The 48949-nt window shown below is 42.5% G+C and carries 40 protein-coding genes and 3 tRNA genes; 9 read left to right on the forward strand and 34 right to left on the reverse strand.

Annotation, left to right across the window (positions count from 1 at the left end; genetic code table 11):
• Window positions 1–247 precede the first annotated feature (247 nt).
• Window positions 248–1384, forward strand: coding sequence for a hypothetical protein (locus EV207_RS17155; RefSeq protein ID WP_132747381.1), 1137 nt, complete (start codon window positions 248–250; stop codon window positions 1382–1384).
• Between the two features lie 81 nt (window positions 1385–1465).
• A complete protein-coding gene (locus EV207_RS17160; protein WP_132747382.1) occupies window positions 1466–1876 on the forward strand; it encodes a DoxX family protein in 411 nt (136 codons plus the stop codon).
• A 141-nt stretch (window positions 1877–2017) separates the two neighbouring features.
• Here EV207_RS17160 and EV207_RS17165 read toward each other — a convergent pair whose 3' ends face one another.
• Window positions 2018–2383 (reverse strand): hypothetical protein, encoded by a 366-nt coding sequence (locus tag EV207_RS17165; protein ID WP_132747383.1) that lies wholly within the window; start codon window positions 2381–2383, stop codon window positions 2018–2020.
• 166 nt (window positions 2384–2549) lie between these two features.
• On the opposite strand from EV207_RS17165, the gene dacB reads away from it, so the two are divergent.
• The gene (gene dacB, locus EV207_RS17170; protein ID WP_165886991.1) at window positions 2550–5363 is read left to right on the forward strand and encodes a D-alanyl-D-alanine carboxypeptidase/D-alanyl-D-alanine endopeptidase; all 2814 of its coding nucleotides are present in this window, start codon (window positions 2550–2552) and stop codon (window positions 5361–5363) included.
• 136 nt (window positions 5364–5499) lie between these two features.
• Here dacB and EV207_RS17175 read toward each other — a convergent pair whose 3' ends face one another.
• The 8 genes from EV207_RS17175 to EV207_RS17210 form a co-directional block, all read right to left on the reverse strand.
• Window positions 5500–7050 carry a flotillin family protein gene (locus EV207_RS17175; protein ID WP_132747385.1) on the reverse strand — a complete coding sequence of 517 codons (1551 nt, stop codon included), beginning with the start codon at window positions 7048–7050 and terminating at the stop codon, window positions 5500–5502.
• Window positions 7051–7064: 14 nt separating this feature from the next.
• Window positions 7065–7568 (reverse strand): NfeD family membrane protein, encoded by a 504-nt coding sequence (locus tag EV207_RS17180; protein WP_132747386.1) that lies wholly within the window; start codon window positions 7566–7568, stop codon window positions 7065–7067.
• Window positions 7569–7904: 336 nt separating this feature from the next.
• Entirely contained in the window at window positions 7905–9356 is a 1452-nt protein-coding gene (locus tag EV207_RS17185; protein WP_132747387.1) for an MDR family MFS transporter, read from the reverse strand.
• A gap of 215 nt (window positions 9357–9571) precedes the next feature.
• Complete coding sequence (locus tag EV207_RS17190; RefSeq protein ID WP_132747388.1) at window positions 9572–9871, reverse strand: hypothetical protein; 300 nt, start codon at window positions 9869–9871, stop codon at window positions 9572–9574.
• Between the two features lie 264 nt (window positions 9872–10135).
• Entirely contained in the window at window positions 10136–11200 is a 1065-nt protein-coding gene (gene rlmN / locus EV207_RS17195; RefSeq protein ID WP_132747389.1) for a dual-specificity RNA methyltransferase RlmN, read from the reverse strand.
• Window positions 11201–11572: 372 nt separating this feature from the next.
• Window positions 11573–12058: a PaaI family thioesterase gene (locus tag EV207_RS17200; protein WP_132747390.1), complete on the reverse strand. Its 486-nt coding sequence runs from the start codon at window positions 12056–12058 to the stop codon at window positions 11573–11575.
• 36 nt (window positions 12059–12094) lie between these two features.
• The gene (locus EV207_RS17205) at window positions 12095–12877 is read right to left on the reverse strand and encodes an ABC transporter permease (protein WP_132747391.1); all 783 of its coding nucleotides are present in this window, start codon (window positions 12875–12877) and stop codon (window positions 12095–12097) included.
• Window positions 12874–13509 carry an ABC transporter ATP-binding protein gene (locus tag EV207_RS17210; protein WP_132747392.1) on the reverse strand — a complete coding sequence of 212 codons (636 nt, stop codon included), beginning with the start codon at window positions 13507–13509 and terminating at the stop codon, window positions 12874–12876. Before EV207_RS17210 ends, EV207_RS17205 begins: the two co-directional genes overlap by 4 nt.
• A gap of 242 nt (window positions 13510–13751) precedes the next feature.
• On the opposite strand from EV207_RS17210, the gene EV207_RS17215 reads away from it, so the two are divergent.
• The 3 genes from EV207_RS17215 (at window position 13752) to EV207_RS17225 (ending at window position 17834) form a co-directional block, all read left to right on the forward strand.
• Window positions 13752–15092, forward strand: coding sequence for a C1 family peptidase (locus EV207_RS17215; RefSeq protein ID WP_132747393.1), 1341 nt, complete (start codon window positions 13752–13754; stop codon window positions 15090–15092).
• Window positions 15093–15677: 585 nt separating this feature from the next.
• Entirely contained in the window at window positions 15678–16916 is a 1239-nt protein-coding gene (locus tag EV207_RS17220; RefSeq protein WP_132747394.1) for a dicarboxylate/amino acid:cation symporter, read from the forward strand.
• Window positions 16917–17114: 198 nt separating this feature from the next.
• Window positions 17115–17834, forward strand: a complete 720-nt coding sequence (locus EV207_RS17225; protein WP_132747416.1) for a YebC/PmpR family DNA-binding transcriptional regulator — start codon at window positions 17115–17117, stop codon at window positions 17832–17834.
• Between the two features lie 366 nt (window positions 17835–18200).
• On the opposite strand, the gene EV207_RS17230 is transcribed toward EV207_RS17225, so the two are convergent.
• The 12 genes from EV207_RS17230 to EV207_RS17280 form a co-directional block, all read right to left on the reverse strand.
• Entirely contained in the window at window positions 18201–18845 is a 645-nt protein-coding gene (locus EV207_RS17230) for a queuosine precursor transporter (protein WP_132747395.1), read from the reverse strand.
• Entirely contained in the window at window positions 18842–19342 is a 501-nt protein-coding gene (queF, locus tag EV207_RS17235) for a preQ(1) synthase (RefSeq protein ID WP_132747396.1), read from the reverse strand. The genes EV207_RS17230 and queF overlap by 4 nt, the downstream gene beginning before the upstream one ends.
• A gap of 253 nt (window positions 19343–19595) precedes the next feature.
• A complete protein-coding gene (htpG, locus tag EV207_RS17240; RefSeq protein WP_132747397.1) occupies window positions 19596–21473 on the reverse strand; it encodes a molecular chaperone HtpG in 1878 nt (625 codons plus the stop codon).
• Window positions 21474–22244: 771 nt separating this feature from the next.
• Window positions 22245–23504, reverse strand: coding sequence for a GTPase HflX (hflX, locus tag EV207_RS17245; RefSeq protein WP_132747398.1), 1260 nt, complete (start codon window positions 23502–23504; stop codon window positions 22245–22247).
• A gap of 807 nt (window positions 23505–24311) precedes the next feature.
• Entirely contained in the window at window positions 24312–24635 is a 324-nt protein-coding gene (locus tag EV207_RS17250; protein ID WP_132747399.1) for a type II toxin-antitoxin system RelE/ParE family toxin, read from the reverse strand.
• Window positions 24622–24894, reverse strand: a complete 273-nt coding sequence (locus EV207_RS17255) for a type II toxin-antitoxin system Phd/YefM family antitoxin (RefSeq protein WP_132747400.1) — start codon at window positions 24892–24894, stop codon at window positions 24622–24624. Before EV207_RS17255 ends, EV207_RS17250 begins: the two co-directional genes overlap by 14 nt.
• Before the next feature lie 133 nt (window positions 24895–25027).
• The gene (locus EV207_RS17260) at window positions 25028–26299 is read right to left on the reverse strand and encodes an MFS transporter (protein WP_132747401.1); all 1272 of its coding nucleotides are present in this window, start codon (window positions 26297–26299) and stop codon (window positions 25028–25030) included.
• 216 nt (window positions 26300–26515) lie between these two features.
• Window positions 26516–29671 (reverse strand): DEAD/DEAH box helicase, encoded by a 3156-nt coding sequence (locus EV207_RS17265; protein ID WP_132747402.1) that lies wholly within the window; start codon window positions 29669–29671, stop codon window positions 26516–26518.
• A gap of 65 nt (window positions 29672–29736) precedes the next feature.
• Complete coding sequence (locus EV207_RS23955) at window positions 29737–30096, reverse strand: DUF5316 family protein (RefSeq protein WP_424511381.1); 360 nt, start codon at window positions 30094–30096, stop codon at window positions 29737–29739.
• 129 nt (window positions 30097–30225) lie between these two features.
• On the reverse strand, window positions 30226–31782 hold the full coding sequence (locus tag EV207_RS17270; RefSeq protein WP_132747403.1) for a glycoside hydrolase family 10-like protein: 1557 nt from the start codon (window positions 31780–31782) through the stop codon (window positions 30226–30228).
• Window positions 31783–32188: 406 nt separating this feature from the next.
• A complete protein-coding gene (locus EV207_RS17275; protein ID WP_424511382.1) occupies window positions 32189–33595 on the reverse strand; it encodes an amino acid permease in 1407 nt (468 codons plus the stop codon).
• Window positions 33596–33925: 330 nt separating this feature from the next.
• Window positions 33926–34420, reverse strand: a complete 495-nt coding sequence (locus EV207_RS17280) for a hypothetical protein (protein WP_132747404.1) — start codon at window positions 34418–34420, stop codon at window positions 33926–33928.
• A gap of 249 nt (window positions 34421–34669) precedes the next feature.
• Here EV207_RS17280 and EV207_RS17285 point away from each other — a divergent pair, with 249 nt between their 5' ends.
• From EV207_RS17285 to EV207_RS17295, 3 genes are all read left to right on the forward strand, one after another.
• A complete protein-coding gene (locus tag EV207_RS17285; RefSeq protein ID WP_132747405.1) occupies window positions 34670–35014 on the forward strand; it encodes a hypothetical protein in 345 nt (114 codons plus the stop codon).
• Window positions 35015–35030: 16 nt separating this feature from the next.
• Entirely contained in the window at window positions 35031–35174 is a 144-nt protein-coding gene (locus tag EV207_RS23530; RefSeq protein ID WP_243647126.1) for an SEC-C metal-binding domain-containing protein, read from the forward strand.
• A gap of 193 nt (window positions 35175–35367) precedes the next feature.
• Window positions 35368–36282 carry a nuclease-related domain-containing protein gene (locus tag EV207_RS17295; RefSeq protein WP_207902968.1) on the forward strand — a complete coding sequence of 305 codons (915 nt, stop codon included), beginning with the start codon at window positions 35368–35370 and terminating at the stop codon, window positions 36280–36282.
• 439 nt (window positions 36283–36721) lie between these two features.
• Here the strand turns inward: EV207_RS17295 and rlmH are convergent, their stop codons facing one another.
• The 13 genes from rlmH to EV207_RS17360 all read right to left on the reverse strand — a co-directional run bounded on the left by rlmH (window position 36722) and on the right by EV207_RS17360 (window position 48685).
• Window positions 36722–37201, reverse strand: a complete 480-nt coding sequence (rlmH, locus tag EV207_RS17300) for a 23S rRNA (pseudouridine(1915)-N(3))-methyltransferase RlmH (RefSeq protein ID WP_132747406.1) — start codon at window positions 37199–37201, stop codon at window positions 36722–36724.
• Window positions 37202–37283: 82 nt separating this feature from the next.
• The gene (locus tag EV207_RS17305) at window positions 37284–37445 is read right to left on the reverse strand and encodes a CxxH/CxxC protein (protein ID WP_132747407.1); all 162 of its coding nucleotides are present in this window, start codon (window positions 37443–37445) and stop codon (window positions 37284–37286) included.
• A 75-nt stretch (window positions 37446–37520) separates the two neighbouring features.
• Window positions 37521–38726, reverse strand: coding sequence for a S1C family serine protease (locus tag EV207_RS17310; protein ID WP_132747408.1), 1206 nt, complete (start codon window positions 38724–38726; stop codon window positions 37521–37523).
• A gap of 149 nt (window positions 38727–38875) precedes the next feature.
• Window positions 38876–39670, reverse strand: coding sequence for an MBL fold metallo-hydrolase (locus EV207_RS17315; RefSeq protein ID WP_132747409.1), 795 nt, complete (start codon window positions 39668–39670; stop codon window positions 38876–38878).
• Between the two features lie 4 nt (window positions 39671–39674).
• Window positions 39675–40517 (reverse strand): two-component system regulatory protein YycI, encoded by an 843-nt coding sequence (locus EV207_RS17320; protein WP_132747410.1) that lies wholly within the window; start codon window positions 40515–40517, stop codon window positions 39675–39677.
• Window positions 40514–41836, reverse strand: a complete 1323-nt coding sequence (locus EV207_RS17325) for a YycH family regulatory protein (protein ID WP_132747411.1) — start codon at window positions 41834–41836, stop codon at window positions 40514–40516. The genes EV207_RS17320 and EV207_RS17325 overlap by 4 nt, the downstream gene beginning before the upstream one ends.
• Window positions 41833–43662 (reverse strand): cell wall metabolism sensor histidine kinase WalK, encoded by a 1830-nt coding sequence (gene walK / locus EV207_RS17330; RefSeq protein WP_132747412.1) that lies wholly within the window; start codon window positions 43660–43662, stop codon window positions 41833–41835. The genes EV207_RS17325 and walK overlap by 4 nt, the downstream gene beginning before the upstream one ends.
• Window positions 43663–43669: 7 nt before the next feature.
• Window positions 43670–44371, reverse strand: a complete 702-nt coding sequence (yycF, locus tag EV207_RS17335; protein ID WP_132747413.1) for a response regulator YycF — start codon at window positions 44369–44371, stop codon at window positions 43670–43672.
• A 150-nt stretch (window positions 44372–44521) separates the two neighbouring features.
• Entirely contained in the window at window positions 44522–46018 is a 1497-nt protein-coding gene (locus EV207_RS17340) for a M23 family metallopeptidase (protein WP_132747414.1), read from the reverse strand.
• 278 nt (window positions 46019–46296) lie between these two features.
• A tRNA-Phe gene (locus EV207_RS17345) sits at window positions 46297–46372 on the reverse strand.
• A 171-nt stretch (window positions 46373–46543) separates the two neighbouring features.
• Window positions 46544–46619, reverse strand: a tRNA-Asp gene (locus tag EV207_RS17350).
• Between the two features lie 145 nt (window positions 46620–46764).
• Window positions 46765–46841 (reverse strand) — tRNA-Met (locus EV207_RS17355).
• Window positions 46842–47398: 557 nt separating this feature from the next.
• Window positions 47399–48685 carry an adenylosuccinate synthase gene (locus EV207_RS17360; RefSeq protein ID WP_132747415.1) on the reverse strand — a complete coding sequence of 429 codons (1287 nt, stop codon included), beginning with the start codon at window positions 48683–48685 and terminating at the stop codon, window positions 47399–47401.
• Window positions 48686–48949: the final 264 nt, after the last annotated feature.

A 48949-nucleotide genomic window follows, 5' to 3' on the forward strand; every position in this document is an offset into this window, starting at 1 on the left:
AATAACATTAATATAGAATATTATCTGAGTTAAACCACGTTTTTATGTAAGGGACAAGAAAAAACGACAATAATTTGCATAATACTTCCCTATAATCCCTTTATGTACGTTAAACTAATATAGAATAGTTTCGCTTAAAGGATGCTTATCACCCACGTATCCATTACATAATAATTTCTGGATCCTTTTCTTATAAAAGTATCGTATTCACTATTCACCCAGACCTCAATTTAAGGATGTGACATGAATGAAAAAGGGCTTCTTTTTAATGGTGACTGCCGCCCTGCTTTTATTTTTTGCCACGGCATGCTCGGAAAAGAGTTCTGCACCGGAGCAAAAGCATGATGAGAAAAAGACTGACGAAGCCAAAAAGGCATCAGCCGACAAAAAAGAAAATGCTTCTGAAAGCAAGAAAAAGCAGGAAGAAAAGCCTGAAAAGAAACAAGAAAAACCTTTTAAACCAATGATGCCTTCGAAGGATGCTAAGCCTTTAAAAGAAAATTATTCACAAGAGGCTATTAGTAAGATGCCAAGACTTGAGGCGCACGGGCACAGCAGAGAGAGAAGTGTACCGTTTGGTCAAACCCTTCTAAAAGGCACAGAGGACAAGTCAAATGGACCGCTAAAAAAGTACAGGCTTGTTGCTTTTTATGGACAGCCTAATTCAACCCAAATGGGCATATTGGGGGAAAAAACGCCTGAAGCGTTAATGAAGCAGCTTAAGGAACAAGCCCAGGCTTATTCGGATGCCGACCCCGCCCATCCTGCGATTCCAACGATCGAACTGATTACAACAATTGCCCAGCGCAATCCAGGGCCTGATGGTCTGTACTTTCACCGGACATCAGAGCAGGATATAAGAGAATATGCAGAGCTGGCAAAGAAAAATGGCGCCCTCCTGCTATTGGATGTCCAACTTGGCCGTGATAATGTGCTGCACCAAGTGAAGCTGCTTGAGCCATATCTTAAGCTTCCGTACGTTCACCTGGCGATCGACACTGAATTTCATGTGAAAGAAGGACAAGTCCCTGGAGTAGACCTCGGCCATGTGGACGGCAGGGAAATTGATAAAGCGATTCAATATGTGTCAGACCTTGCTAAGAAAAACCATTTGCCTGATAAAATTGTCGTCGTTCATCAATTTAAAGGGGAAATTTTAGCGAATAAAAAGGCGATCAAGCCACGGGACAACGTTGAGGTTGCCCTTAATTATGATGGATTTGGACCGCCCGGCAGCAAAATGGCCAGCTATCAAGGCCTTGTCAGAAACGAACCGATTCAATACGGGGGATTCAAACTGTTTTTCAAGAATGATAAACCGCTGCTTACACCAAAAGAAGTGCTGAAGCTGGATCCCGCTCCCGCCATTATTGATTATCAGTGAGTACGGTGCAAATCAGTTATCATCTTATTCACAATAGGCTAAACTAAAATATGATCATGTAAGTTGAAAGTAGGGATTTGGATGACAGCAACTTTGGCAGCAAATATTGGGCTATTAATCATTCGTTTGGTTGTCGGCCTTACATTTGTAGGGCACGGAGCACAAAAGTTATTCGGATGGTTCGGAGGAGCTGGGGTAAGCAACACGGGAGAGTGGCTGGAGTCCATTGGCATTAAGCCTGGCGGGAAAATATGGGCTATTATCTGCGGTCTATTTGAGTTTGTTGGCGGTATATTCTTTGCGGCCGGGTTCCTGACTCCTGTGGGAGCAGCTCTTATTGTTATCATCATGATTGATGCGATCATTTCCGTCCATGGGAAAAATGGCTTTTGGTTGACTGAAGGCGGTTGTGAATACAACATTGTTTTGATCGCCATCACCGTTGGCGTAGCCTTAACCGGACCAGGTGACTATGTGTTAAGCTTTTTTTAGGTCTATATGAGCGCCATATAAGTATCCGCCTCACTTTTTTGTTAAGGGAGGCGGTCTTTTGTTTTCGGAACACTAAGGATTTATAGTGGGTGCTTTTGTAATTCGGAGAATTCCTTGGGGTTTAGGCATGTTTTATAATCATTATCTCACACCTATTCTATTCTTAATCTTTTGGATATCCTTCTTATTTTGCCAATTCTCTTCCCGAAGCAAATCGGTATCCTCGGCCAGGTCATCTAATTTTTCTTCGATGGTATCAAATCTTTCATTGACACCAATGAAGCTTTCGTTCATTTCCTTTCTAACGCTTGTGAATTCTTCCTTCATTTCACTTCTAACATTTTTGAATTCTTCCCTCATCTCGCCTCTAACATTATCGAATTCCTTCTTCATCTCACCCCTAACATTATCGAATTCCTTCTTCATCTCACCCCTAAACTTGCCGATACTGTCTTCAAAAAGCTTAGCAATAGTAATGATCATTTCCTGGGATTCATTTTTAGACATTTCCTGTCACCTCCTCCGTTATTTTTCTCATTATAACACGGATGATGTTGAATAATATGATTTATGTCATGTCTTTTATGCAAAAATTAGTCCAGAATGTTCAAGGAATAAATCGCTCGCCTCTTGAATATGTAAGCGAAATAATATGAATGATTGGAGGAAAATAATGAGAACGACAATACGATCCGCCCTGATTCCACTTATCATGCTCTCATTGGTATTCCAGTTGTTGATCGGTCCCTCTTTTGCAAAAGCTCAGGCGAATGATTTATTAGAGGACAATCTCAATCAGCTCCTCTTGCAGCTCGAACATAATGAAAACAGCAAAGGCATTCAAGCCGGGGTTGTTGTGTACAATTTGACAAAAGACAAGCTGCTGTATTCCCACAATCCCGAGAAGACGTTCATTCCTGCATCGACTTTAAAGCTTTTTGTCGCATCTACCGCCTTGGATACACTTAAGCCCGGCTATCAATTCAAGACACAAATGGATATAAAGGGAAAGCTGACAAAAGACGGGACCCTCCATGGTGACCTTATTGTAAAAGGATATGGAGACCCCTCCCTCTCAAAATCCGATCTTCAGCAAATGATTCAGCAGCTGAAGAAACGAACAGGCATAAAGAAAATCCAGGGTGACATCCTTGTTGACGAAAGCTATTTTGACAATGTCCGGCTTGGCAAAGCATGGATGTGGGATGATGAACCATGGTATTACAGCGCCCAAATCAGCGCCCTGTCCCTTAACGAGAATGTCGTTGATTTGACTGTCATGGCCAAAGACAATCAAATCGGTGCAAACCCTGACGTCTCTGTTTCCCCAATGAACGATTACGTAAAAATTGAGAATGACGTTAAAGTGGTTGAGGGATCCAAAAATGATGTGTCTTTCAATCGTCCACGCACTGAGAATTTCATTACAATCAAAGGCACCATCGGAAAGGACAGCAAGCCGGAAGAAGAAAGCATGACAATGGAAGATCCCGCATTGTTTGCCGGAAATGTGGTCAAACAGCTTATCCAAAAAAACGGTATCAGCTTGTCGGGAAAGTCAACCGTCAAGAAAACCGCCGCCACCATCCAGAAACCGGACGTGACCCATTATTCCAAGCCATTAAGTGAACTGATTACCCATTTGAATAAGGAAAGCGATAACTTTTATGCAGAAATGTTCTTGAAAACTGTTGGCAAAGTGGTAAATAAGGACGGCAGCTTTGATGCAGGTGTTCAAGCCGTCAGCAAACTGCTAAAGAAAGCTGGTCTTGAAGGTGATTACCGCCAAGTGGACGGCTCAGGACTGTCCCGTCTTAATTTCATCCCGCCGGACAGCATGCTGACATTTTTGCGTTATATAAAGGGGCAGAGTTACTGGCCAATCATCGAATCCTCCCTGCCGATTGCCGGTGTTGACGGCACACTGGAAAATAGAATGGAAAACACCCCGGCGGCAAACAACCTGCACGCCAAGACAGGTTCGATGTCGGGGGTAAATAATATGGTCGGATTAGTGAGGGCTGCTAACGGAGACCAATTAGCCTTTGTTATATTAATGAATGGCATCTATAAATCAAAGTATGCCAGAGATTTTCAAGATAATGTCGGTGTTCTTTTGGCGAACTACCCGAATTTGCAAACGCCGGAAACAAACTATGAACCAAATAAGCAAACTTATCCGCTTTCAGACAAAATTGACCCAATATTAAATGATAACCATCTTAAAGGTGTGACCGCCGGGGTCGTCATTCAGTCGATGGACAAGAACAAAACATTGTATGCCCGAAATAGAGACAAGTTGTTAACACCAGGGTCCGTCGTGAAGATTTGGCCAACAATTGCCGGCCTTAACTACCTCGGACCAAATTTCCGATATGGGACAGATCTATATGTCTCGAAAAAACCTAATCGCGGCGGCGTCCTTCATGGGGATCTCATTCTTAAAGGAAGCGGCGATCCATCCCTTACGACCGAAGATTTAGAGAATCTCGTCAAAACGTTAAAGCAGAAAGGAATCAAGCAAATAAAAGGGGATATCATCGTCGATGAAAGCGACTTTGATACCCAGCACTACCCGCTTGGCTGGACATGGGATCATGAGGATGACCCTGATTTTCCGCAAATCAGTGCACTCAGTGTGAACCACGGAACGGTCGCCGTTAATATTACACCGGGGAAACGTGCTGGCAAGCCACCTGTCATTTCACTTGAACCAAGGACTGACGATGTCCGAATCGTTAATAAAGCAAAAACCGGGGCTTCCGGTGATAAAGAGACACTTAATGTTGAGCGTGTACGCGGGGAGAATACCATCGTGATCAGCGGACAGTTGCCTTTGAATAAGAAAAATAAAAAGGTCCGGGTTTCTATCGAAGATCCCGCCCTTTACGCGGGTTATGTTCTAAAAAGCAGGCTTAAAGAAGCAGGCATTCATGTCCACCCCCACAGCAAAATCAGAACAGATCCAGTGCCTGAAAATGCGATTAAAGAAGACAGCTTGCATTCTGAGCCGCTCGCTGAGTTGATTAAAACCATGAATAAGGAAAATGACAATTTTTATGCAGAAATGCTTACAAAGACCATCGGCAAATTTCAAGAAGACGGCGCTAAAGGCGGCAGTACGAACGGCGGCGTCGGCATGATCTATGACTGGCTGGAAAATCATCACCTTAATACAACATTCGATCTTTATGACGGCTCCGGTGTCACAAGATACAACCAGATCAGTGCAAGCCACCTGAACGCGACACTGGCCGCAATAAAGGACAATCATGATTTCTATCACTCGTTGCCAGACCTTCATGTGGACGGTGCACGTAAAGTCAAAGGAATTACTGAAAATATCGAGAGTATCGGCAGCTGGACTGGCTATGTTACCGGAAAGTCCGGAGAACAATATGCCGTCACCATCCTAATGAACGGTTGGGCCCGTAATGAAGCGGTCATGGAGGATATTGAAAAGAAGATTCTTGCAGAACTGGAATAATGATAAGGGGCCGGGAAATGATTCCCCGGCCTTGCTTATATCTTACCGCCATGCGCTGATATATACTAATAGTCTAGATCATTTCGTCCTGGCAAAAAGATGAAGGCTGTCCCTTACCTTTGGGACAGCCTTTTGTTTAATCTCTTTTTTTCTTGTAATCAGGGATTTCATTTAAATCAACTTCAGCATTATGGGCGCTTGAAGGTTTTTTTAAAGCCTCGGGTGATTTGGTGGCTGCTGTATACATAGGATCGAAAATCCTGGAGCTTGACCTTTGGGTTAGCCCTTGCAGCACGCTATTGAGGTCAATGCCTGACACATCTTTCAATGTCTCGGGCATTTGTGACATCAATTTCGTCACGTAGTTGCTCATTCTGGCCGCACCGTCGCCTTCGCCGGAACCGCCATTGTCAATGACAGTGACTTTATCAATGGCCCGTAATGGCGAGGCGACTTTTTCAGCAAATTCAGGCAGCATTTTGGCAAGCATATCCAGTATCGCTGCTTCGCCGTATTTTTCCATTGCTTCAGCTAGTTTTTCTTTGGCTTCAGCTTCAGCAAAGCCTCGGGCCCGAATGATTTCCGCCTCAGCATTACCTCTGGCACGCTCAGATGATGCGGCCGCTTCCCCTTCCAGCCGAACCTTCTCGGCATCAGCTTCAGCAGCTTTTAACCGTGTGACCTTGTCAGCCTCAGCCCGCTGTTCGGCAGCATACCGGTCTGCATCTGCCTTCTTCTTGACCTCAGCATCGTATTGCCGCTCACTGCGCAGGATTTCTTTCTCTTCCAATTCGATTGATTTTTGCTTCTTAACAAGCTCAATTTTCATTTGTTCTTCCGTTACCTCTTGCTCAGAACGGGCTTTCTGCAAATCATAGGACATATCCGCTTCAGCCTTTGAGCGATCCTGTTCCCGTTTAAAGGCAGCCATCTTCAATTCCTTTTCCTTAGTTGCTTCGGCGATGTTTGTATCACGCAACAATTCAGCTTTTTGCCCGTCTTCATCAGCTTTGGCCTTACGAATACGGGAATCACGCAACGCATCCGCTTCGGATATTTCAGCATCACGTTTCACTTCGGCAATTCGCGGCTTCCCTAGAGCCTCAAGATAGCCATTTTCATCTTGGACATCTTTTATTGTAAAAGAGACGATCTGCAAGCCCATTTTTTTCAAATCAATGGATGCCTGACCCTGGACTTCCTGGGCAAAGCGTTCGCGGTTTTTATAAATTTCTTCAACCGTCATAGTGCCAAGAATCGCTCTCAAATGGCCTTCAAGCACCTCTTGCGCTTCACCTTCAAGTTCAGCATCCTTTTTCCCTAGAAATTGTTCAGCCGCTGTGGCGATCGCCTCAGTCGTGTTTCCAACTTTAATAATCGCTGTGGCATCAGCCATGACCGGAACGCCATTTTCTGTATAGACATTGGGCGTTGAGACGTCGAGCTTGTGGGAACGGAGGCTGATCAATTCTTTTTGCTGGAAAACCGGCAATATAAACGCCCCGCCGCCGCGGACAATTTTAATCCTCCCTTCTGACTCATCCTTGAAGACATTCTTAGAACCTAAGAAACTCCCTGTGATAATCATGGCATCATCTGCACCAACCGTCTTGTACCTTGTGGCAAATGCAATACCCAAGATGAGAACAACAGCTACAACAACACCAATAACAATCAATGAATCCATTTCTTTTCCCCCTGTTATTTAAAATCGTCCTCCATTGGAGAAACGTGACACACACCTTCTTTGTCTACTTCTACGATAAACACCCTTTTGCCGCTAATGATATCGATGTTATCAAAGCTTCGGGCTGTTTCACTTCGGCTCCCTGTTGCCGAGCCGATCAATACCTCACCATAGCCATGTGCGGGAATGCTCGTAATCACCTCAGCAATCCGGCCTTGGTATTCCTTCGCTGAATAGGCGTTTGAAGATTCTGCACGGGAGAGCGGGACAATGAGGAAATTATAGATGAGAATATATGTAATGACTCCCAGGGCAAAGCCAAACCCCAGTACAATCCCTGCAGGCAAACTCGTATACTTTGTTAATAAAATGCCAGTGCCTGAGAGCACTGCCAGCGTGCCAAACAATAGCAGCGGATGAAAAAAGCCGTCCAGCACACCATCAAGAATGTCGCCAATTAGAAAAAATATAATTGCAAGCACAAGACAGCCCAGCAAGACATCCCAATAAATTGTCAATAGATCGATAGCCTTTCACCCCCTTTTTTTTTGCCTACAAATTAGATATATATTTATTATATCAGCATTAATACCCATATAATTATACGTATAAATAAGTAAATCGTTTCAATAATTTACATCGATCCATGGAACACTTTTAACTATCACGGATATTTGGCTTACGAGAATATTGCATTTCTCTAAAGCGCCTTTGAATTCTTTATTATTACATATGAAAACCTTTTCTCTCACCCTTTTACCGACTTTTGTCCTTCATCTCACCTTTCCCCATGAAAGTCCCATCAACCCAAAAAAGAGACTTGCCCATTAGGACAAGTCTCATCTTATCTTTTTTTAGCTTCTAACCAACCTTTTGTTTGGTCTTCTGACCCTGCTTTGATTTTCCTCATTTTCTTCCGTTGGCGGATAGGTTTTCTTTATGAAGAAGGCCAAAATAGCCCCAATGAGTGACAATACAGTAATGACGATGAAGGCGACATTCACGCCGTAAATCAACGGGTGCAGGATATCCGGCTGTTGTATCGCAGCCTGTGCTGTATTCGTCATCACCGTCACGATAATCGCCGTTCCGATAGAGGCAGCAACCTGTCGCATAGTATTGCTCATCGCCGCCCCATGCGGGATTAACCGCTTAGGCAACTGGTTTAACCCAGCCGTCGTCGCTGGCATCATCACCATCGATAAGCCGAACATCCGGATCGAATACAGGATTGTAATAAAGGCGAATGATGTTGACGGCGTTAGGTTGGAAAAGGCCAAGGTTGTTATCGTAATAATGATCAACCCTGAGATCGCGAGCCACCTTGCCCCGATTTTATCAAACACCCGGCCGGTAATTGGCGACATGATCCCCATCACCAAGGCGCCAGGTAAAATGGCTAAGCCAGATTCCATGGCAGTGAAGCCACGCATGTTTTGCATGTAAAGCGGAATCAAGGTCTCGACTCCAATAAGTCCCATAAAACCTACCATTCCGATAATAGTTGTCAATGTAAAAATAAAATATTTAAAAACCCGGAACTCAAGCATAGGGTGACTGAGCCGCATTTGCCGGAGCACAAAGATAACTAGTGCAACTGCACCGACAGCCAACGTAATGACAGTAACGAGGTCTCCCCAGCCATTATTCCCAGCGCTCGTAAAGCCGTATAGCAATCCGCCGAAACCAAATGATGACAACATAATGGAAATGATATCGACTTTCGGATGAGTCAGTTCAGTCACATTTCTCATTGCTATAATCGCAATGACAATATCTATGAGAGCGATAGGCAAAATGATAAAGAACAAGACGCGCCAAGAATAATTGGCAATCACCCATCCTGAGAGCGCCGGACCAATCGCCGGAGCAAAGGAGATCACCAGGCCGACTAATCCCATCGCTGATCCCCGCTTATTGACAGGGAAAATAAGTAAAAAGACGGTTTGCATCAGAGGCAGCATAATGCCGGCACCGCTCGATTGAACGATTCTGCCAAACAAGAGAATACCGAAGTTTGGCGCAAGTCCCGCAATCAGTGTTCCAAGGGCAAAAATACTCATTGCAGAAATAAAGAGCTGCCTTGTTGAAAATCTTTCAAGCAAAAAGGCGCTGATTGGGATCATGACGCCATTGACGAGCATGAAAACCGTTGTCAGCCACTGTGCTGTATTAGCGCTAATATGCATTTCTTTCATAATAGGTGGAATAGCTGTAATCATCAATGTTTGATTTAAAATCGCAATAAATGCCCCTGCAAGCAGCAGGGCCACAATTGAAACCTTGCTATAACTTTGGGATGTCATCCTGGCTCCCCCTTTCCCCTTCTTTATTTTAAAACTGAATAATTTAGGTTTGAGTACCCATCATACCCCTTCCCTTACTCATTTGAAAAGGAAGATGCTCAGGGTGAATTTTTGAACTGCAAGGGATGTTGGAAATTGGGGAAACGGCAGTAAAGACGGCAAAGGTGTGACCCACCCTTACCGCCTTTTTTAAAGCGGGGTTTTATGGCATTAAGTCATTCATAAACGTTCACATGCAACAAGGAAAAGGACGTCATAGTAACCTTTTTCTGTAGGATATCCGCTATGGCCCCCGTACATTCTTTACACTTATTAAAGGTAATCCCTAGTGGCACATTAAAGGCATACTCAGTTCCCCATGAATGCCTGACAGTCTTTCTCAATTGAACACTATAAGTATTCTTCCCGCTGACCACAGACAGCCCGTGCTCGTCAAAAATAGTTACAATGTCTTTTGAGTCCTTGGTCCGCCCCAATAAAAAATCAATGACTTTATGTAGAAAAGCTAACATCATCGAACCCCTTTTTAAATTGAAAAATGGTAAGTGCCCCGCTGCCATTTATATAAGTATTCAAAGGGACTTAGGGATATGATTCCAAGTTCTAATTATGCTTTTACCATTCCTAGACTCTTGGATCAAACGGTAATCTGATAGAAAGATCAGAAGTAAAATCGCAAAATGCATAATAGCTGAAACACTGAGGCAGGAATGCCACCAAAATAAAAAGTGCACCTCACTAAAGGAGATACACTTCTTTAACCGCCCAAGTCAAATTTATTATGCCTTGGCCTTTTTAATTTGTTTACTTCTTAACTGTCCGCATGCGGCGTCAATGTCTGTTCCTTGTTCATGACGTATACCGCAATTGATGCCGTTTTTCTTCAGAGTGTCATAAAACGCGAGCACATCTTCTTTGTCGCTTCTTTGATATTGATTATGCTCATCCACGGGATTATACGGAATCAAATTAACATACGAGAGGTGCCGCTTGTTTTTTAAAAGCTTCGCGAGCTCACGGGCTTCTTCCTGATGGTCATTAACATCCCGCAGCAGGATATACTCGAACGTCATTCTTCTGTTTGTTTTTTCGAGATAATAATCAATAGCAGGCATTAATTTTTCAATCGGGAATGCCTTATTGATTTTCATAATACGCGTTCTAAGTTCGTTGTTTGGCGCGTGCAGGGAAACCGCCAAGTTGACTTGCAGATTAGCATCAGCAAACTCATAAATTTTATGCGCTAAACCACTCGTTGAAACTGTAATATGCCTGGCTCCGATAGCAAGGCCTTTTTGATCATTAACAACCCGCAAGAAATCCATTAGGTTATTAAAGTTATCAAAAGGTTCACCAATGCCCATAACAACGATGTGGCTGACTCTTTCGTCATTTCCCGCATCATCAAGGTGATGCTGCACATTCATAATTTGTTCTACAATTTCCCCGCTTGACAGATCACGGTTTTTCGTCAGCAAACCACTTGCACAAAACGAACAGCCGATGTTACAGCCTACTTGTGTTGTAACACAAACTGAAAGACCGTATTTTTGTCGCATCAAGACAGTTTCAATTAAATTGCCATCCTGAAGCTTGAACAAAAATTTGATGGTTCCATCCGAAGACTCCTGTTTTATATGCTGCTCCAACGTCTGTATGACAAAATGTTCCTCTAATAATTGGATACACTCTTTATTGACATTGTTCATGTCAGAGAAGTCTTTAACCCTCTTTTTATATAGCCAATCCCAGACCTGCTGCGCCCGGAACTTTTTATGTCCGTGTTCTATAAGCCATGATGTGAGTTGATCAAATGTCAATCCGTAAATGGATTCCTTATTCATTCATTACCCTCTTTTCAAAACTTAACATTCACACTCTAGTCTACTGAAAATAAGGCAAGGAAGCAACCCGCTAACTATTACCAGGGATGAAAACGGCTAAGGATGTTCAAATTCAGTTAGCACAAAGCGCTTGTTGAGGAAAAGGTGAAAGTTACGGAAGGTGTCTCCATTCTTACGGGAAAACCAAAATTTCTACGGATTTCCTCTTCATTTTCAGGGTGATTATTGCCCGCGATAGTGTTAAGTTGGTCGTATCGCCAGTTGGAGAAAACATTTTACAAAAAAAGGCCCTTTTAGGCCCTTTTATTCCTAATTTCAAGCTAAAAATGTTCATCTGGAAGGCAGCACCGCCTTCCAGACCTCATTGTTAATTTATTTCTTTTGCAAAAATGTATCGGGCATGACCGCAGCGATGACTTCGCCGCGCGCACAGAGCGTCTCACCCGCATAGACTTCCGTATTGACCTTCCACTTCTTTGGATGTATTTCTTCCACTGTGCCCAATGCTTTTAACGGGATGCCTTGTGGTGTTGGCTTTAGAAAATCCACATGCAATGATGCTGTTACAAATCGGGGCGGTTCGGCGCCGTCTCCAACGTCGTGGCCATTCTTGCGGTGCAAAGCAATCGATGCTGATCCTGTCCCATGGCAATCAATGAGCGACGCCATGACGCCGCCATAGACAAAACCAGGCAGTGCAGTATGCTCCGGATTCGGCTCAAAAATCGTGACGGTATGCTCCCCATCCCAGCCTGTCCGTAAATGATGGCCGCTTTCATTCTGCCGGCCGCATCCGTAACAGTGTGCAAAATCCTCCGGGTAATCGTCTTGAATCGCTTTTATCACTTTATCTTCCATTTTTTCACCCCTCCATTAATAGAATAACACAAATATTTAGTCCACTAACTGTGAACGTTTATTAAAAAATGCCTTGTAGCCTAAATAGAGGAATAAAATGACTGTAAGAGAGACGCTGCCGGAGATGCCAAGCATAATGGCTATTTGATATTTAATAGCAGAAAATGGGCTGGCACCTGAAAGAATGACACCCGTCATCATGCCCGGCAGAAAGACGATCCCCATGCCCACCATGCTGTTAATGGTCGGCAGAACCGCTGAATCAAAAGCGTGGTTCACGATATCCTTCGTAGCTTGATAAGGCGCAGCACCAAGCATTAGAGCAGACTCCACAAGATCCTTTTTTGACTTCATCCCTTCAATTAAGGCACTGACACCAAGCGTAATTCCAGTCATGGAATTGCCGATAATCATTCCGCCGATCGGGATAAAATAACGAGGGTTGTACCACGGGGAAAAATGAAGGACAACAAAGTTAAAATAAATGAGTGTAACAAATGTTCCGGCGGCCATAGAGATAGCAATCGCCTTTTTCAACTGTGGATTGATTGCTTTTTTGACACGCTGAAAGGTATTGTAAATCGCAAAGGTCTCCATGATTAAGAAAATGATGACAGTATAATAAGGGTTGGCATGTTTGAAAACATAAGTCAGGATAAAGCCGACAAGTATGAGCTGCAGTGTCATCCTAATGGACGAAATCAGAATTTCTTTCTCTCTTGGAATCCTTCGCCACCGCACAATAATCAATAATAGAATAATAAAGACATATGCAGAAGCGAGCTGCCAAAAGGTAATATCAATAATCTTATTGTTCATGGACGCACCACCCTTTCATTAATATCCTTCATCAGAATCATCTTATCAGAGTGTTCTTCAGCGAGCTTTTTTGAATGGGTGACCATTACCACGGTTTTGCCATTTTCTCTCGCGTAGTCAAAGAACCGGTCCATAACCAAAGATTCCGTGTCATCATCCAGAGCAGAAGTCGGTTCATCCAAGAGATACACTGGTGCATCCATTAAAATCACCCGGGCAAAAGCAAGCCGCTGCTTCTCCCCGCCTGACAGGGAATCGACACCGCCATCCAAGTCTTTATGTAAGCGAACCATTTTCAAAGCGTCCACCAAGGTTGAATCATTAGCAGGTTCCTTTTCAGAAAATTTCATTCCAATAAGCAAATTGTCTCTAATGTTCCCTGCAAAGACAGCAGGTGTCTGTGCCAACATGACGACCTGCCTTCTTAGCTCAATTGGATCATAATCCAATACGGATCGCCCATTATATAAAATGTCACCTTCATCAAAGCTGATTAACTGATTAAGCAGCTTCATCAGAGTCGTTTTCCCGCTGCCGCTCTCCCCAAAGAAAGTCATCACCTCTTGTGATCCGATGTCAACAGTCTTGATATTTAAAATATCTTTGTATGTTACATTTCTGATTTGAAACATCAGCACCCGCTCCGTTAACTGATTTTATGGATAAAACAGGGTAATACCCTCCGGTTTTTTCCACCTTTCATATTTAATAGATTAGCATAATAGCGTTGCAAAATAACCCTCTTTTAATGTTAATCTTTCACGGTCAACAAATAATTCAATATATTCAGCTACTTTAGTGCATTCGTATTGATTATGGATATTGTTGGAGGTAAAATTAGAGTGAACTGAATTACGGGAGAGGGAGCGATGTCATGGGTGTGGAATTGGAAAAAAACAATTCTATTTCAAAAGAGTTGATTGACCGTTTCTCGAAGGACTTTAGTAATAATCCTCAACAGAAGGTCATGATGAACGCGATCAAGAAAAATGGTATCAACGCGGTTGCTATGAACCAGGACTCACCAGTCAGCATGCAATACACGTTTTCACAGGAAATTACAACGGGGAAAATTACTAATCAAAAACAGAGCGGCCGATGCTGGATGTTCGCCGGCTTAAACACTCTTCGGCAGCATGTCATACACACTTGCAGCTTAGAATCATTTGAGCTCTCACAAAATTACCATATGTTCTGGGATAAATTTGAGAAGGCGAATTACTTTCTGGAAAGCATTCTTGGGACACTCGATGAGAAAACTGATAGCCGCCTCGTATCATGGTTGTTAAATGCTCCGGTACAAGATGGCGGACAATGGGAAATGTTTGTCAATTTGGTCGAAAAATATGGTGTTGTCCCCAAGCATGTCATGCCAGAAACATTCCACAGCAGCAGCTCGCGAATCATGAACAAGCTTCTGACGGCTAAACTGCGCGAAGGGGCCGCAAAGCTGCGCGCGCAAAAGGCATCCACCGATAAGTTAAGGCTCGAAAAAGAAGCCATCCTAGGCGACATCTACCGAATGCTCTGCCAATTCCTTGGAGAGCCCCCTGCTCATTTTGATTTTGAATACCGTGATAAAGATGAGACATATCACCGTGACTCAAATTTGACACCGAAGACATTCTTCCAAAAATACATTGATATTAACCTGAATGATTATGTTAGTATTATTAATGCTCCAACCGATGATAAGCCATTTGGCCGCACATACACAGTAAAATACCTCGGAAACGTTAAAGGCGGCAAAGACATATTATACCTTAATATCGAGATTGATGAATTGAAGAAATTAGCACTTAAGCAGCTAGAGGACAATGAACCGGTGTGGTTCGGGTGTGATGTTGGTCAGATGTCGGATCGCGACACCGGTGTTATGGATACGGCACTTTATAATTACGAATCTGCCCTAGACATTCCATTGCAGCTTACTAAGGCAGAGCGGCTCGACTATGGTGACAGCCTGATGACCCATGCTATGGTTTTGACAGGTGTTAACGTTGTTGATGGCAGACCAAACCGATGGAAAGTGGAAAACAGCTGGGGTAAGGATCCGGGCAAAGATGGCTTTTTTGTCATGAGCGATCAGTGGTTTGACGAATTTATGTATCAAATTGTCGTTAATAAAAAACATTTATCTAAAGAACTTCAAATGTCTCTGGGGCAAAAACCAATTGAATTAGAACCTTGGGACCCAATGGGATCCTTGGCTTAATTAATCTTCATACATTTTTGGGGCGCTCGAAAAAGGCGCCCCTCTTTTTGCAAATTAAGAAAGTGGGCACGCTGTCTAGCTACAACACCTAGCCCCTTGAATCACTTCGGTCCCTCTACGGCGGCAACACTAGGAAAGCTTCTTACAGAATAATCACCGCAGGAAAATCGCTTTTTGATTTTCCGAGCCTCCTCGAAGTCCTTCCGAGGGACATGGACGTACGAGTGTCGACGATGCCGCAGGACGCGACGTTTAGTCGACCAGTGCTCTTCCGGGCTAACCAAGGTGCTTGCGCTTTTCTTTAATGTTTCACGTGGAACGTTTCAAATTTCCCAGCCTTTCCCCATCTGGTTCTTCCTTAAAAAGAAAGTGCTGGCAAAGGTCCCTTCCAACGTTCGGTAGCAGTGGTTGCAAACACTAATTTAAAAAGACAAGCATTGATTTTGACAGACATACCCCTATATGTTGTACTTTACTATAATAATATCCGATTAAGTTCATAGGAATAAGCGGCCGCCAAAATTGTTTAATAGGTCTTTATTCCACCAGCTATCGGGAATTCTATTCTTATTAAGGAGGGTTGTAATGAAAAAAATTTGGAGGGGCTACGTCCATGCATCACTCATCTTGAAAATTACTATTGCTCTCATCCTTGGTATTATTGTTGGTCTAATATTTGGGAAACAAGCAACGGCTTTAGCGCCTTTTGGCGATTTGTTGATCCATCTGCTTCAATTTCTTATCATCCCGCTTGTTCTATTCACTTTGATCGTCGGTGTAAATCAGACTAAGCTTGGGAACCTGGGACGGATGGGAGGCAAAGTCTTTCTATATTACGTGGTAACTTCTGCCTTGGCCATTGTCGTTGGTCTCAGTGTCGCAAGCTTATTTCATTTGGGCAGCGGAATGGATTTAAAGACTAATGAAAAATTCAACGTTCCGGATAATCCCGGGGTTGTTAGTGTCCTCTTAAATATCGTTCCTAATAATATTATCAAAGCCTTTAGTGAACTTAACTTGCTTGGCATCATCTTCACCGCAATTGTTTTTGGTATCGCGATATCTTATTTACGAACGTCAAAGGAGCATACCGGACTTGGCAAGCATTTATATAAAACCGTCGAAGCTTTAAATGAAGCGACACTTGCCATTATGAAGGTCATTCTTCAATACGTGCCAATCGGTATTTTTGCGATTGTCGCAAAAACAGTCGGCGGCCAAGGCGCTGACACCCTGCTGTCATTAGGGAGCGTCATTATCAGTCTTTATGTGTCATTAATCGTACAGGTCGGCTTTTATATGCTCTTCATACTTTTAGCTAAAGTGCGCCCGGGCAAGTTTTTTGCCCATGCCAGAACACCGATGATCACCGCCTTTGTTACCCAAAGCAGCTCCGGTACATTGCCCCTGACGCTGAATGCGGCAAAAGGTCTAGGATTATCAAAGAGCCTATATGGCTTCAGTCTGCCTCTGGGTGCAACCATTAACATGGATGGCGCGGCGATCCGCATTGCTGTTTCTGCAGTTTTTGCTGCAAACATTGTCGGTGCACCCTTAAGCTTTACCGACATGCTAGAGGTTGTCCTAGTCGGAACTTTAGCATCAATCGGCACAGCGGGTGTTCCGGGAGCAGGCATTATTATGATTGCTACTGTGTTTGCACAAATTGGTCTGCCAATGGAGATTGTTGGGTTATTAACAGCTATCGATGCGATCGTCGGCATGGGCTGCACGGCCTTAAATGTCACCGGTGATTTGGTCGGAACAACCATTATAAATAAAACGGAAAAACATGAAGAAGCAAGTGGACTGCAGAAAAGCTAAAATAGCCATATGTTAGATTGAGAGACTGCATAAAGCAGTCTCTATTTTTAAGTTGGGGATTAGCCCGCCTGTCTTTTTGATTCCGGGACTCGAAATTACTCTTGAAATTGAGGTATAATATTATCTAGTGAATGAATACAATTCCCTTCATAAGAGGTGATAGGGAAATCGATTCTAATTTGAAAGCGAGTGTTCATGATGGGACGTAAGTGGAATAATATTAAAGAAAAAAAGGCGTCAAAGGATGCCAATACAAGCCGGATCTATGCAAAGTTTGGCCGGGAAATATATGTTGCGGCAAAACAAGGCGAACCGGACCCTGAAGCAAACCAGGCATTAAAAATGGTCCTTGAGCGTGCCAAAACGTACAATGTACCAAAAAATATTATTGAACGTGCGATTGAAAAAGCCAAAGGCGGCTCAGATGAAAGCTATGACGAACACCGTTATGAAGGCTTCGGACCAAACGGATCAATGGTGATCGTCGATACTCTGACAAATAATGTGAACCGTACCGCATCTGATGTCCGTGCGGCATTCGGCAAAAACGGCGGCAACATGGGGGTAAATGGATCTGTTGCTTATATGTTTGATGCCACGGCTGTTATCGGCCTTGAAGGTAAAACAGCTGATGACGTGCTTGAAATCTTGATGGAAGCTGATGTAGAAGTTCGCGATATTCTGGAAGAAGATGACGCGGTTATCGTCTATGCTGATCCAGAGCAATTCCATGCCGTGCAAGAAGCTCTTAAGGACGCAGGCATTGCCGAGTTTTCTGTTGCAGAGCTGACTATGCTTGCCCAAAATGATGTCACTCTGCCTGAAGACGCCCAAGCTCAATTCGAAAAGATGATTGATGTTCTTGATGACCTAGAGGATGTCCAACAGGTCTACCACAATGTAGATCTTGGTGAATAGGACGAAAGAAAGCAGACCTTTACCTTTATTGGTATGAAGGTCTGCTTTTTATATTATGGAGCCTCATAAGCCTGGGCTGGCGGCAAAAGGCGATTTAAAGTTTTTTCTCCATATAGACCTGCTCCAGATTTGGCTCAACTCCCTCTTCTTTTAAAACCTTGATCACACCATGGTTCTTCTTGGGAAAATTAAATGTCGTTCGCTTGCAATCCATTTTATATTACCAGTCTTATGGCCGACAGCCAATCAGGAACCTCTTTTATCCAACTTATAAATAAGTTGTAAATTTATTGACTTATGAGGACACTTACGAAAGACATTTCACCCGATTTCCAAGCACGTTTTGTCTTTCATCACCTTAATGATTTAACCTCTTACAGAGTGAGAACCCTCGCTTGTCACTGCCGATCGCTGTCTTCTAATGATCTCGACAAGTAAGTAGACAATCGGAGTAATCACAATGGATGCAAGGAATTTAAAGATATATTGGGTTAAAATCAGGCCGCCTAGAACAACTATGGGCATCGTGCCATAAAAAGCTATCGCGATAAAAATCGTTGTATCGATCAATTGGCTCACCATGGTTGATGCATTATTGCGGAGCCACAGCTTTTTGTTCCCGTGCAGCTTCTTCAGTCTATTGAACACAAAAACATCAAGATTCTGGCTAACGGCATAAGAGATTAAGCTGGCGAGGATCACCCGAAAGCTCCCGTTCAAAATGGTCTGGAATGAGCCTTGGTTTTTAAATATAGGCGCCGCCGGCAAATGGACGGTGATCGCTATGAATATCAGGGCGAGAATCTGTGTAATCAGACCCGCCTGAACGGTTCTCCGCCCTTCCCTTTTTCCGTAAACCTCCACAATGACGTCAACAATTGGATAAGTAAAAATATAAATAATGACGGCAGCGGGCAGTATGGCAAAACTCCCAAGGCTAAAAAGCTTTACAGCGACAATGTTAGCCAGGATTAAGAGGCCGACAAACGCCCCATTCAAATATAAAATCATCGGTTATCGACCTTTTCGGGATAGAGATCATGGTTCATCAATCGGACATTTGCCATTTCTTCATATTTAGTGCCGGGCCTGCCATAATTGCACCATGGATCGATGGAAATGCCGCCGCGCGGTGTGAATTTCCCCCAAACCTCAATATACCTCGGATCAAGCAGCTTAATTAAATCATTCATGATGATGTTGACGCAATCTTCATGGAAATCACCGTGGTTCCTGAAGCTGAAGAGATATAATTTAAGTGACTTGCTCTCTACAATTTTTTTATCCGGAATGTATGAGATGTACATTGTTGCAAAATCCGGCTGATGCGTTAACGGGCATAGGCTCGTAAACTCAGGACAATTAAATTTCACGAAATAGTCGCGGTCAGCATGGAGATTGTCCACCGCCTCCAATACCTCAGGCGCATAAGTCATCGCATATTGTGTATGTTGATTGCCAAGCAATGTTAAATCCTTTAAACCTTCCTCATGGTTTCTGCCAGACATAAAAAAGTCCCCCTTGTCATTAGTGCCCGCACACCTTTACAAGAGGGTTCATCATTTTCGCCATTCTACCTGCAACTTAAAGGATAAAAACATAAAAAGCCACATCCGATATGGACGTGGCAGAATTGTCATCTATCCATAGTTTTTTATATAGGGTTTAAAGCTATGAACCTCTTCCGCAAAGTGCGGGTATTCACTTCTCCCCTATGATATAGAACCTAAAGCTTGCCGTCAATGGGGTATTGGGCTGCTTTTACACCATGACCTTACAAATATCATTTGTAAACTCAACCGGGTCAATGACTGGCAATCCTTCAATGAGCAGGGCCTGGTTGTATAAAAGGTTTGTATACAGATTCAATTTCTCCTTATCTGTATCAAAAGCTGCTTTTAATGAACTAAACACCTCGTGGTTGATATTAATCTCCAAAATCTTGTCAGCTTTGACATTTTGGTTGTCAGGCATGCTATTTAGCACTTTCTCCATTTCTATCGACACTTCGCCATCTGCCGACAGACATACAGGGTGGGACTTTAACCTTTTGGACACCCTGACATCCTTTACTTTGTCTGATAAAACATTTTTCATGTAGTCGAAAAGCTCTTTGTTGTCAGTTTCCTCAGAAGTTTGATCCTCGTTTTCTTCCTCGTCGATCCCTAGATCACCGCTTGAAACAGATTTGAATTCTTTTTCTTTATAGTTCATTACCATTTTAATCGCGAATTCATCAATATCTTCAGTGAAATACAAGATCTCGTAGCCTTTTTCTGATACGATCTCAGTCTGCGGCAATTTTTCGATGCGGTCATGCGTTTCTCCGGCAGCGTAGTAAATATATTTCTGATCTTCCGGCATTCTTGAGACATAGTCAGCTAAAGTGACCAGCTTCTTCTCCTTGGATGAGTAGAACATCAATAAGTCCTGCAGCTCTTCCTTGTGGCTGCCGAAATCGCTGTACACCCCATACTTTAACTGTCTGCCAAAGGACTCATAAAAGGCTTCATATTTTTCACGGTCATCCTTCAATAGGCTTTGGAGCTGGCTTGCAATTTTTTTCTTAATATTCTTGGCAATCAGCTTCAATTGCCGGTCATGCTGGAGAATCTCTCTGGAGATATTAAGCGATAAATCCTCAGAATCCACCATGCCTTTGACAAAGCTGAAATAGTCAGGCAGCAGGTCTCCGCATTTCTCCATAATTAATACGCCGTTGGAATAGAGCTCTAATCCTTTTTCATATTCTTTAGTGTAATAGTCATAAGGCATTTTCTCCGGGATAAAGAGAATCGCGTTATATCTTACGGCACCATCGACGCTGATATGGATGTGTTTTAAAGGCTTGTCAAACCCGTAATGTTTTTCTGTATAAAAGTTTTCGTAATCTTCGTCAGTCAGCTCATTCTTATTCTTTCTCCAAATTGGAACCATGCTGTTGATCGTTTGTTCCTCTTGGACCTGTTCGAACTCATCTTCGCTGCCTTCCTTAGGCTTGCTTTCGGTCACATCCATTTTGATCGGGTAGCGGATAAAATCGGAGTATTTCTTTATAATCGTTTTTAAGTGGTGCTCTTCCAAGAACTCATCATAGTTCTCGTCTTCGTTATTCTCTTTGATATTCAGAATAACTTCTGTCCCTACATCCGCCTTTTCATGTGGTTCAATCGTATAGCCGTCCGTCCCTTGGGATTCCCACTTGTAAGCCTCATCACTGCCAAGAGCCTTAGTGAAGACGGTCACGGTGTCCGCTGCCATAAAAGCTGAATAAAAACCAACACCAAATTGGCCAATGATATCTTGGCCATCCTTCATTTCATTTTCATTTTTAAAAGCTAGCGAACCACTCTTAGCGATGATGCCAAGGTTATTCTCAAGCTCCTCTTTTGTCATGCCGATCCCGGTATCCGTGATTTTTAACGTTCTATTTTCCTTGTCAGCATCTACTTTTATGTAGTAATCATCCTTGTTAAAAGTTAGCGTATCATCAGTTAATGCCTTGTAATAAATCTTGTCGATCGCGTCACTGGCATTGGAAATGAGCTCTCTTAAAAAGATTTCTTTGTGCGAATAGATCGAGTTAACCATCATTTCTAACAGTCGCTTAGATTCTGCCTGGAATTGCTTTTTTTCCATTAAAAAGGCTCCTCTCTTATTAAACAAAAATCAGGATAACTCTATTTTAGCACTCTATCACCCAGAGTGCTAACCACTATTTAAATGTCATAGATTTTGGGGTGGAGTCAATATATCGTTTCTTTTTCGGAAGGCTTTACAAACTGCGATAAAAAGCTTCACCCAGTCATTATAGGACTTAGGTTCCTCTATTTCTTTAAAAATTGCCCCTTTTATGAAGTTATAGGACTCAGATTCCGTTATTTGCGAAAAATCAACTCAAATGACCTTTTGATTGACTGAATAACGGAACCACAGTCCGATAAAAATCCTAACTACCACTTACCTATGAGATGCGGATGGTCCGCTCCCCAATTTATGTCAAATCATAAGAGAAGTAACGCCAAACTGAGTAAAAATAAAAAGTTACGGACAAAGCCCCGAAAGTTACGGAATAATCGACATTCTTACGGACGAACATGCAATTCTTACGGATAACCTTTCGAAATTTACATGACCCAAGATAAAAAGGTGTTCAACAGAACACTTTCATCCCAAAATAAGCAACTTTTATTAAAAATTACGCTAAATTTGTCTTAGAATCATCATTTATACAAATCAATTGATGCACCGGGCGAATATTTTATTATTTCTTAATCAAACGAAAACAAGCACATGGTCACAATCATCCATGTGCTTTTAATGAAATACCTTTTTTTGGCAATCCCTCTTTTAAAAAATCCTTATCCGGTGAGGGATAAGGATTTTCTGTATTATATAATCAACTTTCTCTTATTCAACAACATACTCCTGATATTTTTCAAAATCACTCATCTGGCATTCCAATTCTAATTTCGTGCCGTTGTATTCATAGCTGGTGGAAAGAACATTGGCATGCTCATTGAAATAGGAAACCAAACTCCCCTCTTCAAAAGGAATCAGCATATCACAATGGACGTTGTCATTAAAAACTTCCCCGCAGATCATCTCGATTAATTCATTTATCCCGACATCATGTTTGGCAGAAAGATATAATTTGTTATCGTCAACTTTTGGCGCATCAATACTGGTTAAATCCGACTTATTATAGGCATAAATAGTTGGGATGTTTTCGACGCCAAGATCTTTTAAAGTTTTAATGGTGACATCAATATGTTCTTTATGATGAGAATTTGAATAATCTACCACATGAATAAGCAGATCCGCTGTTGCCGTTTCTTCAAGTGTGGACCGAAAGGCTTTAACCAAATGATGGGGCAGCTTATCGACAAAGCCCACCGTATCCGTCAGCAAGAATGAACGGTTATTTGGAAGATTAATTTTCCTAACGGATGTATCAAGGGTAGCAAAAAGCATATCTTTCTCAAAAACCTGTTTATCTAATGACTGATTAAAAGTCTTAACTAGAGCATTCATAATGGTTGACTTTCCAGCATTGGTGTAACCAACCAAGGATACAGTCGGAATCCCGCTTTTCTTGCGCTGGCTCCTCTGTGTTTCTCTTTGAGTCACAAGCCCCTCCAATTCCTTATTCAAGGCTGCTATTCTTTCCTCAATTTTTCTGCGGTCAAGCTCCAATTTGGTTTCGCCGGAACCCCTGTTCTTTAAGCCTGATCCCCCGCCTTGACGTCCTAACGATTCATTTTGGCCAATGATGCGAGGAAGCATGTACTTAAGGTTGGCCACTTCGACCTGAAGCTGTGCTTCCCTTGTCTTTGCACGCCTGGCGAAGATATCCAAAATTAGCATCGTCCGATCAATGACTTCCCGATCAAGCTCCTCCTCAAGATTCCGAATTTGCGAAGGCGACAGCTCATCGTTAAAAATGACGACATCAGCATCAGTATATTTTATCAGCTGTACCGTCTCCTGTATCTTGCCTTTCCCGATATAATGGGATCGATTGATACGGCTTAAATTTTGCGCCACCTCGCCAACAACGTCGATATGGCAGGCGTCAGCTAGGTTCTTCAGTTCCTCCATTGTATATTCAAAATGGGCTTGATTATTAAGGTTCACACCAACTAAAAGCGCCTTTTGATTTTGAGTCATTTGGATTCCTCCGTTTCTTGTTTAACAACTAAATAATATCTGGGGGAAGCAAAAAAAAACACAGACAATCTGCCTGTGCTAAAGTAAATGGGGAACATAACAAAAAATGCCTGAGGAGACGTGCCACCTCCCCAGCTTTGGGCTTCCCAAACGGAAATTAACCTTCCCTCACTTTCCTTGCTAAAGTGAGGAAGGTATTCCCATTTTGCTCATTCATTTTTAAAGACAACAAAAAGGAGAGCCTGCCTAAGCCCTCTCCATTTTAAAATCCCGTAAATAAAGGTTTCCTTAAAAATAGAAAGACCAATCCCATTTACCCTGCACAACCGGCAGAGCTTTGAGCGTTATTTAATTAACGGTTCAAAGTTAGGACTAGCAATCTATTATGCAACACAAGGAAAACCTCCATTCATTATAAGTATCCCAATATTACCACAATTTCGTTTGGAAATCAATGGTTTTTTTCTTTTGCACCAAGCTCGATATCCCCTATTACCATTTTCCCTTCCAGCAAGCTATATCTTAAAGTGGGCTTAATGATACCTAGGAGTGAGGACAATTACTATTAAAATCGCCACCCGTTTCTTTTTTCTGTCGCTTGCTATTCTGGCAATCCCAATGACAACATCTTGTCAAGATCTTCGGAAACAACAGCATCGGCAATATAGAAAAAGAGAGTACAAAACCGCTGCGGGGCAGCATTTTTGACGGAGATGGCCATCCGATTGCCACATCAGTCTATGACTCTTCTTTATATTGCTATCCGACTAAAGATGATAACAGCGGCACCGCTTGATGGCGGAAATCCTATTCCCTTGGCATGAATAGCTCTCGAAGATAACCCCTGCGGCCATGCAGTGTACGATGAATAATTACATCATTATCCAATAATCTATAGAAGACAAGATATGGATGTACAACAATAAAACGATAACCTCGCACTAAAAGAGTGTATTCCTCTTCTGATAAAACAGATCCCATACGGGGAAACTCTGCCAGGTTGCCAATGTTATCATTTAGCTTTTCAAGCATCTCCTCCGCGGCAGAAATGTTATCATATGAAATAAATGAAAATATCTCATCCATGTCATCAATTGCTGCAGGTGTGTAACGAATTTTACTTTTTTGCATCTTGAATCTTTTTCCGCATTGTTGTTATGACTTGATCATGTTCAATCAATTCGGCCCCTTCGTTTACTTGTTTTTCAGCAACGAGAAGCTTGGATTGCAATTTATTACGAGCCTCCATCCGCCGATAGGTGTCATGGCTCATAACAACCAAATCCGCTTCACCATTACGTGTCAGTACGACTGGCTCATCAAGCTCATGACAGTATTTTGAAAAGCCATTATAATTATTACGAATGGCCGTTGATGGTTTAATATTCACTTCCAGCAGGCCCCTTTCTGATAGTATTATTATAACTAAATTATATCATTAATATGTTATATTATCGATAAAGGCCACCGGCCATCCATAATCCATACTGAATGTCCTGCCCTCACGATTTTTTATCCGGTACTTAACCATTCACCTGCTTTAGTTCCTGGTGCTCTTTCTTAATAAGCATGCCGCCGATCAAACCAAGCATTGAGAATAAGACTGGTATAATAAAACCGTAGTGATAGCCGACAACGCTTGACGCATTATGGAAATGATCCAGAACCTTCCCAAAGATGCTTGGCAAGAGGACAGCACTTAAAAAACCGCCAGTATTCGCAAAACCTGAAACAACACCGACCTCTCTAATAGGAAAGGATTGACGTACGACTGCGAATGTTAAAGCACTTGCCCCATTTCCATAGCCAATAATTAAGAAAAGAATAATGAACATAAAAAATGGCGGCTTTCCTCCAAATAGAAGAAAGGCGATCCAGCTTAAGAAAACAACGAAATGAACAATGATATACGGCCGTTTAATCGTTTCCAAACGACTTGAAATCCAGCTTGTCAGAGGTGCTCCAATAAATGCCCCAATCAGGCCGATCATAATAAGCTGGCTTGCACCAGACCGTGTCATGCCATACACATGCATGCCATATGGCACCGCCCACGAACCGATAAACCCTACATATGTGCCAACAAGGCCAAAGTGGCATAGGAATGTTGCCCATGCTTGGCGATTGGAAAATATGCGGCATAACATATGAAGCAGCTTTTCCCGTTTATCCTCCGTTTTAGTAGAGGATCGGGTTGTTCCAGAATTGTCTTTCATCATTTTGTTTGGCTTTTTTACAAGTACAAAATAAAGAAGCACACCGCAAAGACAAAGAATAATGCCCACTGTAAAAAACGGCACTCTCCATCCCGTTAAAGCAATCCACGCTGAAAAAGGAACGGTCGCAACCAAGAAGCCAAGGCTTCCGCTCATTCCCGCCATACCAAGCAGCCCGGTGAATTCTTTCGCTTTAAACCATTGGCTTAATAATATAACCAAGTTAACCCAAATTGTAGCATCTCCTATACCCACCAATAATCGAGCAATAAGCAAAACGAATTCATTCGGTGCAACGCTATAAATTAAAGTACCTAATCCATCAAGGAGTGTCCCCATAATCAGAAAAAAATTAGGGCCAAAGCGGTCGGATAATATCCCAATCGGAATTTGCAAACCGGCGTATGCCAAAAATTGAATACTCGTCAAAAGTCCAATGGTAGATGCTGTTACACTAAATTCCTTCATCAAATGATCTGTAATTAATCCCGGTGCTGTTCTTTGACTCACGATTAAAAAATACGTAAATAATACCGTGGCAAAAACAACCCATCTATATTTGCTATTTTGCTTTTCCAAAGGTCTCTACTCCCACTAGCTTTTATTCATTGCCTATTATACTCCTATTTTCCCTATATGGATTTGCCAATTTTATATGGAAGCGCCTTCTTATAATGTTTTGTTCCGTAACTTCCTAACTTAGGTGGAAGTCCCTACCTTATAAAAAGGCGCTCTTTCCAGTTATCCTAAAATGAGTGCCTTTTCGTATGGGGCGCGGCGTATACCGCCCCCCTTCTATATCATCAATATCTCCCTGATATCCTCTTCGGTAAGGGAGGACGGCGATCTATCTTTAGAATCTATAATTTCTTCAATCAGATGCCTTTTTTTCTCTTGCAGGTCATTCATTTTATCTTCGATCGTACCACGGGCGACGAGCTTGATGACTTGGACAACTTTTGTCTGGCCTATACGATAGGCGCGGTCGGCTGCCTGTTCCTCAACCGCAGGATTCCACCAAATATCATACAGGATGACGGTATCAGCCCCTGTTAGATTAAGACCTGTCCCACCGGCCTTCAAGGAAATGAGGAAGATATCACATTCTCCGGCATTAAATCGCTGGCATCGTTCCATGCGTTCTTCTGACGGAGTTTGTCCATCGAGATAGAAAAAACTGCGCCCCTGATTGGAGAGTTCCCTGCCGATTAATTCAAGCATTTTCGTAAACTGTGAGAAAATCAGCACCCGTCTTCCAGAGAGTCTTGATTCCTCTAAAATTTTCTTGAGCTGTTCAAACTTTGCAGAGCTTCCTTTGTATCCGTCCACAAATAATGCGGGGTGACAGCAAATTTGCCGCAGCCGGGTTATACCAGCAAGGATTTTTATACGATTTTTTTGTAAAGTATCCTTATCCAGATGCTTTAATGTGTCGTGTCTCAGTTTCGCCAAATAAGCCCCGTACAGCTTCTTCTGATCAGGAAGCAGCTCGGCTGAATCCATTGAGGCCATTTTCCCCGGCAGCTCCGAAAGGACATCCTCTTTCTTCCTGCGAAGCAAAAAGGGCTTAATTCTTCGGGCAATCTTTTCCCTTGATAAAGTGCTGAATTCCCTTAAACCTAGGAATAGTTCGGGGAATATAATGTGAAAGATAGACCACAGCTCCTCGAGCGCATTCTCAACAGGTGTCCCTGTTAACGCAAAGCAATGATTTGCCTTGAGCTTCTTCACTGCTTTTGCTGTTTGTGTCACGGGGTTCTTGAAGGCTTGTGCCTCATCAAAGAAAACAGTGTGAAAGGACTGTTTCTCATACCACTTTATATCACTGCGCAATAACGGATAAGAGGTAATGATGACATCGACACCCGTTAAATCCTTCAATATTTTATACCGTTCCGTCTTAGTGCCGTCAATGATAACAGCTTGTATATCCGAGGCAAACTTTGTTATTTCGCTTAGCCAATTGTAAGTCAGAGAGGATGGACATAAAATAAGCACCGGAAGATTCCTTTTTTGGATGTCGGAAAGCTCGGATAAAATGTATGTAATGCTTTGCAGTGTCTTCCCAAGCCCCATATCATCAGCTAGAATCCCTCCGAAACCATAACGGGCAAGGTTTTTCATCCATTTATAGCCATGCTTTTGATAGTCCCGCAATACTGGTTCCAAACTTCCCGGCACATCAAATGCTAAACTGTCCGGGTTTTGGATATTGTCTAGGAACTGGCGGAAGGAGGCCTCTAATGTGAAAACATCGTCGGCAGCATCCAGTAGCTGGAGCCCCTGGACAACTGGGAGATTCAAACCACTTTCCAGATCATCACCATCCTGAACCGGCAGTGCCGTCAGAAAACGGTTGATCTCTTCAAATTCCCTTGTCTCCAGCGAGAGCAGCGAGCCGTTCCGTAACCGATAATATTTTCGCTTTTCCTCCAAAGCATGTAAAATCTCCTTAATTTCTCTATCAGGAATGCCGTCCATTTCAAATTTAAATTCCAGCCAATTGGTCCGTTCCTTTTGGACCTTTACCCTTATTCGCGGGCGCGCCTTCCCTTTGACAACCCGGTTTCTGACTGCTGTTGTCGTGTAGATTTGGGCTTGCTTTTGCAGTTTTGGAACAACGTGGTGCAAAAATGCATACTCGAGCTCCTCATTATGAAGAAAATAACCGCTGTCCGTCTGGGTGAACGCGCTGTCCTCCATTAGCTGCAGGATAACTTCCTCTTTCTCCACATCTCTTATAATCAAAGCCCCTGCCGTAGGCTCTCGGCTTTCCAATGGATTAATTACAATGTTCTCATAGTGGAACTCAAGCCCGGCCAGAAGGCGATTTTTCACACGGTCCAAGTATAGTTTGGCAATCAGCGGTGTCTTTAGAACACTTTTGGAAATAGCCTCAGATATTTCAACATCTCCTAACTTTTTTAAACCGGGAACCACCTTTTCCAGGAAATGATTTATTTGCCCGCGCGGGATTGGAATATGATGTGATTGTGAAGCATCAAGCATCTGTTTTAGCTCTGAAAGCCGCTCACTTTCCTCTCCGGCAAGCTGGATTAAGCCGTCTCCTGTCAGCACGGACCGATATGATGTCAATAGCGTTATTCGATTCAAACCCTCAATTTCCAGCCAAAGATCCTTGCCTTCAGTCTCTGAAAAGACAAACTTTAGCGGCAGCTTCCCGCTCAATAACGGAAATCCATCAAAGGCTTTCCTATCGTACATAAGCCCTGCATGCGGAGCTTGCAAAAGTAATGGGAGCAACCGGTCCCAGGAAGATGGCGGAATGAGCAGCGTGTGAAGGCTAGTATCGCTGGCTGCTCCCTTTTCATCTTGGATCACCTGAATGAGCTGCTGAATAACAGCATCCGTTTCTTCAGGAAAGCAATGGCGATTTGGGTCATAGGTAAAAGAGACGGAAAGCGGACAAGGATCAGCTTTTTTCACATGCGTGAGAAAGTCCCGAATATCTTGCACCTTTATTTGTTCCATCCGCATTTCTATTCCGAACATGCTCTGCCCCGTGTCTATTGTAACCGGCTTGCATATGAAAGCGACCTCAAGCATTTGCCTGTTTTCGAAGTGACGCTGCCTGCCGCTTGTCCGTTTTGGCTGATGATCAAAAAGTGTCAGGAAGCCTTCAGTCAGCTCCTGATGTGACGAAGACCTTTGCTGACGCTGATTGATCGCTATTAAAACCGCCGCGATATGCTGACAATCCTTTTTAAAAGAAGCAAGTACCGGGCAGCTGCATGCCGTATGGATGTTCCCTCGGGCATCCTTTTCAATCGTCACACGGAAATCCTCCGTACCAGTAACGGTGGCTTGACAACGATCAGAACCGTATTCATCAATTGTGACACGACCCGCACGATAAAAAGCGTCACCTCTTTTGAAGGAGGCTATGCCGCATATATCTTTAATGGTTTTTTGATTTAATTTTATATTCATATGGCTCTCCTTCCCTGAGGATGTTCACTCTTTATTTTTGCCATTTTTTGTACTATATTATAAAGCTAATTTATCAGCAATAAATAATGGAATACGGTTGCCAATAGGCAAGGTATAGCAGCAAATAATAATCTCATCGTCCACTTTAGTTTATCTTTTCTATCATCTGAACCTTCATAAGCATGATTAGCCCTTGAACTGTCTCCACTTATTGCAGCCGAACCAGAAATAGCTACTGCTATAACTATAAGAATCACTGAAACGAATCCCGTAGATATTATGATTGACACTTTAGCCAATTGAGCAAAAATAACTAAAAAAACCAGAAGCAGCACTCCGACTCCCAATGACTTAAGAATTGTAGACACCCCCAATTGTATAGTCTTTTTATACGTATGCCAGACTAAATGAAGTTTGTGACACATTAACCTACACTTAGAAAACTTTATTGTCTTGTTATTATCATATCAAAAACTATGTTGGTTAAGCGAAGGCAAAAAAGCATTGGGATCCCCCCCAATGCTTTTCCCAACTTTGTTACCCGATTTTCGTCTTCAATCCACTTTAACCTTCTTGGCATCTTTGCTTTCAACGCCTGTTGGGGAAACAGATGTAATGCCGTACGTATAATCCTCGTCAGACTTAGCTCCTCTGTCTTCGAAAGTTGTTATCCCCTTTTTGTTATAAGCGACGCCAACAATATTCTCGGGATTATTGTAATCTCCCTCCTTCTTCCCATCAAACCGGTAAATGACATATTTCCTGGCGTCTTTGTGCTTTTTATCTTTAATTGAAAGTTCAACACCACCCCCAGTTCTTTTTGCTTTTACTTTATGGGGCTTTTTAGGGAGTGCCACGCCATTCCATGGTGTGGCTGGGGTTAGCGCTTGATAGTTATAGATTTCATTATCTAAAATATCCGCGTAACCAAGAGCGTTTTTTTCAATTTGCTGCAATGAAAAGTGCATTTGTCCTTTTGCGACCCCGCTCGCGCGATTGTCGAGAATTTGCCCCGGCAACTCATAGGGGTTATACCAAGCCTGATCAAAGTTATTCCCAACCTTGTAATCAGCAAGCCCAATATATAAATTGACTGGATGGACATTAGCATAGGTCGTAACTTCATGACTCCACCACTTTAACAGAACAGAATAGTTGGCCACTTCTAGTTCTCTAGACCAGTAGATTTGTGGTGTAATGTAGTCAATTGAACCATCCTTAATCCATTGGCGTGTATCAGCAAATAAATCGTCATAATCCGTCTGTCCGGCCTGTGTATCGCTTCCTGTTGGGTCATCTTCAATGTTTCTCCAAACGCCAAATGGCGAGATGCCTAATTGAACCCAAGGCTTGACTTTTTTAATCGCACCATTCATTTCCCTTACAAGCTGACTAACATTATTTCTGCGCCAATCATCTATGTTGTCAAAGCCATCGCCATACTTTTTGAAAGTCTCCTGATCAGGAAAAACTTGTCCAGCGATACGATAGGGATAGAAATAGTCATCCATATGAACAGCGTCGATATCATAGTTTTTGACGAGTTCCTTTACTGTATCAATAAGATAGTCTTTTGCTGCCGGTATCCCCGGGTTTAAGTAATACTGTGAACCATATTTGACAACCCAATCTGGATGCTTAATCGCAACATTATTACTCGCTAAATCCGATAATTTGTCCCCTGGCATTGTGACACGATAAGGATTCACCCATGCATGGAGCTCCATGCCATATTCATGCGCTTTATCAAGCATAATCTGAAGTGGATCATATCCCGGATCCGTACCTTGTTTCTTTCCGGTTATGTATTTGGACCATGGTGCTAGTTTGGAAGGATATAAGGCATCTTCAGTCGATTTAACTTGAAAGACAACCGTGTTAAAGTTCATTTCCTTCAGTTCCTTTAATGTCGATTCCACCCATTGCGTGTAAGCACTTTTATCCATTCCAGCCTTCATGTCAATGTTCTTCACCGTAGCTATCCAAGCGGCGCGCATCTCATGCTTTGGTTTCGGCGTTTCCGCATTAGCTTCTCTGCCATAATTGAAAAAGGCAGCCATCATGACAACGAGACAAACGAACCAAATCTTCCTAGCAATCTTTCCTCTCATCAAATCCCTCACTCTCTTATTAATAGTAGAAAACGCTTAGAGCTCTCCCTTATACAAAAGTGAAAATTACTAAACTACTATCCTATTGAAAATTATAGCCCTATTAAAGTAATACCGAATGATCCAATGTTCCCAATATTCTATAAACAAACATGAATCAAAAGCACTAAAATGGATTTCATATGTAAGAAAGATTCCCCCACTCGCTTTTTTCGTGCAATAATTGGTTTTTAAATCGGAAAAACTCGATGTTCCACGTGGAACGATTTTGAGGATTCTGATAAGGGGACTTAAATGTGCCCAGGAATTAAACCGGAGTCATTGATCCACTTCTGACCGGAAAAAACCTAAGGTATTTGGCCATGTAAAAAGCAGAGCATTTATGATAAATGCCCTGCTTTTTACTTTATTTAAAATTACTCACTCTTTGAGTGATGTCATTATCTTTTTCAGAATCTACCGAGGTATGCTTGCCTATTCCAAAAGCAAAAAAAGTAACGACGATGATACCGAGGAAAACAATCCCTACAATAAGTGAAATACGCGTATCATCATTAAACCACATACCGACTAACACCATGATTAAAAAAGCAAGTGTTAAGTAGTTTGTCACTGGTGCTAAAGGCATTTTGAATGGGTGATTCGCCATTTCAGCTCCTTTTATTTTTCGGAAGCGAATTTGGCTGATTAGAATAACAAACCATGGAACCATACCAGGAAGAACACTTGCACTATATACATACACAAATAAATTTTCCGGTGCAATATAACTTAAGATCACGCCAATGACTAAACCAGCAAGTACACCAAGCGTACCAAGCAATGGCACACCGTTATGAGATAGTTTCGTAAAGATTTTTGGTGCTTGTCCATTTGTTCCTAGTGTATAAAGCATACGGCCTGCGCTGTAAATACCGCTATTACAACCAGACATCGCGGCCGTGATGATGACAAAGTTAATAATTCCAGCAGCTGCTGTAATACCAACCTTCGCAAACGTTGCAACAAACGGGCTTCCAATGGAATCTAGTTGATCCCAGGGGTAAACGGTTACAATAATAAATATCGCACCAATATAGAAGATTAAAATACGCCAAATGATACTTTGAATCGCTTTAGTTAACGTCTTTTTTGGCTCTTTTGCTTCACCGGCTGTAATCCCAATTAGTTCGACACCTTGATATGCTGCAACTACTAATGATAAAGCAAAGAAGAACCCTGACCATCCACCTGTAAAGAAGCCGCCGTGGCCCCAAAGGTTAGATAATCCGATCGCGTCCCCGCCGTTGCCAAACCCAAAGAAAATAAGGCCAAGCCCTGCCACAACCATTAATACAATTGTAACGATTTTAATCATAGCAAACCAAAACTCAAATTCACCAAATGATTTAACAGAAATTAAGTTGGCCGCGCCAAGAATCACCATTGCGATAATCCCCGGTATCCATGCAGGTAAATCTGGAAACCAGTACTTCATGTATGTCCCAACCGCAATAATTTCCGACATTCCAACAATAACCCATTGGAACCAGTTACTCCATGCAGTAATATAACCTGCTAATGGATGGATATACTTATGGCCAAAGGTCGCAAACGAACCGGTGCTTGGCTCTAAATATAACATTTCCCCCATTGCACGCATAATGAGAAAAATAAATACCCCTGAGATGGCATAAGCAAGCAGGACTGACGGACCCGTCCATTGAATCGTACTTGCTGATCCCATGAATAAACCAACACCAATTGTACCACCCAAAGCAATCATCTGAATATGACGAGATTGCAAACCTCTCTTCATTTCCTTGTTCGCCACTTCGATCCCTCTCTTCTGCTTTTAATAACCAGCCTATTTCAGGCAAGCTATTAATTTTCTCTTAGTTGTCCAAATGATCAAGCGGGCATGATTTTTTAAAAAAACCCCCAAAAAACAACTCTTTACTTCTTAAATATTTTGCCATTTCAGAACTTACCTATGCTAAATATCCCAATAGAATAACGTATTCTATTATAATATGTTTTACTAATTAAAACAATTGGATTTATTAGTAGAGATGGCATATAATTCATGCAGGTCGTTGCAGGATTTGTAAACTAAAAAATTATTTGGAAGGGAATCGAAACATGAAGGTACGGTCCCTTTAATTTACCAAGAACTTTGGTAGAAGAGATAATTTTTGTCGAAGGAGAAGTTTTGAATAAGAAAAGCGAGCAATGTGTGGGTCTCATATATTTCTGAATAGTAAAATGAATCATAAGTTGTGCTGCCAAAATAAAAACCAGGCGTCGTGGGCAAAACATCTTCAGCCTTTGCCGAACTTTCTAGAATCATCCTGCAATAATTATTCAGGAGAATGATGTGACTTCTTTTCACTTCAGAAATTGAACAATTATCTACACTATCTTGCAGATTCTCTACGAACCAATTGTGAATTTGGTTCGCCTTTCGCCAATAAGCAACATCTTGCCTTTGGACGTCGTCCCAAGACATACCGGACTCTTCAAGGTGCTTTGCAACCTTTTGATATAAGATATTGTCCTTCTTTTCCAATTGCCAACGATAAGTATCAACCTTCATACTTTCCCAGAAATCCACACCTTCAAGCTTCGGAAAGGAATAAAGGTACATATCAAGTCCCATAACTTTCCCCCTATGCAATTAATTTTTTTGTACAGAAGTAACAGTAAACTAAGTGACTAATCGAAGTGTTATAAGATATTGATGTGGATGCTCTTCAAAAGATTATAAAGCGAAATGATGAATGGATTCGCCTTACGCATGGTTTACTTTACTACTACGGTGTCTTGGATACAGGAGTTGCTTTACTCTTTTCACGGATTGGAAGATCATCGGGTTTTCGATGCAAGGAAAATAAGAGAAGAGCAAGATATGAGAAGTAACATCGATTATTATCCTTTTACAAAGAAACAGGTATTGGCAGCTGCAGACCCTCATTATATCGATAAGACGCCTGCCATGAACCAATTACTCCAATTCCTATTGGAACATTATGAACTCACATCTGAAGAAACTGACGAAATAGCAAGCCAATTTATCAATATGATTAACTCGAATGCTGAACCGGCGTTGATGGTTCAATACTTACAAAGCATAATTGAATTTCCGTCTTTTGAAGCTGCAGGGCAAATAATAGATAGGGTCATGACATTACACAATAATACCCGCATGTGGATTTTAAAGGGGCATACTCCCCAGTCCCCAGGAGCTCTTTAAGTTCGATAAGCAGCATATGAAGCCTTTACCGACGGCACAGCCTTCAGCAAAACGTAAGGGGCCAAATGGAATTGGTAAAGTTAACCGTAAAAAAGTCGGTCGTAATACCCCTTGCCCATGTGGAAGTGGAAAGAAATACAAAAAATGCTGCGGGAGATGATATCGTAACGTACGTTTATTTTTACAGGTCGCCCATTTTATTTATATACCCTTTAAGAAATTAAAGGGCTTTTTTTGATTACCCCTCTACCTCATTGTAGGTAATTATGATTAAATTATTTATTTTTAATAGATGCTTTGGTATATTTAATCTAATAGACTCAAAATTACAAAAAAAAGGGAGGATGTGAACTGTGCCTTATAAATCACGAACAGAATCAAACGAATTACTCATCCTGAAGGCCTTAAACGCCCGAATGACTTTGTCTGATAAGGACAAGGGGTACTATTTCAACCTTAAAAAAGGCTATGATGGGGAATTGCTATTTGACTCCCTTACAGAAAAACTTGATTGTGAATGCTTGATTTTAAATGATTTGCTGCTCAAGGTTAATAACACCGTGTTCCAAATTGACTCACTCATTATTTTTTCAGAGGTCATCCACCTTTTCGAAGTGAAAAATTATGACGGTGATTACTTTTACGAACAAGAAAGGCTATACAGCAGATCTAAATCTGAAATTAATAATCCCCTTACCCAATTAAGTCGAAGCGAATCCTTGCTGCGCCAGCTGCTCCAAAAACTTGGATTTAAAATACCCATACATTCATCAGTCGTTTTTATCAACCCCGAATTCACTTTATACCAAGCACCTCTGGACAAACCATTTATTTTCCCAACTCAGGTTAGCCGCTTTTTGATAAACCTCAATACAACAACTTCAAAGTTAGATCGGAAACACAAAATGTTGGCCGACAGATTAATTTCACTCCATATTAAGGACTCCCCTTTTAAACAATTACCAGCTTATGATTATGACCAACTGAAAAAGGGAACTACGTGTGCAAAGTGCAGCTCGTTTTCAATAACTGTCGAAGGAAGGGGAAACAGGACATGCATTTGTGAGGAATGCGGCTACGAAGAATTGGTTGATGCCGCTGTCATGAGAAGCGTGGATGAATTTAAACTGCTTTATCCTAATAAAAAAATTACAACAAACGTGATTCATGAATGGTGTGGGATGATGGTATCTAAAAAGGTAATTAAAAGAATACTCGACAATAATTTTAAAATCGTGGGAGTTCATCAATGGGTTTATTACGAATAAAAACAAACTGACCATTTTCAGGCTTCCTTACAAAGTTTCTTTTTCGATGGATTTGTCACCTCACCTATGAACGACCTCGAGGCAGTATTTTTACCCACTTCGGGCTTTCATCACCACTATGAACGACCTCGAGGCAGTATTTTTACCCACTTCGGGCTTTCATCACCACTATGAACGACCTCGACACCGGATTTTTACCCACTTCGGGCTTTCATCACCACTATGAACGACCTCGACACCGGATTTTTACCCACTTCGGGCTTTCATCTCACCTATGAACGACCTCGAGGCCGGATTTTTACCCACTTCGGGCTTTCATCACCTTCGTAATAGCTTTTTTCACCCATTTACTGCCTTTCGCCCTCCAGCCCCCTCAAAATTGTCCTTTCCTTCAACCAACTCCCCTATAAAGCCCTCATCCAAATAACCATAAACCTATCTACTTATGATAAGTCTCACCCCTAATGATCTTAAACGCCCGATAGACCTGCTCCACTAAAATCAGCCTCATAAGCTGGTGCGGGAAGGTCATCTTTGAAAAAGACAAATGCATATCGGCCCGCTCCAGGACAGCGTCGCTCAGACCATGTGATCCGCCGATAACGAAGGCGATTTTGCTTTTGCCATATGTGGCAAGGTTGTCGAGCTGGCTGGCCAATGTTTCGGAGCTGAGTTGTTTGCCTTCAATGGCGAGGGCGATGACATATGTATCCGGGGAAACTTTGGCGAGAAGCTTGTCCCCTTCGATGCACTTGATTTGTTGGATTTGGGCGGGGCTTAGGTTGTCGGGTGCTTTTTCGTCGGGGACTTCCGAAATCACCACCTTAGCGTAGGGGCCGAGGCGTTTGACATATTCGTCAATGCCCTGCTTTATGTATCTTTCTTTGAGCTTGCCAACGGTTAACATGTGGATATTCACAAGTTATCCCTCCTTACCAACAAGTTATACACAGAATTTATCCACATATCCACATTAGTTATCCATATAGAGTATGCGAACATTAATTTGTCACAAGATATATTGCGGGTTTATCGCAAAATTCACAGGTTGTGGATAACTGTTCCTCATTCAATAATGCTTTCATCATCGGCGCGGTTTCACATTCATCCACAATGATATCGAGAGCAAGTTCGACATGCTCCAAACAGCAATAGTGCTTCAAGTACTTCTCACCCTTTCATAATTTTATTTTACAACGACAAAACAGGAGAGCTAGAAACTCTCCTGTTACTTGCCGTTATGAGAACACTTTATCGCCAAGCTTGATCTTAGTTGTGTGCTTTTTGCCGAAGCGATAGTATGTCACATCAACAGTCTGATCAGGTTTAAGCTGTGTATAAAGATACGTTGAGAATTTAATGTAGCTTTGGATCTTCTTACCGTTAATTTCGGTAATAACGTCGCCAGCTTTTAGCCCGCCTCTTGCAGCAGGGGAGCCGTCTTTGACCTCTGTGGCAACAAGTCCTGTATGGACGTTGTCAGGAATTTTCAGCTGCTGCAAAGCGTTGGTCGGTACGTTATTAAGGTCAACAATACCGATGCCAAGATATGGCCGTTCAATCTTGCCTTGCTTCTCAAGCTGCTTGATCACAGGCTTTGCCACATTGATCGGTATCGCAAAGCCAATACCCTCTACCGTTTGCTCCGCGATCTTCAATGAGTTAATACCGATAACCTGACCTTCGATATTCACTAGCGCACCGCCGCTGTTACCAGGATTGATTGCTGCATCGGTCTGAATAACCTGTGCCTGCATAGATACATTGTCATGCTGAACAGGGATCATACGATTAGGTGCACTGACAATCCCTTCAGTGACTGAACCGTTAAAACCAAGCGGATTTCCGATAGCAATAACCGGTTCGCCGCGCTTCAGTTTGGAGGAGTCGCCGAACTGGGCAACTTCTTTCACTTTATCGCCAGGTATCTTTAATACCGCTAAGTCATAAAGTGAATCCTTACCTAACACCTGTGCATCGACCTTCACATCATTGCTCAAACGAACCTCTACTTTGTTCGCCCCTTCAACAACGTGGTTATTCGTCACAATATAAGCACCGCCATCAGATTTCTTATAAATGATACCTGAGCCTATACCCGTCTTTTGATATTTGTTATCGAAAAAGTTCGCTCGTTTTAAATTGATAACCGTAACAACTGCCGGTGACACTTTATCGACCGCCTTGGTCACACCTGATGTCACATCAACATTGACCTGCTTGGTTGACCCAGGGCTAGTTGTATTTGTTGTATTGCCGCCCGTTTCAACGGCATATGGCAAAACACCCAAATTTGATAACACTGGGGCAAATACCAAAAAGACGACGATACCGACGATAGCCCCTAGTAAGCCTGCAAGGAACCAGCCACCCCGTCCCCGTCGTCTCCCCCCCGACCGGTTAGGTTCTGACGGATCAAGATTATGATCATCGTAATATCCCATAGATTCATCACCCTTCTTTTTTTAACTGCTGTATGTTCTATGGTTAGTATACCTTTTAAAGCGCTTTTTCATTTAAATATGGGACATTTTTGATATATTACTCAATTGGACCATATTTATTAATAACCGCTCCCGATGATCACTTAAACCTATATAGCCGACAATCTGGTCGGCACAGCGGGATCTGTATCATAAAGACCCAAATCGTCGCCGGCCCTTACACCGTATTGCTCAAGCTTTTGCTGGACACTCATCCGCGCCAGCTCCTTCATATTATTATCCTTGCTTAGGTGTGCCAAATGGACACGCTTTGTTTCATTTCCGAGGATTTCGGTTAAGGCCAGTCCCGCATCTTCATTGGAAATATGGCCGGAATCGCCTAGAATCCGGCGCTTGACGTTCCATGGATAGCGCCCCATCATGAGCATTTGGATATCATGATTGGCTTCAAGAATATAGGCATCAGAATGCTTAACGGTTCCTTTAATACGGTCAGATACATAACCAAGGTCCGTCAACAATGATAATTTCTTCCCCTCATGCCGAAAAACAAAAAACATCGGTTCAGCAGCATCGTGGGAAACGCCGAAGGACTCGATATCGATATCACCAAAAGTGTGTACAGCACCTGTTTCGAAGTTGAACTTTTGATCCAAAGGGATCTCACCGATCAATGAAGACATTGAATGCCACGTTTTTGCATTCGCGTAAATCGGCAGTTTGTGGCGTCTGGCAAACGCCCCTAGACCTTTGATATGGTCGCTGTGTTCGTGTGTCACAAGAATAGCGTCCAGGTGATCTGCCCGGCGGTCAATATGCTCAAGCAATCCCATCATTTTTTTACCGCTTAGTCCGCAATCGACTAAAATTCGCTTCTCGTTAGTCTCGATATAGATCGCGTTTCCAGTGCTGCCGCTTGCCAATACACTGTATTGTAAAGTCATCCTGTCACTCCGCATCATCCATAGTTTGAATAAGTCCTGAGGTTGCATTGACAAAAAACTCTTTCATGCCCTCGTTTGTCTTCACTCTAACATGCCAAGAGGGCATAAAGAATAGCGCTTTGTCCAAAGTGGCGTCACCGATCAGGTTCAGATAGCTTAGTTCAACATCCTTAACCACAGGATTTAAACTGACGGGCAGCTCATTTTTTTCCCATAAATTATTGATTGCTTTCTCTGCACTGATAAGGTCCAGCGCGTTTTTTGCCTTGCTGAACGTAAAATAACTTTGTCTATACCCGGTAATTTTCCCATTATCAACAAAGACCTTTAGGGTATTTGAGTTGCCTCTTTCTTTAATAAAAACTGGGCTGTCATTGAATGTCTGAACAAATGTGATCGTATGTTCCTTTTCATCGGTCTTCCAATATTTATATTCATTGCCTTTATAGACATAGTTCCGCAATGCTGCCTGTTGATTTGCCGCTTTTTTCGGTATCGGAATCGGCTTTTTAAGCGTGCTTTGAATGACTGTGCCGTTATCAAAGGCTTCAATCGTTTGAATCACATGACCCTTTGGTCCTTCAAGCCTTTTAAGCGAATCAAGCAGCTCACCAGTGTCATTAACAAAAGACATCCGCTGTCCCTTGATTACAGTGATATTCTTTTTAGCCTCAGGCAGCACCGTATCAATATTTATATTTTTCCCCAAATTACTTTCCACATTGTTTTGTGGAAAAACATCAAAGTCCTGGCTATTCTTATGACGGTCATACAGCTGGTTACCCAGAAAGAGATCAAGAAGGAGGAAACAAATTATAAAAATCGTCTTTGTTCGGCTCCAATTCATGGTTGTTTCTCTCCTTCTATAGGCTTCTTAGGCGCAAGTTCATCTGCGACGGAATGCCATTTTCCTCCCTGTTTGTAAAACCATTCGGGGACGAGATTGATGGATGGAATAGACTCATCTACGGGTCTCAGCCGGTAGCCGATCCGAAGATCCTCAATCGTTCGTGCTGTTAATGAGGCTTTCTGATTAAGCCGATCAAGCACCTTACTCCCTGACAAAATCCTGTTATGATCCTTTTCACCGATCTTGTTAAAATTAAGCAAGGTCCGATTGAGATTTCTTAGTTCCCCATTTTTCCACACCAGATTAATGGATGGCAAATATAATATTGAGTACTTCAGACTATACACGGAGTAGTCGCCGAGCTTCAATCGAAAGTTCACTTCATCCTTCATAGCAGATGGTGATTGCGATAGACCATCATAGATAAAACTGTCTGTCCAGCCCTTGTGGCTATTGATATAATCAAAGCTATGGAGGATTGGATCTTGCCCTCCAGCAGGCGTTATATTATTAATCGTCGCATTAACATACTGCAGAACATTAGCGTTTTTCTCCATTTTGTGGCTGCTGTCTTGATAGGTGCCATTATTATAGAACGCATTTTCCGGATTAGGGAACAATATCTGCTTAAAATCCTCAAAATTAATTGTGTCATAATAACTTAAAATTGATGGAATATCCTGATCCTGATCTGGCAGAAAGACCACTTTGTCCTTTAACCGCTGTTTAAAATAGGGTACAAGCTTCTTATCCGGCATCGTGCTCTTAAGATCATTAAGATCAAGTGAAGACACTGTCGCATAAAAAGCAGGGCTTCCATTAGGTGTTTTGAAAACGGCGATGACACGATTTTCACCGAATGGCTTATAAACCTCTACACGGTCGATCAGTACATTTTTTTTAACCGTCAGCTCTTTCCGATTAAATTGAAACAGCTGTGTCAGTGTATCAATGGTTAAGGGAGCAGAAAAAATAATCTCATAAGAATTATTGTTATGCTTTTCCGGAAGGCTGCCTTGGCCACCCAAGGGAAAAACATTGGAATATTTCCCTGCAAGCATAAGGCTATAGACCTTTGCCACTGACTCACTGTTAGGTTGGCCATATATTTGGTCATCCAGATGGTAGACGGCTAAGTAAGGCTGAACAACATCCGCTAGTTCCCTGGATTCAGCGATCGCTATATTTTCGATTGATTCACCGGGCCCCTGGACTTTCTTGTAATCTGTTTGGAAAAATAAAATATTCCATGTCAATGCAACACTTAAAAACACTAAGACAGTTAAAAAAACAGTTTTTAATGTTTCCCTTTTCATAATTCCCTGCCTCCCCTAGTTAACGGGAGTGTAAAAATAATTGTTGTTCCTTTGTTCCATTCACTTTCGGCCCAAATTTGGCCACCCTGTGCTTCAATCATTTCCTTGGCAATAGCGAGCCCAAGCCCAGTTCCACCAAGCTTCCTTGAACGGGCCCGGTCAACACGATAGAATCTCATGAAAATTTTCCCTAAATTTTCTTTAGGGATTCCGACGCCTTGGTCACTGATGCTTATCCTCAAAAAACCCTTTTGTTTAATTACCTGGAAGGTAAGCGAACCGCCTTCGGGAGAATATTTTAAAGCATTGGAAATGATATTATCGATCACTTGGGTCAGCTTATCTCTATCGATATAAACATAAACTCTTGCGTCCGGCAGCTTCCGGACCAAATGAATGTTCTGTTTCTTTGCCATATCAAAGCGGTCGATAATTTTATTAAAGAAGGCCATAAATTCAGTCCGCTGTGGTGAAATAGTGTAATCCTTGGCATCAAGCTTGGAAAGCTGCAGGAGATCATTGACAAGGCGGATCATTCGCTCAGTTTCGGTTTGTGTCACGCCGAGAAACTTCGTTGCAAGGGCTTCATCATTAACAGCACCGTCTTGCAGGGCTTCAAGGTAGCTTCGCATCGTTGTTAACGGGGTCCTAAGTTCATGGGAGACGTTAGCAACAAATTCACGACGTTCGGTCTCGACTTGCTCCTGCTCCGTAACATCATGCAAAACAGCAATCAGTCCGTTAACTGCCCCGCTTTCCTTCTTGATCATCGAAAAATTGGCCCTAAGCAATATTTTTTGTTCATCATTGCTGAAGTCCAAAATGATCGTTTGGTCTAGCTTGTAAAGATCGTCAATGCTGTATTCATCTTTAACTTTAAGCAAATCGATAATGAAAGATCCCAGCACGTTTTGACGGTAGACACCGAGCAGCTCTTCTGACCGGTTGTTCATTAGGATAACATGGCCGTTCTTGTCCGTGGCAATTACACCGTCAGTCATATAAGTAAGAACTGAACGCAGCTTCCGCCTTTCAGCCTCAGTCGTTGCGTTAGCTTCGTGTAGCCTTTCGGTCATATTATTAAAGGACATGGCCAATTGACCGATTTCGTCTTCATCATAACGCTTGACCTTCCTCGTAAAATTACCTTGGGAGATAGCCAAGGCCTGCTTTTGCATTTGTGCGAGCGGCTTGGTAAAGGTTCGCGCCAAAAACATGCCGAGGAGCGCGGTGACAAGCAAAGCGATCACAGTTGCGCTCGCCAGAATGCCGTTATTTTCCCTGAGGTCCTTATAGATTCCTTCCATGGATTTTGCAACATAAAGAATACCGTAGCTCTGATTGTCGACCATGATCGGAGTGGTGATGGCGCCAAACCGCTCACCCGTCTTTTCATCCCGCTGCTTGTATTGATGATTGGTATTTGTCGAGTTTAAAACATCATGCATTATCTTCTCATCGGTCGTTCGTTTTCCGACGATATCCTGATGCTCTCGATCTGTTGTGGCGACGATTATCCCGGTATCGTCAATGACCTCAACTTCCTTAAGGCCGCCTTCAATATTTGATAGCTGATCGTTCACCTTTGCCGTAATATCGTTCGGGTCGCCTTGCGTTGTTTCCTTGGCTTCTTTAATTGCTTCCCCGACATTAATGGCGAGCATGTTTGCCTGCTGCTTTAGTGTTGCATTGAAGGTGTCAAGGGAATTCTCCATGACACGGTCAGTAAAATTGACACCGATGATTTGCATGGCGAGCAATATCAGCAGGGTGTATACGAGTACAAATTTAACTTGGATCGATTTAAAAAAACCGACTTTTTTCATGTAAATACTACTCCTGATCCGGATTTCTTAGATAATAGCCGACGCCCCGTCTTGTAATGATCCAAGCTGGACGACTCGCGTTGTCTTCAACCTTTTCTCTCAGCCTTCTTACAGTCACATCAACCGTTCTGACGTCGCCAAAGTAATCATAACCCCATACGGTTTGCAACAGATGCTCGCGCGTCATGACTTGTCCTAAATGCTTGGCCAAATAGTGAAGCAATTCGAATTCACGGTGGGTGAGCTCGATCGCCTCGCCTCTTTTGGTTACTAAATAGGCATCAGGATGGATGGTGAGCGCTCCAATTGTGATTTCATTGGTCTTGTCTTCTTTTTCTGATTCCTGCTGATGGCGGCGAAGATTCGCCTTAACCCTAGCTATAAGCTCACGGTTGCTGAAAGGCTTTGTGACGTAATCATCAGCACCAAGTTCCAGACCGAGCACTTTATCGATCTCAGAATCCTTAGCTGTCAGCATGATGATCGGCATATCGTAGGTCTTTCTTAATTCACGGCAGACCTCCATGCCGTCCTTCACCGGAAGCATCACATCGAGAAGAATCATGTCGGGCTTTTCTTCTTCAGCCTTTTGCAAAGCCTCTTCACCATCATAAGCAACGATTACTTCAAAGCCTTCTTTTTCTAAATTAAATTGTAAAATATCTGCAATTGGTTGTTCATCATCAACAACAAGTATTTTTTTATCCATTGAGGCCGATCCCTCCTGGCTAATTGTCAAATTTATTTTGATACATTCATATTATTTTACCATACAAGCTGATCTGATGTCATGATTGTCTACTATTCTTGGTAAAGCCCATGGTAAAAGCCTTCGGAAGAAGCTTCCGAAGGCTTTTTGTTACGGCAGGTAGTTTTCCGGGTTAACGAGGTTGCCATCTTTATAAACTTCAAAATGGAGGTGACGGCCAGTAGAATCCCCTGTGGACCCCATGATGCCAACCTGCTGTCCTTTCTTGACAACCTGTCCTTTGTGAACGGTAATGGATGCCATGTGATTATAGGTTGTCTTCATACCGTTATTATGATTGATCACGACCCTGTTGCCATAGCCGCCATCATCCCAGCCGGCAGATGTGACAGTGCCATTGTCCGCCGCTAAAATGGACCGGTCGGTGACTCCGGAAATGTCAATGCCCTTGTGAAACTCACCCCATCGTTTGCCCATCTTGCTTGTGATGACACCGCCGACCGCCGGCCAAGCGAGCTGACCTGACCCTCTAGAAGGGACGACTCTTGTTCCTTTTTCAATGATTTCCTTTTTGGGTTCTGACAGAATTTTTTCTTTTAAAGTCTTTTTATCAGCGATATGACCGTTTTCTAAGATAATCCGGGAGGTGACCCGTCTTTTTCCGGTCTTCCCCTTTTGAAGTACCTTCTCATCACCTTTATACATGTCATCGTTCTTTTTTACATCTCGGTCAAAATCAATCTTGTATTCTCTCGTTTCATTTTTTACGACTTTGATCTTAAGGTAAGGTTTAGGCTTTTTCACGATGATGGTATCGCCGACATGCAGAATGCCGTCTTCTTTAATTTTAGGATTAAGGTTATGAAGCTCGTCCATTGAGAGATTGAAATGGTCAGCAATATTACTGAGCGCATCCCCCTCTTTCACATTATATTCGTCCTTAACTAGATTGCCATGTGAAAGGAGGTCAACCATGTCATCAACGCGGGACAGCTTATCTCTCGTTGTTTTACTCTCTTGGGTATTAAAATCATCTGACAGCTCAATGGATAAGATCCCGTCCTCGAGTTGATCTGAATTAGGTTTGTCATTTTTCGATTCGCCATCCGAATCCTTCTTCTGCTCTTCAAACTTTTTCATGGCCTTCTCAGATATATATTGCTCCTTGAATTTTTGAAGGACTTTATCGGCTGCTTTTTGATCCTTCACGAAGCCTACGGTTTGATCGCCGACTTTAATCTCGGCGGCTTTCACCCTAACCTTGATGGCGTCTTTAAGTTTGGTGATGACTTCCTTATCATTAGTAGAAGCCTGAAAGACTTTTTCCGGAATCAGTGTAACATCTTGGCTCAGCACATAGTCATAATCTGGATCTTTCTCTTTTGCCTTTGCCAGCATGTCTGATGTAAGCTTATTTATTTCACTTTTATCATTAACTGTGCCAAGGGGGTTCTCCCCGGCATAGACATGATATATAGTCTGGATATTGTTTGAGGCGGCCATCTGTCCGTTAGCCGCACTCGCATGGTGACTTCCAGTTCCTAAAGCAAGTGCTATTGCGCCAGCAAACAGGGCCCCTTTTGTAAATCTAGTAAATGTTTTCGAAGCAAAACCTGTGATCGCCGAATTTATATTAATTTTGTTCATTTTCCCTTCCTTCCCAAAGCAACACACACTTCTATATATGTAGGTCGATTGTCTTATTTGATTCTCACAAATACCAATCTATCATAATTGTGCAGGGCCTCAAGGAAATCAGAGGATTTGTAATACACATGTAGGAATCGTGTCATTTTATGGAGTCAAAAAGAAAATGTAGCAATCAAGGGGAATTTGGCCTTCTGCGGACCGGATGCATTATTTGGGTATAAAAGGGAAAAAAGCATATTACTCATAAAGAGTAACATGCTTGTACATGCAAAACATGGTGGCTCGAGACGGAATCGAACCGCCGACACGAGGATTTTCAGTCCTCTGCTCTACCGACTGAGCTATCGAGCCATTTTATATTGGTGGTCGGTATTTTGTATTTCTGTCTCTCCATCTGCAAGCTTTTGCTCCGAGGCGTATGCTTCGAGACAACTCGAAGTAATTTCAAGATGTGATGCTCGTTGCTCTACCGACTGAGCTACCCGAGCCATTTTATATTGGTGGTCGTCCAATTAATCAAAATGGCGGACCCGACCGGGATCGAACCGGCGATCTCCTGCGTGACAGGCAGGCATGTTAACCGCTACACCACGGGTCCACTTCTTATGTAATTAAGGTAAAACTATGTATTTATGATAGTTATTCAATGTTGAACGTTTGATAAATATTGGTTGCACCCAGCGGGCACTACCGATATCAAGCGATCGATGATGATTATTCGACGTTGAACGTTTGATAAATATTGGTTGCGGGGGCAGGATTTGAACCTGCGACCTTCGGGTTATGAGCCCGACGAGCTACCGAACTGCTCCACCCCGCGACGATATGAAAATTAATGCTTATTCATTTGTTATAAAAAACTGTCTCTCCATCTTCCAGAAAAGCTCCGAAGTGTATGCTTCGAGACAACTCGTAGTAAATTCGAGAAGTGATGCTCGTTGCTCCACCCCGCGACGATTTGAAAATTAATGCTTATTCATTTGTTATAAAAAACTGTCTCTCCATCTTCCAGCAAAGCTCCGAAGTGTATGATGCTTCGAGACAACTTGTAGTAAATTCGAGAAGTGATGCTCGTTGCTCCACCCCGCGACGATTTGAAAATTAATACTTATTCATTTGTTATAAACATCTTATGCTTTTGTGCTGTTTGTGACAACAAATAATATAATACCATCTTATTTTTTGAAATGCAACTGTTTTTTTATCGACGGAAGGAAAAAGTGATTTTTTGTGCCAAATCGGGGCTTTATTATCCGGAAATTTAAGATGAAAAGCCATAACATTTTAAAGTTTCTCCGTAACTGTTGGACCTAATTCATCAAACAAAAAAAACCACCGGAATGGTGAAATTTACCATGCCGGCGGGTCGTTAATACCTTATGCAAATACGCCTCTGACCAAGTTAGTTTGGTCGCGGTCAGGGCCGACGGAGAAGATGGAAAGGGGAATGCCTGTAAGCTGAGAGACACGCTCAAGGTAGTGTCTCGCGTTATCAGGAAGTTCAGAGAGGTTGTTCACCTTCGTAATGTCTTCCTTCCAGCCTGGCATTTCTTCGAAGACAGGTTCACATTCAGCCAAAACCTTAAGGCTGGCAGGGAACTCCTCAATGGTTTCGCCTTTGTATTTATAAGCAACACAAATCTTCACCGTTTCAAGGCCGCTGAGAACATCAAGGCAATTAAGCGACAGGTCAGTCATGCCGCTGACACGACGGGCGTGACGAACGACAACACTGTCAAACCAGCCGACACGGCGCGGACGTCCAGTTGTCGTCCCGTACTCATTGCCTGTATCACGAATTTGATCTCCAATAGCATTGTTCAGCTCAGTCGGGAACGGGCCATCGCCGACACGTGTCGTATAGGCCTTCGTTACACCGACAACATGCTTGATCTTCGTCGGTCCGACACCAGAACCAATGGTTACACCGCCCGCTACAGGGTTTGATGAGGTGACAAAAGGATAGGTCCCTTGATCAATATCAAGCATAACACCTTGCGCGCCTTCAAACAGCACACGGCGCCCTTCGTCCAATGCATCATTTAAGACAACGGAAGTGTCGCAAACGTAACGCTTAATCTGCTCCCCATAACCTAGATATTCGTTAAAAATATCTTCCAGCCGGAATCCTTCCGTTTCATATACTTTTTCAAGCAAGCGATTCTTATCCTCAAGGTTTTTCGCAAGCTTTTCTTTAAATGTTTCCGGTTCAAGCAGGTCCGCCATACGGATGCCTGTACGTGCTGCTTTATCCATATAAGCCGGACCAATGCCTTTCTTCGTTGTCCCAATCTTTTGCGCGCCTTTGCTTTCTTCTTCAACAATATCCAATTTGATATGATATGGAAGAATAACGTGGGCGCGGTTGCTGATCCGCAAATTATCAGTTGAGACACCATTCTCATGCAAATAATTGATTTCTTCAACAAGTGCCTTTGGATCGACAACCATACCGTTTCCCACAACACAAATTTTATCATCATAGAAAATACCAGACGGAATCAAATGCAGTTTGTACTTTTTACCGTTAAATACAATCGTATGTCCGGCGTTATTGCCGCCTTGGTAACGTGAAATAACCTCGGCGTTTTCTGAAAGGTAATCCGTAATTTTCCCTTTACCTTCATCGCCCCATTGCGCTCCAACAACTACAACAGAAGACATAATAGCGCCCCCTAAAAGTTTATAAGATCTTTTAAAAACCATTGTCATTGTACCAGTTTTATTCTATTAAAGTCAATGAAATACGAACATTTTAAGTGATATATCCAAATTTCGTTCGTTTATTTACCCAAACAACCCTTATGCTTATTAATATGAGCTAATGTTGGCCAAATCATAACCACCCTTCCAAAGGGTGGTTTGCACAAAGGCTATAAGCCTAAACTACCGGCCGGCGTCTAAAGGCGCTGGCTTTCATTTAGCATT

It is taken from the genome of Scopulibacillus darangshiensis, assembly GCF_004341035.1.
In the GTDB taxonomy this organism is placed as follows: domain Bacteria; phylum Bacillota; class Bacilli; order Bacillales; family Sporolactobacillaceae; genus Scopulibacillus; species Scopulibacillus darangshiensis.

Coding starts and splice junctions, on each gene's coding strand:
- EV207_RS17155 (WP_132747381.1), top strand. CDS start 248: ATGAAAAAGGGCTTCTTTTTAATGGTGACTGCCGCCCTGCTTTTATTT.
- EV207_RS17160 (WP_132747382.1), top strand. CDS start 1,466: ATGACAGCAACTTTGGCAGCAAATATTGGGCTATTAATCATTCGTTTG.
- EV207_RS17165 (WP_132747383.1), bottom strand. CDS start 2,383: ATGTCTAAAAATGAATCCCAGGAAATGATCATTACTATTGCTAAGCTT.
- dacB (WP_165886991.1), top strand. CDS start 2,550: ATGAGAACGACAATACGATCCGCCCTGATTCCACTTATCATGCTCTCA.
- EV207_RS17175 (WP_132747385.1), bottom strand. CDS start 7,050: ATGGATTCATTGATTGTTATTGGTGTTGTTGTAGCTGTTGTTCTCATC.
- EV207_RS17185 (WP_132747387.1), bottom strand. CDS start 9,356: ATGACATCCCAAAGTTATAGCAAGGTTTCAATTGTGGCCCTGCTGCTT.
- EV207_RS17190 (WP_132747388.1), bottom strand. CDS start 9,871: ATGATGTTAGCTTTTCTACATAAAGTCATTGATTTTTTATTGGGGCGG.
- rlmN (WP_132747389.1), bottom strand. CDS start 11,200: ATGAATAAGGAATCCATTTACGGATTGACATTTGATCAACTCACATCA.
- EV207_RS17200 (WP_132747390.1), bottom strand. CDS start 12,058: ATGGAAGATAAAGTGATAAAAGCGATTCAAGACGATTACCCGGAGGAT.
- EV207_RS17205 (WP_132747391.1), bottom strand. CDS start 12,877: ATGAACAATAAGATTATTGATATTACCTTTTGGCAGCTCGCTTCTGCA.
- EV207_RS17210 (WP_132747392.1), bottom strand. CDS start 13,509: ATGTTTCAAATCAGAAATGTAACATACAAAGATATTTTAAATATCAAG.
- EV207_RS17215 (WP_132747393.1), top strand. CDS start 13,752: ATGGGTGTGGAATTGGAAAAAAACAATTCTATTTCAAAAGAGTTGATT.
- EV207_RS17220 (WP_132747394.1), top strand. CDS start 15,678: ATGAAAAAAATTTGGAGGGGCTACGTCCATGCATCACTCATCTTGAAA.
- EV207_RS17225 (WP_132747416.1), top strand. CDS start 17,115: ATGGGACGTAAGTGGAATAATATTAAAGAAAAAAAGGCGTCAAAGGAT.
- EV207_RS17230 (WP_132747395.1), bottom strand. CDS start 18,845: ATGATTTTATATTTGAATGGGGCGTTTGTCGGCCTCTTAATCCTGGCT.
- queF (WP_132747396.1), bottom strand. CDS start 19,342: ATGTCTGGCAGAAACCATGAGGAAGGTTTAAAGGATTTAACATTGCTT.
- htpG (WP_132747397.1), bottom strand. CDS start 21,473: ATGGAAAAAAAGCAATTCCAGGCAGAATCTAAGCGACTGTTAGAAATG.
- hflX (WP_132747398.1), bottom strand. CDS start 23,504: ATGACTCAAAATCAAAAGGCGCTTTTAGTTGGTGTGAACCTTAATAAT.
- EV207_RS17250 (WP_132747399.1), bottom strand. CDS start 24,635: ATGCAAAAAAGTAAAATTCGTTACACACCTGCAGCAATTGATGACATG.
- EV207_RS17265 (WP_132747402.1), bottom strand. CDS start 29,671: ATGAATATAAAATTAAATCAAAAAACCATTAAAGATATATGCGGCATA.
- EV207_RS23955 (WP_424511381.1), bottom strand. CDS start 30,096: ATGTGTCACAAACTTCATTTAGTCTGGCATACGTATAAAAAGACTATA.
- EV207_RS17270 (WP_132747403.1), bottom strand. CDS start 31,782: ATGAGAGGAAAGATTGCTAGGAAGATTTGGTTCGTTTGTCTCGTTGTC.
- EV207_RS17280 (WP_132747404.1), bottom strand. CDS start 34,420: ATGGGACTTGATATGTACCTTTATTCCTTTCCGAAGCTTGAAGGTGTG.
- EV207_RS17285 (WP_132747405.1), top strand. CDS start 34,670: ATGAGAAGTAACATCGATTATTATCCTTTTACAAAGAAACAGGTATTG.
- EV207_RS23530 (WP_243647126.1), top strand. CDS start 35,031: ATGAAGCCTTTACCGACGGCACAGCCTTCAGCAAAACGTAAGGGGCCA.
- EV207_RS17310 (WP_132747408.1), bottom strand. CDS start 38,726: ATGGGATATTACGATGATCATAATCTTGATCCGTCAGAACCTAACCGG.
- EV207_RS17315 (WP_132747409.1), bottom strand. CDS start 39,670: ATGACTTTACAATACAGTGTATTGGCAAGCGGCAGCACTGGAAACGCG.
- EV207_RS17320 (WP_132747410.1), bottom strand. CDS start 40,517: ATGAATTGGAGCCGAACAAAGACGATTTTTATAATTTGTTTCCTCCTT.
- EV207_RS17325 (WP_132747411.1), bottom strand. CDS start 41,836: ATGAAAAGGGAAACATTAAAAACTGTTTTTTTAACTGTCTTAGTGTTT.
- walK (WP_132747412.1), bottom strand. CDS start 43,662: ATGAAAAAAGTCGGTTTTTTTAAATCGATCCAAGTTAAATTTGTACTC.
- yycF (WP_132747413.1), bottom strand. CDS start 44,371: ATGGATAAAAAAATACTTGTTGTTGATGATGAACAACCAATTGCAGAT.
- EV207_RS17340 (WP_132747414.1), bottom strand. CDS start 46,018: ATGAACAAAATTAATATAAATTCGGCGATCACAGGTTTTGCTTCGAAA.
- EV207_RS17360 (WP_132747415.1), bottom strand. CDS start 48,685: ATGTCTTCTGTTGTAGTTGTTGGAGCGCAATGGGGCGATGAAGGTAAA.